This is a genomic window from Methylopila henanensis, assembly GCF_042681025.1.
In the GTDB taxonomy this organism is placed as follows: domain Bacteria; phylum Pseudomonadota; class Alphaproteobacteria; order Rhizobiales; family Methylopilaceae; genus Methylopila; species Methylopila henanensis.
The window spans coordinates 1-55,129 of record NZ_JBHUER010000011.1; the positions used below are offsets into that span (position 1 = coordinate 1).

The window sequence follows — 55,129 nt, forward strand, 5'->3', positions numbered from 1 at the left end:
CGTCGCTTGAAGCGGACCGTGATGTCGGTTTTCGGCTCGGCAGGCGATGTCCGCTTCTGGCGCCCAGACGACGTCACCGGGGGGAGGGTCCGCAGCTGCTTTGCGTGGCGATCGGTCGTTCCGTTACCACCCCCGCCTCTCACTTTGCCCGTAGGGGTGATGAGTTTATGGGTAACCGCTCACGTCTCGCGCGACAGGTGACCGACATTGCCATCGAGGCCGAGCGAAGAAACGCGACGGACGCCGTCGTCCTCACGCGAGACCAAGCTGTCGCGGCGCGAGCCCTTCGCGCATCAAATCGCAACCACGCTGCGCGATCGGATCATTCGCGGAGACTTGCCCGCGGGCGGGCGCATCGTCGAGCGTAGCTTGTGCGAAACGCTGGCGGTGTCCAGGACCCCTCTCCGCGAAGCCCTCAAGCTTCTAGAGCTCGAGGGACTGATTGAGCTGTCGCAGAACCGGGGCGCCCGGATCATGTCGTTCACCGCGGAAGAGGCCTCGGATCTATTCGAGGTCATCGCCGGGCTGGAGAGCCTCGCGGCCGAGATCGCGGCGCTGCGGATGAAAACGGCCGATCTTGAAGAGCTCGACGAAATGCACTCCCGCATGATGGAGCATTACCATAGCCGGGAAAAAGACCCGTATTTCGAGCTCAACAGCGCCATCCACGACAGGATCGTCCGCCTGTCCCGGAATCCGGTTCTGGTCGCCACCCACGCCAACCTAATGCTGCGCGCGCGACGCGGGCGCTACATGGCCATCGTCGATCCGCAGAGGTGGGAGGAGTCGGTGAGCGAGCACGAGGCGCTCATGGCCGCGCTGCATGCGCGTGACGCGGACGCCGCGCGCCGAGTCTGGAAGCGTCATTTGCTCCGCACCGGCGAAACCGTCTGCGCGGTCCTCGCCGCAGGTGTCCTCGACCCTGCGCAGCTCGACGCCGTCATGGAGCGTACGGCGGCCGTCTGACGCGCAGCCGCATCTAAGGCCTGTCGCCTTTCGCTTAAATAATAGGCAGCTGCTGCGGATCTCCGGCAGCGTCGGCGGCGTGCGTCATGGCTCCACAGGCCGCCAAGGCTCGCGCCGAGAGGAGGAACGGCGGCGCCTGCCGCCACGGCGCCCGCCGGCTGTCGGAGAACCCGCCGCAAAGGCGCGCGATTAGGCGAAATCCTGCTCATCTTATGAGCGAAGACAAGCTCGACCTATCCATCTAAGTTGCTGCATATGCTGATTTAAATCAGATGGAATGCAATCTGATTGTGAGTTGATCCCGCCGCAACGCGTTGAGATAGAAAGCGAAGTCATGTCACCCCGCCTTTCGTCCGTCGGCGCCGCGCGGCGCCGTTTCCTCGGCCTGTCCACCCTGCTCTTCGCGGCGACGGCCCTCCTCCCGCTGACCGGCGCGCCGGTTCGGGCCGAGCCGCTGACGCTGGACGCCATCAAAGCCGCCGGCGTGGTGAAAGTCGGCGTGGAGGCGGCCTACCGGCCCTTCACCTTCCGCGATAAGGGCGAAATCGTCGGTTATGACGTCGACCTCGCCAAGCAGCTCTTCGCCCCGCTGGGAGTGAAGGTGGAGTTCATCGACACGGCTTGGGCCGGCGTCATACCTGCGCTTTACGCCGGGAACTTCGATGTGATCATGACCTCGCTCACCTACTCCAAGGAGCGGGTGGCCAAGGTCGGCTATTCCATCCCCTACACCGAAGCGACGCAGGAAATGCTGATCCGGTCGTCCGACGTCGACACGATCAAGAGCATCGACGGCATGTCCGGTAAGGTGCTCGCCGTGAAGCTCGGCTCTGCGGGCGACACCATGAAAGCCGCGCTCGACGCGAAACTGAAGGCGAGCGCCGGCAAGGGCTTCTCCGAGGTGAAGGCCTACGACGACCATCCGGCCGCCTATCTCGCGCTCGCGCAAGGATCCGTCGACGGCGTCATCAACTCGCTCGCGACGCTCACGCAGGTGCTGAAGGACGCCCCGGGCCGGTACGCCATCGTTCGCGACATCGGTCCGCGCAACTGGGCCGGCATCGGCGCCCGGAAGGAAGACACGGCGCTGATCGGCTTCCTCAACGAGCGCATCGAGGCTCTGAAGGCCAACGGCGAGATCTACAAGCTGCAGGAAAAGTGGTTCGGCACGCAGATGAAGCTGGCCGACAAGGTGCCCGACTTCTCCTAATCGCCCGAAGGGGGCGGCGGTGGTGAGCCGCCTGTCCCGCCTCACCCGACGGGCGTTCCCCGCCAGCCGATCGCGGATGCGATTCAATGACCATAGATTGGGCCGTCGTCGAGATGGCCATCCCCCTTCTGGCCGAAGGCACGGTGACGACGCTGAGGATCGCGTCGCTCGCGGCGCTGCTCGGCCTCACCGGGGGCGTCGCGCTCGGCCTCGTCTCGCTCGGCGGATGGCGGTGGGCGCGCTGGCTGGTGCTCGCCTATGTGGATTTCATCCGCGGAACGCCTCTGCTCATCCAGATTTTCATTGTGTTCTTCGGGCTGCCGCTCATGGGCTGGCGTCCTGGCGAGTTCTGGTCGGGCGTGATCGCGCTCTCGCTCAATTGCGCCGCCTATGTCGCCGAAGTCGTGCGCGGCACGGTGGGCGCGGTTGAGAAGGGCCAGACCGAAGCCGCCAAGTCGATCGGCATGACGCAGGGCCGGATCCTGCTCTACGTCCTGCTGCCGCAGTCGATCCGGCCCATGATGCCGGCGTTGACGAACGACGTGATCACCCTCCTCAAGAACACGTCGCTGCTGTCGGTCATCTCGGTCTACGAGCTGACGCGCTCGGGGCAGGCGATCATCGCCACGCACTTTGCGCCGCTCGAGATCTTCGCTCTTCTCGCCATCTACTATTACGCCATCATCTCCGTGCTTTCGTGGGTCTCGCGGGTGATCGAGCGGCGGCTCCCAGCCTGGTGATCGCCATGCCCCTCGAAACGAGAACCGATCCCTCAAGGCCTGCCAGCGAAAAGCCGTTGCTCTCGGTGCGGGGACTGCGCAAACGGTACGGCGAGCGCGAGATCCTCAAGGGCATCTCGTTCGACGTCATGGCGGGGCAGACGATGGTGCTGATCGGGCCTTCCGGCTCCGGCAAGACCACGGTGCTGCGCTGCCTGAACCATCTGGAGACGCCAGACGCCGGCACGATCGAGCTCACGGGCGAACCGATCGGCGGCGCCTATGTGGGCGAAGCGGCTCGCTGGACGCCGCTGACCGAGTCTCAGCTCGCTCTTCAGCGGCGCAAGTTCGGCTTCGTGTTCCAGCGCTTCAATCTGTTCCCGCACCTCACCGCGGCGCAGAACGTGGCGATTGGTCCGAGAAAGGTGCTCGGCTTGTCGCGCGAGGCGGCCGAAGCGCGCGCGGCGGAGCAGCTCGCCCGCGTAAGCCTCGCCGAGCACATGCACAAGCGCCCCTCGCAGCTCTCGGGCGGCCAGCAGCAGCGAGTCGCCATCGCCCGCGCGCTGGCTATGGACCCACGCCTCATCCTGTTCGACGAGCCGACCTCCGCGCTCGATCCCGAGCTGGTCCACGAAGTCCTTAACGTCATGGGCGCTCTGGCGCGCGAAGGCATGACCATGATCGTGGTCACCCACGAGATGAGCTTCGCGCGGCGCGTCGCCGACACGCTGATCTTCATGGCCGACGGCCATATCGTCGAGCAGGGCTCGCCCGAGACCGTGTTCTCCGCTCCGCAAGAGGAGAAGACGCAGCGCTTCCTCTCCCACATTCTGAATCGATAGCGCCATGTCCGAGCCGCTCTACGATCTGGTCATCACCGGCGCCACGGTCCTCACGGGGGCGCCGGCGTCGCACGCCATCGACGACGCCGTGATCGCGATTTCGGACGGCCGCTTCGCGCGGATCGAAGCCGCGACCAGGGACGCCGCGCCGCTCCGCGCCCGCCGCAGCCTTCATCTTCCCGGCCGTGTCGTCACGCCGGGCCTGATCAACGTGCACACGCACGCCAACCTCAGCATGGTGCGCGGCGTCGCGGAGGATCTGGGCTTCGCGCCGGCCTACACGCCCGGCATTCCGCAGGGGCACATGGTCACGCCGGACGAGGCCTACGCCATCGCCCGGCTCGGCGCGTTGGAGGCGCTGCTGTTCGGCTCAACGCTGATCAACGACACCTTCGTGCACGCCGATGTCGTCACGCCCGCCATGGCGGACGTCGGCCTCCGGGTGTGGTCGTGCGGCCGCATTCACGACGTCGATTTCTCCGGCGTCTCGGTGGGGCGCTGGGATCATGTCGACGCTATCGGCGACACGACGCTTGGCGAGGCGATCGCGCTGGCGGAGCGCTACGAGGGTAAGAGCGGCGGCCGCATCGGGGTGCAACTCGCCGCGCATGCGCCGGACACGTGCTCGACGCCCTTCCTGCGGCGCATCGCGCGGGCCGCGGAGGACACCGGGCTGCGCGTGACGACCCATCTCTCGCAGAGCAAGGTCGAGCTTGCACGGATCCGCGAGCGCGACGGCATTAGCCCGCCCGAGCTGCTGGACGAGGTCGGCCTGCTGAACGCCCGGCTGACCGCAGCGCATTGCATCCACGTCAGCGACGGCGACATCGCCCGCATCGGGAGAGCCGGCGTCCATGTCGCCCACATCGCCAAGGGCAACGCGACCGGGGGCACGATCGCCCCGACGCACAGGCTGCGCGCCGCAGGGGCCAAGCTCACGCTCGGCACCGACAACATGCACGCCGACATGGTGGAGGTGATGCGCTGGGCGCTCGCGGTCGGTCGCATCCAGCTCGGCGCGGTCACGCCCGACTGGCAGCCCGAGACCGTGTTCGAGATGGCGACGCTCGCGGGCGCGCGCGCCATGGGGCTCGAGGACGAGATCGGCAGCATCGAGATCGGCAAGCAAGCGGACTTCGTCGCCTTCGATTTCCGTCGCCCGCATCTCACGCCGAGGACCAACGCCCTCGGCAACCTCGTCCACGTGGCGCAGGGTCGCGATGTCGAGGTCGTGGCCGTAGACGGCGAATTGATGGTCGAGGACGGAAAGCCGACCCGAGTGGACGCAGACGCCGTTCGTCGTGACGCCGCCCGCGCCATCGAGGCGCTGTGGACCCGGGCGCGCGGGGGCTGAGCGGATGCGCATTCTCCTGATCAATCCCAACACCTCGGTTGCGATGACGGAACGCATGGTGGCGAGCGCCTCGCGTTCCCTGGCGCCGGACGTCGAGCTGGTCGCCCTGACGGCGCCGCACGGCATGCCCTACATCGCCAGCCGCGCGGAATCGGTGATCGCCGGCGCGGCGACCCTGGAGATGATCGCCGCGCACCAGAGCGGCGTGGACGCCGTCGTGATCGCAGCGTTCGGCGACCCTGGGCTGATTGCGGCGCGAGAGCTGTTCGACCTCCCCGTGACCGCCATGGCGGAAGCCGCGATGCTCACGGCGTGCATGCTCGCGCAGCGGTTCTCGATCGTGACCTTCTCGCCCACGCTCACCGCGTGGTACGAAGACGCCGTCGCGCTCTGCGGCCTCCGTGGCCGCTGCGCCGGCATCCGCGTGCCGGACGTTTCGTTCTCCTCGATCAACGACGTCCAGAGTGAACTCGAGGCCCAGCTGGTCGAGCTGTGTCTGCGCTCGATCGAGACCGACAAGGCGGACGCCGTCATCCTCGCAGGCGCCCCGCTGACCGGCTTCGCCGCCAAAGTCGCGTCGCGCGTTCCCGTTCCGCTGATTGATCCTCTGGACGCCGCCATCGGCCAAGCGACGCTGCTCGCTCGCCTTCAGACGACCCCGGCGCGCGCGGGGCGTTTCGCACGGCCCCCAGCGAAACCCGGAACAGGATTGACGCGGGCGCTTGGGGCCTGGATCGAGCATCGCTCCGTGTGAGCTTGGCGCGTACGACCGACCGTCACGTCGAAGCTGGGGCAACACCTTGGGATCAGGTGTGCCGCAGTCGCTCGCTCAGCGCTTTTCGCGTCAAATCCTCAAGGAAGTTGAGAAAGTCTCGGGCCCGGCCCGAGGCTTTCTCAATCTCTCTATCGGCCGCCGCCGTCAGCGTGGCAGCGTGAAGGCGGGCCGCCTCCTCAAAGACATCCTGATCTTCGATGTAGGCGTACCAGAAGCGGCGCGAAAGCCCGTGCAGGGCGCCTATGGAGCCCGCGAGAATGGCGTTGTGCGCCGCCTGCGCCAGCAGTTCGTGGATCGCGCGGTTGGCGCGCAGGAACGCTCCGCGGTCCCGGTCGGCGGCAGCCGCGGTGATCTCGGCGGCTAGTTCAATCATCCGGTCGCGCTGGCTAACCACCGCGCGATCCGCGGCCAGCCGAACCATCAGGTCCTCCAACGGCCGTCTCACCTCAAGCAGTTCGAACTGGCGAAAGACGTCGATGGTCGAGACCTGCACGCCGCGGCTCGGATGGACTTCGATATAGCCCTCGATCCGCAGGCGCTGCAGCGCCTCGCGCACTGGCGTGCGGCCGCAGTGGATCTCGTCCGCCAGTGGCTTCTCGGAGATCATCGCGCCCGGCTTCAGTCATGTCGGCGAGCAGCGCCAACTCGCGAACCGAGAAGTCGCTGGGGAACTCTTCGCGTTCATCGACACGCTCTGCGCGGACTAACCTTTCAGAGCGGCTTCAGGCCGTGGAACGCCGCGTCCCCATAGACGAGCGGCGAGCCCTCGTCGGTCTCGGCGTGCAGCACTCGGGCAACGAAGATCGTGTGGGTGCCCTCGTCGTGGCGGCTCTCCAGCACGCAGTCGAGTTGCGCCGCGCAGCCTTCGATCAGCGGACAGCCGCTCGCCCCGATGCGATGCGGGACGGTGTCGAAGGATTTGCCGTCGCGGCCGGCGAAATAGGTCGCCAGATCGCTCTGTTCCTCACTGAGGAAATTGAGCGCGAACGCGCCGCCGCGCGAGACGACGCCATGCGAGGCGCTCGACCGGTTCATCACGACTAGCACCAGAGGCGGCTCGGCGCTGACGCTGCAGACTGCGGTCGCGGTCATACCGTTGACGGTCCCGCCATGGCGGCTCGTCACCACCGTGACGCCCGCCGCAAGGCGCCGCATCGCAGCCTTGAAGGCGGCCGGATCGGCGTCGGACTCCGGCGCGGGTGGCATCGTGGCGGCGGCGCTCACGTACGCGCCTCCAAGGTTCCGAGACGCTCGCGGAGCGACCGGGCGTCGTACGACGTGCGGGCGCGGCCGCGCGCCTGGAGGATCGGCACGACCTTGTGGACGAAGTCCTCGAAAGTGTCGGGCAGAAAGGCGGGCGAAATGACGAAGCCGTCTGCCGCCCCGGAATCCACGATCGCCATCAGCTCGTCCGCAACGTCCTGCGCGGTGCCGACGACGCGCGGGCACATGACGCCGCGGCCATAGATCTTGCCCGCGTCCGCGATCGTCATCGAGCCGTCGCCCGCGATCGAGCGCAGCGCCGCGAGATTGCCCTGGCTGCCGGTGTCCGCGATCTCGTCGATGGTGGCGTCGAGCGGCAGCGCGCCGAAATCCGCGTTGGCGTGGGCCGCGAGCGTCGAGAGGCCGACGCGCGGGTCGATCAGGCTGTCGTGCAGGTCGCGCTTGGCTTCCGCCTCCTCGCGCGTCTCGCCGATGAAGGGCATCATGGCCATCATCACCTTGGCGGCGTCGGGCGCGCGGCCGGCGCTTTCGAGCGCGGCGCGGACGTCCCTTGTGAAGGCCGTCATGCGCGCCATGCTCGGCTGCAGCGCGAAGATCACCTCCGACCAGCGCGCCGCGAACGCCTTTCCGCGGCCCGACGAGCCGGCTTGGATGATGAGCGGGCGGCCCTGCGGCGAGCGCGGAATGTTCAGTGGTCCACGCGCCTGGAACCAGCGACCCTTGTGGTTGGCGTAGCGGACCTTCGCCGGATCGGCGTAGACGCCGCCGGCGCGGTCGAGCACGAGAGCGTCCGGCTCCCAGCTGTCCCAGAGTTTGAACGCCACCTCCATGAATTCGTCGGCGCGGTCGTAGCGCTCGTCATGAGAAAGATGAGGCACGTCGCCGAAGTTGAGCGCCTCGCCGTCGTTCATCGAGGTCACGACGTTCCAGGCTGCGCGCCCGGACGAGATATGGTCGAGTGTCGCGAACTCCCGTGCGATGTTGAACGGCGCGTCATAGGTGGTGGAGCGCGTGGCCCCCAGGCCCAGATGCTCCGTCACCGCCGCCATCGCGCCTAGGATCGGCAACGGATCCATGCGGGTCGCGTCCTGGTCGCCAAGCCTTAAACCCATTTCGTGGCTGTCGCCGTAGCGGTCCGCGATGGCGAGCCGGTCGGCGAAGAACACGAAATCGAAGAAGCCGCGCTCCAGCGTCCTCGCGATGCCGGCGTAATGCGCGAGGCTCAGGAACGGCGTCTCATGGGCCGGATTGCGCCAAATCGCGTGGCTGTGGACCACCGGCCCGGCCACGAGAAATCCGCAGAAGTGGATCGGCTTTGACTGCGTCATTTACGCCTCTTGTAGGCCTTTTAGTTTCGTCGCCGCGCTTGTTCTCGATCGTGCGGATCGAACAATCTTCGAAATATTAGTAATCGCATCGCGCAAAGACAAATTTATATTGTTTTGCAGAAAGCGAAGTTTTGCTTATGAGGCGCGGCGTATAGGCATGCGCCGCGAGCTCCGCCACGTGACTTCGGAAACGCGGCCGACCGTCATGCCCGGCTTGACCCGGACATCCATCGTTCCGGCCGCGGCCGATGGCTCCTCGGGTCAAGCCCGAGGATGACGAAGGAGGAGCCTCAGCTCACCACGCCGAATGGCGTGTTCTTCCCGCCCTTGATGAGCTGGACGTAGAAGGAGCGGTTCAGCGAGTCACCCTTCTCGTCGAAGTCGCAGGTGCAGCCGGCGCCGTTGAAATTGATCTTCTTGCCTGCGCGCACCATCTTCAGCGCCTCGACGATGTCGTCGACGGGCTCGCCGGGCGGGTTGCAGACCTCGCGGACCGACTTGGTCCACACGGCCGCCTCCTGCGTCTTGGCGTGCTCCATGGCCAGCACCGTGATGCAGATCTGATCCCAGGCGTTGCCCGCGAACAGGAACACTGTGCCTTCCGGCGCGCCCATCTCCTTGACGAACTTGGCGTAGGACGGGCTGTCGATCGGGGGCGAGGGCTGGAGGTGGTAGATGCCCTCGGCGACTTCCGGCCCGACCGCCTGCAGGAACTTGCCTTCGGCGTCCGCGCCGGTGCCGAGCGAAACCACTTTCGACGTGAAGCCGCCGCGGAAGATCTCCTTGGCGATCGACACCATGTCGGTGAGCAGCGGCAGCACGAACACGGCGTCCGGCTCCGGCCCGAAGGCCTTCTCGACCTCGGCCCGATAGGAGGCCTGGTCGGGATTGTACATCACGACGTCGAGCACCTCTCCGCCGATCTTCTTCATCTCGGCCTTGAACGGCTCCACCATCGCGACGATGAACGGGTTCTGCTGCGCGAGCACGGTGACCTTCTTGGCCCCGATCTTCTGCATCACCTTGGCGCCGGCCGGGCCCCACTGGCTCGACTTCGCCTGAAGCCGGTAGATCAGCCCCTTGGTGTCGCCCTCGGTGACGGCGTTCGCCGCGCAGGACAGCATCTGGACCTTGTTGGCCGCGAGGATGATGGGTTTCGCGGCGAGCGCCTCGGGGCTGCCCCAGAAACCGCCCACGAGCTCGACCTTGTTGACCTCGAGCAGCTTCTTCGACGCCGCGACGCTCGCGGTCGCGCTGGTCTCGCTGTCCTCGATGAAAAGCTTGACCTTGCGGCCTCCGAGAACGCCGCCCGCCTCGTTGACCTTGGAGACGACGAGCTCGGCCGCCTGCTTCATGGCTGGGCCGTAGGCGCCGGTCGCGCCCGAGAAGGGCAGCACCATGCCGAGCGGCACGTCGCCGGCCGCGCCTTGCGCGATGGCGGGGCGCCCAAGCGCCGCCGCGAGGGGCAGGGAGCCGACGCCCGCGAGCACGGTCCGGCGGTTCACCACGAATCTGCTGTCAGTCATCGGAAGCGTCCTTGTTCAGGGTGACGGCGGGCTTGGGAGGTCCATGGCGGCGGCCGCGCGGCCGTCGTCGATCTGGAGGGCGTCGTTGAAGCGGTTGAAGAAGCCCGCGAGCGCGATGCGCAGCGTGAGCTCGACGATCTGGGCCTCGGAGAAGCGCGCCTTCAGCCGCTCGAACACGGCGTCCCGGATCCCCCAGGCGCGGTTCGTGACGAGGGTGGCGTATTCGACGACGAGGCGGTCAGTCTCGTCGAAGGCCGGATGGTCCGACGCCGGAAGCTGGGCGATCGCCTCAGGCGGCACGCCTTCGACCGCGAGCAGCGGCGCGTGATGCGACACGCAATAGGGGCAGGCGTTCATCACCGAAACGGTGACGACGGCGAGCTCGACGTAGCGCAGCGGGACGTTCCCCTGGCCGCGCAGTTTGAGCAGCATCCCGAACAGGCCTTCGAGCGCCGCCGGGACATGCGCCATCACGGCCGCCTGGTCGCTGAAGTCGGCGTAGCCCGACGCGAAGGTCTCGTAGAGTTTCGCGAGATCCGTAGGCAGGGCCGAGGACGGCAGCGGAGTGACGCGGGGCATCAGACGCTCCCCTTCTCGGAGGGCAGGAGGTCGGCCGCCCGACGCTTCGGCTCGGGCGCGAGCCCCTGCGGCCGCAGGATCAGCAGCGCCACGATGCCTGCGCCGATCAGCCCGAGGCGGAGCGCGGAGAGCTGCACGCCGTCGATGACGGTGACGAAATCCTTCAGGAACCGTGTGCCTTCGAGCAGCGCCATGATCGAGCAGGCGCCGATCAGCAGCCCGACGTTCGAGCCGCGCCCGCCCGCGATCACGGCCATGAACGCGTAGGCGGTCACAATCGGGGTGAACTGGCTCGGGTCGATGTAGGTCAGGTAGAAGGCGTGCAGCGCGCCGGCGATCCCCATAACCGCGCCCCCGACCGCGAACGCCCGGACGCGGAGCGCGAAGACGTTCTTGCCGAGCGCCGCCGTCACCGTGGCGTCGTCGCGGATCGCCCGGAGCACGCGGCCGAAGGGCGAGCGCGCCATGGCCTCTAGCAGAACGAACACGATCGCGACCAGCGCCAGCGCGAAGACGATGAACACGGTGTCGCCGCCGATCGTCCGTCCGAGCGCCGCGAACGGCCGCGGGATGTCCGGGATGCCGAGCGCGCCGTTGGTGAGCCAGCCCTCGTTGAGGATCACGAGGCGCACGACCTCGCCGAACCCGATCGTGACGATCGCGAGGTAGTTCTCCTCCAGCCGTATCGAGAGCAGCGCGAGGCCGGCGCTCAAGATCGCGGACGCCGCGCCCGCGACGAGCATCGCCGGGAGCCAGCCGATCTGCGGCGCGAGCAGCGCGGTCGCGTAGGCGCCGATCGCCACGAAGCCGACGACGCCGAAATTGACGAGCCCGGCCTGTCCCCACTGGAGGTTCAGCGCGAGGCCGACGAGCGCCGCGACGCAGACCAGGATCGCGATGGTGACGAGATAAGCGATCATTTGCGCGCCGCCTTCGCTCCGAGAAGCCCGTTCGCCCGGAACAGCAGCAGCGCGAGGATCACCGCGAAGCTGACGACCTGCCGGTAGTTCGTGGGGATGACGAGCGCCGACATCTCTTCCGCGACGCCGATCGTCAGCGCGCCGAGCACGGCCCCGATGGGCGAGCCGAGGCCGCCGAGGATCGCGGCCGCGAAGATCGCGATCTGGTAGTTCCAGCCGATCAGCGGATCGATCGAGCGGTCGAGCCCGGCGAGCACGCCGGCGAGCCCCAGCAGCGCGCCGACCAGCGCCCAGGTCAGCCGCGCGATGGCGCGGCGCTCGACCCCGCGCACGGCGGCGAGCGAGGCGTTGTCCGCGACCGCGCGCATCGCCCGGCCAAGCGGGGTGAAGCGCAGCAGCACGTCGACCGCGACCAGACAGACCGCGACCGTGATGGCGATGGTGATCTGCTCCTGATTGATGCGGATCCCCTCCCAGCGGATCGGGCGGGAAAGCGCGACGTCGAACCCGCGGCTGGCGTTGCCGAAGAAGAAACGGCAGACATTCTCGATCACGAGCGAGACGCCCATCGAGGCGACGAGCAGGGTGATGGAGCCGCGGAGCCTCAGTTTCTCGAAGGCGAGCTGGTCGGCGAGGAGCCCGGCGCCCGCCACCGTCACGGCCGCGATCGCGGCCGCGGCGGTCAGCGGCATGCCGAGCTGGACGTTGGCGACCCACGCCGCATAGGCGCCGAGCGTCAGCATCGCGCCGACCGCGAAATTCGCGAACTTCAGCACGCCGAAGACGAGGGTGAGCGCGAGCGCGGGAAGAGCGAGCAGAAGGCCGGTGACGAGGCCGTTGAAGAAGAGCTGCGCGGCCATCTCAGGCGACCTTCGCGAAGAACAGGTCGCCGAGATCGGCGGCGCGCACGGCCGACGCCGTGTCGCGCAGGCTGACCTGCCCCGCCACCAGCACGACCGCCTCGTCGGCGATCTCGAGCGCCGCCGCCACGTTCTGCTCGACCAGGAGCACGGTGACGCCGGCCGCGCGGACGCGGACGATCGCCTCCATGGTCTGGCCGACGATCTTCGGGCTCAGCCCGGCCGATGGCTCGTCGAGAAGCAGGACTTCGGGGTTCGCGAGCAGCGCGCTTGCGAAGGCGAGCATCTGGCGCTGGCCGCCCGAGAGATCGCCCGCGCGGGTCTTCAGCCGCGCGCCGAGCTCGGGGAACAGCGCCAGCACCTTCTCGCGCTGCTCGGGCCCGACGCCTGCGCGGCCGCGCAGGAACTCCGTCGCGAGCTTCAGGTTCTCGCCGATGGTGAGGCTCGGGAAGACGTTCGCTTCCTGCGGCACGTAGGCCATGCCCGCCGCGACGCGTCTGGCCGGCGTTTCGGCGGTCACGTCCGTCCCGGTGACCGAGACGCGGCCCTGACGTATGTCGAGCAGGCCCGCGAGCGTCTTCACGAAGCTCGACTTGCCGGAGCCGTTCGGGCCGATGACCGCGAGGATGGTCTCGGGCGCCTGGTCGAGGGTGATCCCCCGCACGATGTCGTCGCCGCGGCCGTAGCCGGCGCGGAGCCCGCTGACCGAGAGGGCCGGGATCGCGCTCACGCCGCCACCCCGAGATAGGCCTCGACGACGCGGCGGTCCCTGGAGACCTCCTCGAAGGTCCCGGAGACGAGGCGCTTGCCCTCCGCCATCACATGGACACGGTCGCAGAGCTCGCCGACGAGATGCATGTCGTGTTCGACGAGGCCGAACGAGACGCCTTCGGCCTTCAGCTCCCTGATCAGCCGGATCATCTCAAGCTTCAGCGGCGGCGCGACGCCCGCGCCCGGCTCGTCGAGCAGGATCAGCTTGGGCTCGAGCAGCAGCGCGCGGGCGAGATCCAGCAGCTTCTTCTGGCCGCCCGAGAGGCCGCCCGAGGGATGGTCGGCAAGCCGGAACAGGCCGACGCGGTCGAGCAGCGCCTTCGCCTTACGCGCGTTGGCGCTTTCCTGCGCCCACCACTTTCGCCGCCCGAAAATGGCGGCGAGCACGCCCTCGCCGGACTGAAGGCGGGGGGCGAGCAGCAGGTTCTCGAACACGGTCAGGCTGCCGAGCTCACGCACGATCTGGAAGGAGCGGGCGACGCCGAGAGCCGGGAAGCGATGCGCGGGGAGGGCGGTCACGTCGCGGCCCTCGAACAGAACCGAACCCTGGTCGGCGCGCACAAGCCCGGTCATGACGTTGAGCAGGGTGGATTTGCCAGCGCCATTGGGGCCGATGAGGCCGGTGACATGGCCTGCTTCGAGAGTGAGCGAGCAGCCGTCGAGGGCGGCCAGTCCGCCGAAGCGCTTGGCGACGTCGCGGACTTCGAGGAGCGGCGTCGGGGCCCCCGCCGTCACCGAGCGCATCCTTCGTCTGCGGACACGGTCGGGAGCGGGGATTTGCCCGTTTCGCGTTCAAATGCTGCTCGCATGCTATGCATCAGCTCAATAATTATCCTGTATTCTTCGAACCACCTCATCCTATTGACTGATAGTATGACCGGGCAAATTTATATTGCTTTGCACAAAGCAAAATAATATTTATGCCTTATGGCGCGGCCGCTTGAAATCTCTCTGCTCAGGACGTTCGTGTTGCTGGTCGAGGAGCGCAGCGTCACGCGCGTGGCGCGCATGCTGTTCCGCACTCAGCCCGCCGTCAGCCTGCAGATCAAACGGCTTGAGGAGGCCGCTGGCCGCCCCCTGTTCGAAAACGATCTCCGCCATCTGAGGCTGACGCCGCAGGGCGAGACGCTGCTGCCCTACGCGCGCGCGGTGCTGAAGATGCACGACGAAGCGCAGATGAAGCTGTCGTCGGAGGAGATCGACGGCCGCGTCACGCTCGGCTGTCCCGACCTCTACGCCGCCTATCTCCTGCCGGAGACGCTCGCGAGTTTCCGGCGGGCCTATCCGCGCGTTGAGGTCTCCGTGCGCTGCTCGCTGTCTCGCCAGATCGCGGCCGAGATGGACGCAGGGCTTGTCGACGTCGCGATTGCGACCCGTATGCCGGGCGTGTCGCCCAAGACCGGCGACGCCACGCGGCTGCGCTCGGAGCGGCTGGTCTGGCTCGGCGCGGTCAACGGCGACGCACATCGCCGTTCGCCCGTGCCGGTCGCCATGCTGCCCGAGGGCAATCTCTATCGCGACCTCGCGCTCGCCGCGCTGAACGAGGCCGGCGTCGGCTGGCGCATCGCCTGCGTGTCTGAAAGCATCGCGGGCCTTCAGGCGATGGCGCTCGCGGACGCCGCCGTGACCGTCTTGTCAGAGTCTGCGCACGCCGCCGGCCTCGAGCGCGTGGCGACGGATTCGGAGCTCCGCAATCGTCTAGAATCCGGGCTGCCGGCTCTGCCTGATGTCGACATCATGCTGTGGCAGCGCACCCATGGACTTTCACAGGCGGCCCAGCATTTCGCGCGGCACATCGAGCTCGGCGTGTCGGGTGCAAAGGGCGCCGATCATGAAACAGCTGAGACGCCCCGTGGCGAAGCGGCCGAATAGCTCAGGCGGTGTCTTTGTGCAATCCGCTCAAGTCGACGAGACTAGGTGATGTTCGTTTTGTAGTTCCGGCGAACGTCGGCTTGCCGGCGATCATGCCATGTCAGCTATGGGCGCGTCTCAGCCGCGAGCGCTGGTCCCGACCTGATCCAAGGCCGACGTCTTAAAGGTCCGCTTCTGGGAAGGTGCCGTAGGCGCACCGTATCTGCAAAAATTCTAAGCAAGCTAGCCGACCATGTGCACGCAGAGTGGTCGCCATTGATTTTGATGTAGAGCTCATTTAACTAAAAACATATAAAAACGCACCATACGATCAGGTCTTTTTTTCAACGATCGCAAGAACCATATCCGCGAATATCTCGGCGACCTCATCTGGAGAGTGCCGGCCATTCGATTTAAACCAAAGAAAACTATAGAAATACATTCCGAGAATGCCTTTTATCGCGACCGCCGGAAGGGTTTTGAAGAGACCCTGAGATTCGCCATCCTTGAAGGTGCGGAGCCAGACGTCCTGATACTGCTGGTGCAGATCGGAGACGACCTTATGTCTCTGCCCAGTCAGCGCATCCGCCTCCCGAAAGCAGACGGTCATTTCCGGTAGATTTTGGGCGATCACTCTCATCAGATATCGACTGAGGCGGCGAATTCTCTGCCTAGGGTCAGTCTCTCTGACTAGGGCGCCTTGCCCAAATATTACAAGATCTTCAATATAGCGAACAACAATATTGAACAGAAGCTCTTCTTTGCTGTTGATGTGGTAGTATAGCGCGCCGCGGCCTAGGCCTACTGCTTCGCAGAGTTCCGCGACACCAATCCCGCGATAACCGCGATCGGCGAAGAGCTTCGCCGCGATGTGCTGGATCCGCTCGCCCTGGTTCGTGGCGGGCGCTGCCGACAAGCCGGCAACTCCCGCGTCTTCGCCGGATGCCGTACCATCGATGTATGGACCAGTCGGTACATCAGAGCTATCGTTCCGGTCCTGGGACGACTCCGACGTTTTCGGCTTGGATGCGTCCGCTTTCGCCCGCGGCTGGGACTTCGGCGCTTTTCTCGTCGTGGTTCTGGTGGCCATCGTTACACGGAGCGCCGGTGATACTGATTCGTTTCGCCGAGAAAACCTCAATCGACCAAGCCGCGCATGCATCGCTCCCAAAATATGAGTGCTCGATCTGCGTGCGCAGCTCAGACGCTCTGCAGCCTCTACAATTTAGGGCGTCCAATGATCCGATGCAAACACCGTTATACCGATCGGTCCGAAAAGCGGCCCGCTGTCAACAGTTCCATGACGTCGCTCAAGCGGCCGGACCGCGCGCTGATTTTGGGCGCCGTCATGGGTCGGATCGTTTGGCGCGCGTCCCGGCGGGCCGACGCAGGGCAAGCCATGCCCGACGTGCGGGATCTCGAAATCGCGAAGGGTGATGCAAGGCGCGACGGCTGACATTGCCGATCGGCGCGCGCGACTAACGGAGCTCCAAGAATGCAGCTCTGCACATAAACAGACAGGAGGACATCATGGGCCGTGAATCCAAAGACGCTTGGAGCGCAACGATCAAAGGCAAGCCTACGGTCGGAGCGACGGCCAGAAGGACCCGCGTCACGTCGAGCCAGGACATCGAGCGATTTTCCGATATCACCGGCGACTGCAATCCGCTGCATTATGACGAAGCCGCAGCGAAGGCGTCCGTGTTCGGGCGGATCATTGTCCAGGGCGGCGTCACCTCCGGAATTCTCAACGCGGTGGTTGCGGAGGATCTGCCTGGGCCCGGCACTGTGTTCCTCCAGGTCTCGTGGCGCTTTGTGAAAGCGGTCGGCGTCGGCGATCAGATCACCGGCGAGATCGAGGTCGTCAGCGTGCGCGACGACAAGCCGATCTGCCAGTTGAAGACGCGGGTCACGAACGAAGCGGGCGAAGAATGCCTTGTAGGCGAGGCGACCGTTTACGTGGCGGCGCTGAAGGCGACCAACGACGCCGTCAGGAGCGCCGTGGCATGACCCAGCCTGTAGCTCCTTCGTCGGGCGCGTTAGGCGTTTCGACAGTCGATGGACGCGCATGGCGCACCCTCGCGATCCTGAGCCTCGCGATCGTCCTGTCGATGACGACCTGGTTTTCTGCGACGGCGATCATCTCGGAGCTTCGTGCAGTGTGGAGCCTCGACGGCGTCGCTGCGGCGTGGCTTACGAACGCCGTCCAGATCGGCTTCGTCGTCGGCGCTTTGAGCTCGAGCTTGCTCAATCTTCCTGACATGCTGTCAGCCCGTTGGCTGATGGCGTCGGCAGCTATCTTGGCGGCGCTGGCGAACGCCGCGTTGCTAATCGCGCCGACGGCTGAGTTCGCCATCGCGGCGCGTTTCCTGACAGGCGTGGCGCTCGCTGGCGTCTATCCGCCGGCTCTAAAGCTGATCTCGACTTGGTTCGTGCGTGGTCGCGGGCTCGCAATGGGCTGCGTCATCGGAGCCTTGACGGTTGGGTCAGCGTTTCCGCATCTGCTGCGCGCCCTGACATCGACGTTGGACTGGCGCCTTGTCGTTTCGAGCACGTCGGTCCTGACCATGATCGGCGCCGTGCTGATGGCCGTCTACGCGCTGGACGGACCGAACGCTTATCCCCGGGCCTCGTTCGATCCTCGACAGCTCGGCCGCGTCCTGCGTAACAAGCCGATCGCCTTGGCGAACCTGGGCTACTTCGGCCACATGTGGGAACTCTATGCGATGTGGGGCTGGTTTCTGGCCTTCGCGCAATCTTACCGGACCGGAGCCGGGGCGGACGCTGCGTCCTCGGCATCGCTGATAACCTTCGCGGTCGTCGCATCCGGCGTCGCTGGATGCATCTTGGGCGGCTTGCTGGCGGACCGCATAGGGCGTACCGCGACGACGGCGCTCATGATGTCCTTGTCGGCAACCTGCTGTGTGCTCATCGGGCTGACCTTCCATGGTCCGCTCTGGCTGTTCATGCTGGTCTCGGTCGTCTGGGGCATCACCGTCATCGCCGACTCCGCCCAGTTCTCCGCCGTCGTGACGGAAGTTGCGGACCAGAGCTTTGTGGGCACCGCGCTCGCCATGCAGCTCGGGCTAGGCTTCGCGTTGACCGCTCTCGCTTTGATTGCGGTGCCGGCGTTCGCGTCATGGGCCGGTGGATGGCAGTGGGCGTTCGTCGTTCTCGCCCCCGGCCCCATCATCGGGACGTTGGCGATGCTCGCGCTTCGGCGGCTTCCTGAGGCGACAAGGATCGCTCAAGGCCGGCGTTGAGGCGCCCCAATGTACCGATCGATACAAACGCTGACGGATTTCGTTCGTCAGCGTTTTTGTTTTGCTGCAGCGCTTCACAGATTTGATTCGATCAGGCCTCATGTCGCGACGGCGAAGAGTCGACAAATACCCTTATATCACAGTGAGTTATGCCGTTCCGAAGGTCTGATTGCCTTCTCGGCGCCGCAGCATCGAATAAGCTTGCTTCCAGATCGATGCTAATTCACTGTGGACCGATCGATACAGGAAATGGTCCAGATGGCGCTCATGGTGAGCATCAACGGCAGTCCTCGGCGGAACTCTCGCACTGGCGAGTTGCTCGACGCCGTCTGCTACGCCATTTCCGGCGCAGTCTCCCTGGAGCGAGCGTCAGTCAATCTCGCTACGGACGGTCGGCACATCATGAGCGGGCTGACCCGAGATGAACTTGAGCCGCGCGGAGAGGATCTGCTTCGTCTTGTGGAGCGCGCCGACCTCTTGATCGTCGGCTCGCCCGTCTATCGCGCAAGCTACACGGGGCTTCTCAAGCACCTCTTCGATCTGGTGGAGCGGACCGCCTTGACCGGTCGCAAGGCTGTTCTCGTCGCATCCGGCGGCACGGCCCTTCATGGTCTCATGCTGGAGCACCAGCTGCGACCCCTCCTGGGGTTTTTTGGGGTGCTGACGGTTCCGACTGCAATCTACGCGCTGGATAGCGACTTCGACGGCGGTCGCGTTATGGGCGCAGACCTCATCAACCGCATCACCCGCGCCGCCCAAGAAGCGGTCAACGTCATCTCGGCGTACACTGCATCGGAGGGCCGCCTCGCGACGGTCGCCTGAGGGCGAGCCTGGGCGTCGAACGACGCCTTCGAACGAGACCAAAGGCCGACAAACGGCTCAAAGATAAAGGGCGCGAAAAAGCGCCCGACGCTGGGAGGACGTGGAATGCGACCGCACAAGGTGAAGCCGCCGATGAAGTTTGCCCATTGGGTGCCGAACGTCAGCGGCGGCCTAGTCGTCAGCAAGGTTCCCCAGCGCACCGACTGGAGCCTTGACTACAACGTCGCGCTGGCAAAGATCGCCGAGGAGGCCGGGTTCGAATTCGCGCTGACCCAAACCCGGTTCATGGGCAGCTACGGCGCGGAATATCAGCACGACTCGATGATGTTCTCGGCTGCGTTGCTCGCCAACACTGAGCGGCTGAACGTCATCACCGCGATCCTTCCCGGCCTGTTCCATCCGGGCGTCGTAGCCAAGCAGGGAGCGACGGCCGACCAGATCTTTAATGGCCGCTGGTCGATCCACGTGGTGAGTGGCTGGTTCCGCGAGGAGTACGACGCTCTCGGCGTGGAATGGCCCGACCATGACGAACGCTATGCACGCTCGCGGGAATTCATCGAAATCCTGCGCGGGGCCTGGACCGAAGACGATTTCGCCTTCGACGGCAAATACTGGAAAATCTCGGGATACAGCATCAAGCCGAAGCCGCTCATACTACCCGACCGCCCGACGCCGATCATCTTCCAAGGCGGCAACTCGACGGCTGCGCAGAAGATGGCTGCCGCGGTATCCGACTATTACTTCATGAACGGCAATTCTCCGGCGGGTCACAAAGAGCAGATCGACAACATTCGGAAGATGAGTGCGGCTCACGGCCGCAAGGTTAGGTTCGGCGCCAACGCCTTCGTCATCGCTCGTGAGAGCGAAGACGAAGCTTGGGACGAGCTGAAGAAGATCGTAAACTCTGCGGATCATGAAGCCGTTCAGCAATTCCGCGGCGACATCAAAGAAGCAGGACAGTCCACGAACGATAAAGTCGGGATGTGGGTTGGATCGAGCGAGAAAGACCTCGTTCAATACAACGACGGGTTCAAGACCGGCTTGATCGGAACTCCACGGCAAATCGCGGAGAGAATACACAATCTCAAGAAAATTGGTGTCGATCTGGTGCTGTGTGGGTTCCTGCACTTCCATGAAGAGACACGATTTTTTGGCGAACGCGTCATTCCACTTGTCCGTGAACTCGAAGAGTCGGATCCGGTCCATGAGCTTCGCGCCGCTTGAATGCAGCTTCGCGGGCAGATGGCTGGATCCCTTTGGTCAAATGCTTGCGCTTTTACTCGCTGAAATGCCGAACTATTACCAGTCTTGGTCTCGTTACGGAGGATCAAGTTGATGAACTACATGCCTGTTATTCCAGAGAGGCTGCGGCTCAACAGCGCCCAGGAAATCATCGACGAAGCACGCGCCGGCCGCCCGTTCATTCTCGTGGACGACGAGGATCGCGAGAACGAGGGAGACATCGTCATCCCCGCGCAGTTCGCGACGGCGGAGGCGGTCAACTTCATGGCGCGCAACGCTCGCGGTCTGATCTGTCTCGCGCTCACGCAGCAGCGGGTCTCCCACCTCCATTTGTCGCCCATGGCGCAATCGAACGCCGCGTCGCGCTACCAGACCGCCTTTACGCTTTCGATCGAAGCCCGGTCAGGCGTGACGACCGGCATCTCCGCCGCAGATCGCGCTAGGACGATCGCGGTGGCGATCAACGCCGAGTCGACTGCAAACGACATTGTCACCCCCGGTCATATTTTCCCGCTGATCGCCCGCGAGGGCGGCACCCTCATTCGTGCCGGCCACACGGAGGCTGCCGTCGACGTCGCTCGGATCGCAGGCCTCAACCCTTCGGGCGTGATCTGCGAAATCATGAACGAAGACGGGTCGATGTCGAGGCTGCCCCAGCTTCTGAAGTTTGCTCACCAGCACAAGCTGAAGCTCGGAACCATCGCCGATCTGATCGCGTACCGACTGCGGACGGAGCGCCTAGTCGAGCTCGTTGTGTCCTCCGGGCTCCATCACCCCGCCTTCGGCGAGTGGCGGATGATGATCTACCGCGACACCGTCGAAGGGGGAGAACACATCGTGCTCGCTAAAGGCGACCTGGCGCGGCCTGATCCGGTTCCGGTCTGCATTCATATGGCGGACCCGATCGGGGACACGTTGCTCGGGCGCAGCAGCCGCGCTCTCGAGGGGGCCATGAACAAGATCACGCGCCAGAGCCGGGGCGTCATCGTAATCATCAACGATCCTCGCCGCGACGCCCTTTCCGAGCGCATCAAGAACGGCAGCCCCCATGCTCGGCCAGGCCGGTCCCTTCGGGAATACGGCGTCGGCGCGCAGATCCTCGTCGATCTGGGCGTCACCGACATGGTGATCATTTCGGATCGAGATCAGAACTTCGTAGGTTTAGACGGCTTCGGGCTCAATATCGTTGGTCAGATGCCGTCCTCACTTCTGGCGCGAAAATAAACATAAAGTATCGCAGTTTCTGGAAAGGAAGCGCAATGACAATGCACGATGGCAAATTTCACGAGGCAGTCGAGACGCCGCCGCCTCAGGAGGTGGTCGACGTTAATACATTTCGTGGCGTGATGCGAAAGCTCGCGGGCAGCGTCACCGTGATCACGACCGAGGGTCAAGGGTCTCTCTATGGGTTTACGGCGACGGCGGTTTGCAGCGTTTGCGCGGAGCCGCCGACGATTCTCATCGTCGTGAACCGTTCGGCACGGACGCACCCTCACATCGATAAAAAGGGCGCGTTCGCCGTCAATATTCTGGCAGACCATCAGGTCGAACTTGCAAACCTGTTCGCTAGCAAGTCGTCAGAGCAATTCGCGCAGGTCAATCACGCTGTCAGCCCGAACGGCGTGCCGGTCATTCAAGGGGCGGCCGCCTTCATAGAGTGCCAAATCGCGGAACAATATGATGTCGGCACCCACACGATATTCATCGGCCGGGTTGTCGATGGCGGGGCCGCCGAAAGCATGCCTCTAATCTACCAGGATGCAGGTTACGCTCGCGCAGCAACGCTGTAAGCGCAAACCTGTTTTTCGCCCTTCGTGCAAGAAGGGCGACTTCAAGCGAAAATCCTATTCGGAGACAATGCGATGTCCGTCGCAATCGCACCCTTTCGCCCTTTTAGGGCGGCGCGCGGCTTGTTTCTGGTCTACTCGCTGACGGTTCTGTCATGCTTCGCCGTGAACCTGCTGGTCACGAATTACCCGATCGGCCCGTGGCGTGGAGCGGAGATCGCGAAGTCTTTCTGGCTCGACAACGTCAGCTGGCAGATCTTCGCGGCGTGGTGGGCCTGCCTGTTCGCGGTCTGTGGGCTGTGGCCGTTCTCTGGGATCGCAAACCGCTTCACGCGAGGACTGGTGGTCACGCTTGTGTCCTGGGTCCTTGGCTGGCTGAGCGCGACGCTGATCATCCAGGTCGGGCCGGGGACAAGCGGCATCTTCCCGCTCGTGGGCACCACCTGGTTCTTCCTGGCGCTGTTCTGCTTTGCCGGAGCGAACTGGCTGGTCGTCGGAATGGCGCCTGCAAGGCAGTTCGCCTTGCTTCTGCTGCTGATCACCGGTTGCACGTTTCTGGTGACCCATTCCGCGATCGTCTGGGTGCCGGCCTGGTGGTTCCCGTTCCTCCTGGTCGGCCTTTCGACCGGAACGCTGACATACCTGACGCGCGGCATGAAGCAGCCGGGCCGAGCGTTCGCGATCCTTGCGATCCTGTTCGCTACCGTGGCCGGCTGCGTGGAGTTGTCGGTGTTGACCGGCTACTGGATCCCAGAATCCTCGCCGATCTCCTCATTCTGGTCGATGGGGCATTTCACGCCCGACAATACGTGGCTCGTTTGCTTCATGGTGGCGACCTCTATCAACTACGCGCTGCCAATCATGACGTATAATTGGCCGTTCACGCATATTCGGATGCCGTGGGGCGGCCTCGTGGCTTGCATATTCTATCTCACCCTCGATGTTATCGTCGCCTCAGCACTGGTAAAGCTCGTCGGAGTGGTGTTCAGCAGCACAGAAGAACTTCTTACCTACGCCTATATGGGCGTGAATTGGTCACTTGTTCTTCCTCTGGTCTTCGGCGTCGGGTTCGACGAGCCGTATCTCTGGAAAGGCCAGCAAACGGCGGGAGGCTGGGATGACGTCGCTTGAGAGGCTTTCTATCGGCCAGGCCGAGGACGCGGCTGCGCCGATCGCCTCCAACCGTCTTCGTCGCGGCAAGCGTGTGGACAAGTCCACGTCGTGCCGGGTCGTTGAACTTCCGGGATCTATGGACGGCGGCGGCGAACATCAGCTTTTCTCGGAGTCGGGATACAAAAGCGCGGCGGCTGCCTCGCCGGCGCTCCCACAGTGGCTGAGGCACTCATATCTGGTGATCGGTGCTTTTGCCGGTGTCCACCGCGAACATGCCCGCACGCTCGAATACGCCTTCCGCCTAGCCCGCGCGGCGCGATCCCGCGTGGTGGTTCTCATCATTCGGAGCGTCCATGACGAAGAGCAGGTTGCAGGACGGCTGCTCATTGACGACGAAGAGAAGGCTCGGCTTTTGATCGACGCGGGAGCAAGCGGTGTGGTCACGCTGGCCGTCGACGACGAGCTCTCGGAGATGGACTGCCAAGCGTTCGTCGAGGAAATCGTCATTGGCCGCTTCGGCGCGAGCGGCGTCATCGTGGATGCTCGGCTCGATCTCATGTTGGCCGAAGCCGTGACGCCGGCAACCCTTGCTCGCGTAACGCCGGTTCAAGGGGTCAGCTTGCACGTTGTTCCGGCTAGACCTGACCATGCAAGAGTCCAGGCTGGAAAAGTTCTGGACCTCCTCGACGCCGGCGATGTCTCGGGGGCGAGCAAGCTACTTGGCCGGCATTGGCTTGTGGAAGGCGTCGTGTGCCACGGCGACAAGCGCGGGCGGGAGCTTGGCGTGCCGACGGCGAACATCCGACTGCCTTCAGAGACACGACTAGGGCATGGGGTCTATGCGGTACGCACACTCGTCGGCCGGCGCGTTCTGGCCGGCGTGGCGAGCTTCGGAACCCGCCCGCAATTCGATGACGGCGCGCCGCTGCTCGAAGTTCATCTCTTCAGGTTCGACGGCGATCTCTATGGACAGACGCTTAGGGTCGAGTTCATCGAGAAGCTCCGACCCGAGCAGGTGTTTCCGTCGATTGAAGCCCTGTGCGAGCAGATGGCGACGGACATCCGTGACGCGGCGGCATGTATCGAACTCTATGATCGATCTGTGAAAAGCGCCCTGACCAACATCTTACCGCTCAGCACCACTCCGTTGAAGCTGTAGCCAGCCGCAAACGACGCTCTGCCCGCGTTCTCAACGGGATTCCGCGGACCTGTCCAGTCAAGCAAGTAGCAGCTTTTACCTCCAGCAATGTACCGAACGTTACGTATAGACAATGAGACTTGCGCTCAGCGCTGAGCGTCCAATTCGTCTGCTGATCCAAGACGAAACTCGCATACGTCGCAGCATTCACGCCGACGAACATGACTACATCGGGGAAACGCGAGATGAAAAACGCAATAAAGGCTTCATCTATAGCCTGGTTGGCAGCATGCGCTCCAGCGGCCGCCGGTGATCTGGGCGAGAGCGGCTATCAACTGACGAAGCCCGACTTCGACGCGGCGTTCGGCGTGACGTTCGCAAGCCAGTACATCGCTCGAGGCGTCGCTCAGTCGGACGGGAAGCCTGGCATCCAGGGCTACGGAGAGGTCCGTCTCTTCGACTGGTTCTATGCTGGCGCTTGGGCCGCAAGCCTGAAACTGCCCGAGTCCAAAGGACTGACCAATCCGGCCCTCGAAGTCGACGCCTACATCGGCGTGCGTCACACTTGGGATCGACTGACGCTGGACGGGGGCGTCATCTACTTCTGGTACGCCGGAGAGACCAACGGCAACATCGATTACTGGGAGCCGTACTTCCGTCCGACCTTTCAAGTCAATGACTGGTTGACCGTCGGAGCATTGCTCCGCGCGACGGACAACTTCGTCAACCAGGGCGTGAAAGAAGCTTATCTTCTTGGAAACGCGAAAATTAAGCTTCCTAGCCTGACGTCCAATCCGGATGTCGGGAGTTACTTATCGGGCGAATTCGGCCGACGCTGGATCGGCAAGAACGATACAGGCTTCAACTTCCCAGACTACTACGTTTGGAACCTCGGCGCCGGCCTTACCTACAAGGCGATGACCCTCGATGTCCGCTACTGGGACACGACGCTATCGCGCCGAGAATGCGCCGCTTTCCTCAACGACCGGAGCTGGTGCGGGGACAGATACCTCGTGAGCCTGTCGTTCGATACGACTTTGAGCGCTCTAAGGTAGTTTCAAATTTTTCGTGAATGAATTATTGCCGCAGACTGCGCAATGTGCGGAGTTTGTTGCACTAACCGGAAGGAAATCCGACATGAAAACTGTCGCAGGTATTATTCCGTTCAAGGCGAAAATTGGTCAGGGAGCCGAGGTTGCGAGGTTGATCGCCGCGGCCCTGCCGCACGTCGAAGCCGAGAGCGGCACGCCATTGTGGCTCGTTCTGCATTCGAACGCCGATCCGGACACCGTATTTCTCGTCGATCTTTTCGACAGCGCTGATGCTCGGGAAGCTCATTTGAGTGGGAAGGCCGCCGAACAGATCTTTGCGACAATCCCGCCGTTGCTTGAGATCGAGCCAATGATTCATCCCGCAGACCTGATCGCCCGAAAGGGCGGCTGATCGAGATGCGGGCTTGACAGCACACCGCGCGGCGCGGATGTTTGTACCGATCGGTCTATACAAGGGGCGTCCGCTCGCTTCGCTGACTCGGTGAGCGCCCCGCATGTGCTGCCTAGCGCACCGGCTTCCGGGCTTCTGAAAGCGCTAAAGCAAAAACATAAGTGTCGGAAGACGTCACTAGCGCCTCAGCGAGACTGATCAAAAACAAGGGAGGAATATAAAATGGCCAAGCGAATTCTTTTGAGCGCCTTTGACATGACCTGCGTCGGTCACCAGTCGACCGGCACCTGGCGGCATCCGGCAAGCCGCGCCTGGAACTACAACACAATCGAATACTGGACGGACATGGCGAAGGAGTTGGAGCGCGGCTGCTTCGACTGCCTGTTCATCGCCGATGTCGTCGGCGTCTACGACGTCTACCGCGGCACCGCGGCGGCTGCGGTTCGCGATGCGGCGCAGGTGCCGGTGAACGACCCGTTCGGCGCGATTTCCGCAATGGCGGCCGTGACGAGCAATGTCGGTTTCGGCATCACCGCCGCGATCACCTACGAGCCGCCATATCTCTTGGCTCGGCGTCTTTCGACCCTCGATCATCTGACCAAGGGTCGGATCGCCTGGAACGTCGTGTCGTCCTACCTGAACAGCGCCGCGCTGAATGTCGGCATGGACAAGCAGATCTCCCATGACGACCGCTACGACATCGCCGACGAATATATGGAGGTGATCTACAAGCTCTGGGAGGGGTCGTGGGAGGACAGCGCCGTCCACCGCAACAAGGACACCGGCGTCTTCACGGACCCGGCCAAGGTCCACCCGATCCGCCACCAGGGCAAGCACTTTAAGGTTCCAGGATTTCACCTCTGCGAGCCGAGCCCCCAGCGGACGCCGTTCATTTTCCAAGCCGGCGCCTCGGGGCGGGGCAAGCAGTTCGCCGCGGGCAACGCGGAAGGCATGTTCGTTCTCACCACAAGCGTCGAGCAGGCCAAGAAGGTCACGAGCGATATCCGAGATCTCGCCGAGAAGCAGGGCCGGAGCCGCGACTCTATCAAGATCTTCACGCTCCTGACGGTCATCACCGGCGCAACTGACGAGGCGGCGGAGCGGAAGTACCAAGAGTATCTCTCTTATTCGAGCTCCGAAGGCATGCTCGCCCTCTATGGCGGCTGGACCGGAATCGATTTCTCCCAGTACGACCCCGAGCAGCCGCTCGAGGCGATGGACAATGACAGCCTCCGCACGACGCTTGAGTCCCTGACCCACGGGCAGAGCCACAAGTGGACGGTTCAGGACGTCATCAAGGACCGGACCATCGGCGGTCTGGGACCGGTTCTGGTCGGCGGTCCCGAAAAGGTCGCGGACGAACTCGAGCGCTGGGTCGACGAAGGCGGCATAGACGGCTTCAACCTCGCTTACGCGATCACGCCCGGCACCACGACGGACTTCATCGACTACGTCGTGCCGGAACTGCGCCGGCGCGGCCGGGCGCAGTCGTCGTATAAGCCAGGCACGTTCCGCGAAAAGCTGCTCGGCACGCCTAACGGCCGCGTCGAGAAGACCCATCCGGCGGCGCAATACCAAGGCGCCTACGCCGGCCTCGAAAGCGTCGCGGACAACACGACCTCGTCAAATTTCTCGGACTACGAGCAGACACGCGTCGCCGCCGAGTGACGACGGGGCGCTGAACACGGAGCGTCATGGCGGGAGGCGGTCGTCGCGCCGTCTCCGCCCAGCGCTGAACGGCGCCGCGAAATCCACGCCGGGTCTCAGGCGAAGCGCAACGTCGCGCAAACCACCAAAGCCGAAGCGCCGCCGTCTTGTTGAAGAGGCGGAAGCGTGAGCGACAGAGTCAACCTGGGCCCGATGGGGCTCACGTTCTGGGAGGCCCGGATGGCCAAAAAATTGAGCTTTTCCCAAAGCGGGCGGCAATCGATGTCCGGCGAAGGCGAGGCGGAGCCTTGCCCCTGCCGGGAAGGCATGCGTTCCGATGTCGACACGCACCGACGGAAGCTACTGCTGTCGGCGGGCGCTGTTCTGGGCGTCGGAGCCATGACGGTCGCCGCGCGCGCTGCGGAAAAAGCCCCGCCGGGAGCGGCGTTCCACGAGGTCGCCGAAGATCCTACGAAGGAACTCGGGCGGGCCGTGCTCAGCGACGGCGGATACGGGCTTCGCTCGCAGTTCGAGACCGAAGTGAAAACGATCTTCCCCAATCCGAGCCCTATCACGTCGTGGAGCTTCACGCCGCTCGCGTCGCAGATAGGCAATCTGACGCCGTCCGGTCTTCACTTCGAGCGGCATCATGGCGGCGTGCCGACGATCGATCCGGCAAAGCATGAGTTGATCGTCCATGGCCATGTCGGGGTCGCCAAGAAGTTCACGATGGCGGACCTCAAGGCCATGCCGTCCGTGACGCGCAAGCATTTCATCGAATGCTCTGGCAATACCCTGACGGAATGGAAGAAACCCACCGCCAAGAACGTGCAGGTCACGCATGGCCTGCTTTCGACGTCGGAGTGGACTGGGGTGCTCTTCTCAACCCTTGCTCGCGAGGTCGGTCTCAAGCCGGACGCCCAATGGGTTCTAGGCGAAGGCGCCGACGCCGCCGTCATGACCCGGTCGGTGCCGCTCGAAAAGATGCTGACCGATGGGATGATTGTCTATGGGCAGAACGGCGAGGCCATCCGGCCCGAGCAGGGCTACCCGTTGCGTCTCGTGCTGCCGGGCTATGAGGGGAACACCCACATCAAATGGCTTCGCCGTCTTCAGGTCAGCGACCGCCCGTTCATGACTAAAGAGGAGACCTCGAAATACACTGACCTGATGCCGGACGGTCGCGCGAAGCTGTTCACGCTTCAAATGGCACCGAAGAGCGTCATCACCTTTCCGTCGGGCGACATGATGCTTCCGCGCCCGGGCGCTTACGAAATCCGCGGCATCGCGTGGTCGGGTCACGGGCGCGTTAAGTCGGTCGAGGTGTCGGCCGACGGCGGCAGGAGCTGGCGGCCGGCGAACATCGAAAACACGCCGGAGCCGATGTGCACGGTCCGCTTCTCGTGTCCCTGGATCTGGGACGGAGCGGGAGCGACCCTTCAGAGCCGCTGCACGGATGAAACAGGAGCGGCGCAGCCGACGCGTGACGAGCTCGTGAAGGTCGTCGGCCTCAATTCAGTCTACCACTACAACGCGATCCAGAGCTGGGCGGTCGCAAGCGACGGAGGCGTGACCAATGTGCATGCGTAAGCTCATCGCCGCCTCCGCTCTTGTCGCCTGCGCGTTGTCGAATGCGGCGTTCGCAGCCGACGGCGGCCACGGGACTCCGGTCTCGAACGAGGAGCTGTCGCGGTACTTTGCTATCCAGCCTGACGGCGAAGGTTTGCCCCTAGGTTCGGGCACCGCAAAGGTTGGAGCCGGTCTCTTCGCCCAAAAATGCGCAATGTGCCATGGCGACAAGCTGCAAGGAGTTCCTGCGACGGGCGGTCCGGCCCTGATCGGGGGGCGCGGCAGCCTATCCTCGGAGAAGCCGCTGAAGACTGTAGAAAGCTATTGGCCTTACACTTCGACCTTGTTCGACTACGTCTGGCGGGCGATGCCCTTCACCGAGCCCGGTTCGCTTACGCCAGACGAGGTCTACGCGATCAGCGCCTACATCCTTGAGCAGGGAAAGATCATCGACGACAAGATCGTCCTGGACGCAAAGAGCCTGCCAAAGGTCGTGATGCCCAACGCCAACGGCTTCTATGACGGGCGTGGATCAGATCTTTCAGCCTACTCTGGCCAAGGCACGAACTAGAAGGTTGCTGGCGGCTGGCGGGAATAACCGCTGGCCGCCCCCCTCTAGACGAGCAGCTCGAGGCCGGTGTCGGAAATGGCATATTCGACGTGGGGGACGATCTCCTCGAAGTCATGCGGACAACTAAATCATCGCGCTCGAGGTGCTGAAGGGTACGTGTCAGCGTCGGTTGCGTGATCCCGTGCATGCGTCGACCGATAGCGTAGATGCTTAAGCTCGATCATGCGCGAGGCCGCTTTGAATGGCGCGGAGCGTCGCCTCGAACCCGACAGCGCCGATGAGCATCCGCTCCATCAGTAACGCGCCCTCAAGAGCTCCAACTGTCATTCTCGCAAAGTCCGAGGGATCGACCCGGTCGCGGACCTCGCCACGGGCCACTCCGTCCGCGATGACTTGCTTGAGCCAATCGACATGCTTAGCGAAAAACGCGGCGACGTTCTTGCGAAGGGTGGCCGGCAGCGTGTCGTTCTCGATCGCAAGGGCGGCGCAGAGACAGCCAAGGCCCTGCTCAAGCCCGGTCAGATAAAGCCGCCCGTAGGCGTCAACGCGTTCCAGCGCGCTTTCGCTGGCCAAGAGGATCCGGTCCAGCGCATCGTCGTAGCGACGGTCGTAGGTCTCGACCAAGGCGAGCGCGAGCTTTTCCTTCGTCCGGAAATGATGATGGATGCTGGCCTTCCGGATCCCCACGGCCTCCTCGAGATCGGCGTAGCTGAAGCCCGAATAGCCTTTGCTCCGCAAAAGGGTCTCGGCCTGTTCCAGCACCCTCGTCCTCGTGTCCCCCACAAACCGCTCCCGTCCCGACGAGCCCGCCAAAAGTCGCAAACCTTTTGACGAATATCAATCTACCGACTAGTTGATAGGTATTGGGTGCCGAGGTTTGATGCAAGCTGCGTCGACCGTCTTTCCGAGGAGCTTGGACATGGACTGGAACTCCAACCGCGATCACCTGATGAAGAACGTCGGCAAGCTAGCGGAGCTCTCGCCCGACACCGTCGAGGGCTATCTAACCGCGTCCGGCGCAGGCAAGAAGACCTCGCACCTGGACGAGAAGACCCGTCAGCTCATCGCACTGGCGGTTGCCGTCACGACGCGCTGCGACGGGTGCATCTCGGTCCATAGCAACGAGGCCCTGAAGGCTGGAGCGACCCGCGAACAGGTCGGCGAAGCGCTCGGCGTCGCCGTTGCCCTAAACGCGGGCGCCGCTCTCGTGTACTCGACCCGCGCGCTGGAAGCGTTCGACGTCGCGACCAGCAAATAGGCGGTTGCTACCGCGCGTGCGAGGCCAAGCGTCGAGATCCAACGCCCAGCGGAGATCTCGACGCACGGCGCGACTTGACGTCGAAATCGATCCGCGTCCGCTTCTGGTGCCAACCAGCGGTAGCGGGTTGGCAGAATCCTGCGATCCAATGACACTAGGCTTTCGTCCGCCGGTGAGAGCGGTCCAGCTAGCATGCGGCCAAGATCAGCGCGAGTTAGATCGATGTCTGCTGGATGTCGTTGAAGCGGCTGCCGTCCATCCCGACCCCTTAAGCAGTCAGAGCAAGATGACTTCTGTCGATTAGGACGGAGACGCAGGGTGAAGTAGCTGAGCGGCTGCCGGCATCATCTGCTCGATCCGCAGCAGCGCGGCATTGATCTGGTCTGCTTGCGAGTGCTCGCTCTTCGCTCTTTGCAGTTCATCCACCGCGCGCGCGTGACGTTCAGACGTGGCCGCTGCTTCCATGCGAGCAGCTCGTGTTTCGAGCTGCGAATGCTCGAACGCTTCGTCGAGCGACAGCTTGGCCGCTTTCAAGGCTTCGTGGTCTCGGCGCAGGTCGGTCAGGGTTCTTTCCATCTCCAGACGGCGCGACTGCTCGTACTGCAGCGCCGCTTCGATCTCGAGCCGCTCCTGCTCGGCCTTTACGAGCTCGTTATCCCTCATTTCGCACAACCGGGTGAGCTGGCTGCATTCGCGTCGCGCGTCGGCCTCCAGCGCGTTGCGCATAATGACGACGCAGCGATCCCGCGCGGCCTCGAACTCGCTCACTATCGCGGGCGGTGTGGATATCGGCGCCTTGAGCAACGCCAGCACAGTCTTGCGGTGGTTCAGGATCGTGAGTTTGGAGCCGCCGCCAATGAACTCATGAATGTTCGTGAACGACGGCTCCCGGTCGCAGGCCATCAAGTGTTCAATGGCTGTTTTGACCTTTTCGAATGTGGCGATCTCTTCAGACATGGCTTCTCCGTGGCCGCTAAGGCTGCCTGATCCGGTATGGTTCGGTACGGTGGTACGGTTCGGTACGGTGGTATGGTTCGGTGCGGCGCCGCCTAGACAACCAGCGCGAGGCTCGGCGTCTTGAGCGGCTGTCGGCTCGCTGCGCCGATCTGGTAGCGGGGCAGTTTCTCGATCGCGGCCTTTGCGACGCTCGGCCATACATCGCCGTATTTCCGGCCTTCGGTCGTTTCCGCGTGACCCATGATCCGATTGATGACGATCTCTTCGATGGCCTGGGTCAGGCAAACCGTCTTGAACCGGTGACGCCAGCCATGATTGGGCTGGAGTTCGGAATGGTCGACGCCGAGTTCACGTACCCAGGCGGCCAGGCGTTCCCCGGTTTTCTTGTGAATCGGGTGCGCGCGCGATCCACCACGCGCGCGTGAAGGATCATAGAAGAGCGGGCCCGTGCCTACGCTCCGAACGAAAGCGAGGAACCCCTGCTCGATAAGATGGCTATGGATCGGCACGTCCCTAGCGCAAGCGTTCTTAGTTGAGCCCGCTTCCGGCGTGATGTGGATCATCCAGACGGGATCGACAGTGTGCTCGTCGCTCTGGGCGATGATGTCTTCCGCCCGCAACTGCGTGATCTCGTTGACGCGGGCTCCGGTATAGGCGCAGATCCAGGGCGTCCAACGTCGCGCGGCGTAGCGGTCAGGCGCCAGACGCCCCTCATCCACCACGCAGTAAGCCGCAGTCAGGATGGTCATGGCCTCGACCAGGCTAAATCCCTTCTGCGAGCGAGACTGGGGCTTGTGCTTGACGATCACCTTCACGCCAAGCGCAGGATTGGTCGCGAGGCGCTTCTGAACGACAGCCCAGGAGCAGGCAGCTTTCACCGCGGCCAGATGAACGTCGCGGACGGTGCGCGCCGACAGACCCTCGGCGAGAAGCTTGTCCTTCCAGCTCAGAAGGGAGGCCGTCGTGATCGCTCCGAAGTCGTCCCGACCGATATGTTCGACCAGCAACTTGCGGATCACCGACTTGAATCGAGCCCGTGACGACGCGGCAAGCTTGGCCTCGTCCGCGTAAGGCTCGAAGATGGCGTCGAGCGTGCGCTTTGCGGCCGGCGCCTCCCAGGTTGGGAAGCGCTTTTCGTATACGTCCGGACTGAAGTCGCCATCCGCCCTGCGCTGCAGCCGCGCCTGCGCCGCCTTCATGTGGCTGAACACCGCTGATCCGAGCGCCTGCCGGGACGCAAGGCTGATTGTCAGGCCCCGCTCCTCGAGGTGACGGCTGATGCGCTGGCTCCAGCGGCGCTGCTGGAACTGCCAGGCGTTCATGCCGGGCCCTAGCGTCGCCAGCGCCCGCGCATCACGTGTCAGGCCCTCCTGCCAGCGTACGGCTTCGCCCGGGTCGTCCTCGTGTTCCTTTGCGAACCCCAGGTAAATCTCGCCGGCGAGAGCCTCGACCTGACGCCGGGTGAGGTCGATCGGCTCGAGGCCGGCCGCTTCGGCGCAGGACAGCGCGAAGGCCAGGCTATCCTGTCGCCATTTCTTTTCGAGCTCGGCGAGCACGGCGGGAGCTTTGGCCTTCGCGACCTCGGGGTCGCGCGTTCCGAGCGAGACCTTGAATTCGGTCTTGCCGTAGATCGCGGCGATTTCGGCAGGGTAGCGCCCCCGCACGCGATAGATTCCCGTCGTGGGGTGTTTGGTCGGCCGGATCACGTGCAACGCCATCGTGTGTACCACTCATGTGTACCACACCGGTGTTACGAGACTGTTGATTTCTCAGGGACTTGCTCGGAACTCAGCGTTTGTTCCGGGCAGTGGCGGAGAGGGTGGGATTCGAACCCACGGTACGGTTGCCCGCACAACGGTTTTCGAGACCGTCCCAATCGACCACTCTGGCACCTCTCCGCAAAAGGCGAGCCGTCGATCGGCGCTGAATACACGGGAGGCCGGCTCCGCACAAGCAGGCGCCGCGCAGGTTTTGGAGGACCGCGTCGTCCGGCCGCCGCGGCGTTCCGGAGGCGGGGCGGCCGCGCGTCGTCCCCGTCCCGTCCGCAGCGGGCGCTCCGCCGCGGGCGAAAAGCGGAAGCCGCCCGCGGGCCGCTTGACGGGCGGCCGCCGGCGCCGGAGAGGAACGGCCGTCCGCTTTCCGCCACATCCCGCCGCCGAGACCCGGAACGCCGCCGATGTCCGCCCTCACGCGCCTCGTCGAACATCCCGCCACCGAGCGCGTCGTGCTGGCGCTCGTCATCGTCAACGCGATCACGCTCGGGCTCGAGACCAGCCCATCGGTCATGGCGCGGTTCGGGCCGGCGCTGGTCGCGCTCGACCAGGCCATCCTCGCCGTGTTCGTGGTCGAGCTGGCGCTCCGGCTCGCCGCCCGGCGCGCGGCCTTCTTCCGCGACCCGTGGTCGGTGTTCGACCTCGTCGTGGTCGGGATCGCGCTCCTGCCCGCGAGCGGGCCGTTCCAGGTGGTGCGCGCGCTGCGCGTGCTGAGGGTGTTCCGGCTCATCACCCGGATCCCGTCGCTGCGCCGGGTCGTGGGCGCGCTCGTCGGCGCGCTTCCCGGCATGAGCTCGATCGTGCTGCTGCTCCTGCTGGTGCTCTATGTCTTCGCCGTGATGGCGACGCAGCTCTTCGGCGCCGACATGCCCGACCGCTTCGGCACGCTCGGCCTGTCGCTGCTGACCCTGTTCCAGCTCGTGACGCTCGACGGCTGGTCCGGCGAGGTGGTGCGGCCGCTGCTGGAGACGCACCCCTACTCGTGGATCTTCTTCATCCTGTTCATCCTCGTGTCGTCCTTCACCGTGTTCAACCTGTTCATCGGCGTGGTGGTGAACGCGATGCAGGCCGAGCACGAGGCCGAGCGGATCGAGAAGACCGGCCGGCCGCCGGCCTCGCTCGAGGAGGTGCTGGCCGAGGTGAGGAAGCTTCGAGCGGAGGTCGCCGCGCTCAGGACGCAGGGGCGCTGACGGGCGCGGCCGGCTATGCCGTTGGCTGCGGCTCGGTCCTGGCGAGGCGGCCGTCGCCGGCCATGGCGTAGACGATGAACTGCGCCGTTCCGATGTTCACGTCCTCGATGCGCTCGGGCCCGATGCCGTCGAGCCGCATGAGCATGGAGCGCAGGGCGTTGCCGTGTCCGACGAGCAGCGCGCATCCGTCGTCCGCGACCGCGGGCGCGATCTCCCGTTCGTAGAACGGCCAGACGCGGTCGGCCGTCATGGCGAGGCTCTCGCCGCCCGGCGGCACGGCGTGGAAGGATTTGCGCCAGACGCGGACCTGCTCGGCGCTGAAGCGCTCCCGCGCCTGGCTCTTGTTCAGCCCGGCGAGCGCGCCATAGTCGCGTTCGTTCAGCGCCGCGTCCTTCCGGACCGCGAGATCGCTCTGGCCGAGCTCCTGCAGGATGAGCGCCATGGTCTGCTGGGCGCGCCGCTGCGCGCTGGTGAAGGCGTGGGTGAAGCGCAGGCCGAGACGGCCAAGCTCACGGCCGGCGGCGAGCGCCTCCTCGACGCCGCGCGAAGTCAGCGCCGGATCGCGCAGTCCGGAAAACAGGTCCTGGGCGTTGTCTTCGCTCTGCCCGTGGCGGACGAGGACGAGCGTGCGCTTGAAGGGGGTCATCGTGTCGGCGTTCGGGGCTGGCGCGGTCGCAAGGTGACGTCTCGGCGCGCAAGCTCGGCCGCTTCGCCGCCGTCCGCCATCCGACATAAGGCGAGGTCGGCGTTGGCAGCCGCGTAAGCGTCGCCTGTGATGGAGGATTGGCTGGATAACGCCGCTCCAGATTTTTTGAAGCGCTGATCTGACAACCGCGAAGCTCCGCCGAGCATCGTCGCTTGATAGGCGTCGTCAACCTGCGATGTTGGTCGCCTGCAACCTGAACGCGACAGCAACGGAGCAAGAAGACATGGTCGACGTCCCGAACACGCCCATCCCTACAACCCGTCCTGTCGCCCGCACCATAAAAGAGCGGTTTCAGGGCAGTATTCCTACGTTCTCGGAATTCAGGCAGTCTGGATTTACTGACCAGCAGACATGGAATGCGATCAATGCGCAGACGGAAGTAAAGTTGGTCGACCTTGAAGGTGCGACAATCACCTTATCTGCGCCTCCGGTCGCGCCAACGTATGATCCCAATGCGAAAATACTTATTAACGGGACGGTGACGTCTGGTGGTGTCGATTATCTGATGCCGTTCAGCGACCCCGCGGTGATCTCTTCGAGAAGTGATCTGAGCCAGCCAACCGGGCGGACGCCCCACCGCTTCTTCGTCGCCGCATCCGAACGGTTCTCCGGCGAAGGCAGGAACTTGGACGGCGGTTCGCAGCCGGAAGCGTTCATGGCGATCATCGCCAGCAATTACGCCCGCGTGTTCGGCAACGGGTGCGGAACCTTCGCGACGACGACCTCGGACGTCAGCTCTCCGGCCCAGACGTCGATCATCTCCAGTCGCTTTTGCGAAGCCGCCTCGGAGCGCAGCCTGATCGTCGGCTCGACGATGTGCCGCACGAGCGGTCCGGCGGCTCTGACGGACGAGGAGGTCACTCCGCGATGGGGGTTGACCACGACCAACCGCATCACGAACAATACGGGCGTCGCGCAACCGTTTCCTCCCGCCGGATCGCAGATCACTTACCAGACCCAGTCTGCTCCGATCGTGCTGCAACCTGGACAGGCGATTCACAAGCGAAGCCTGAACAGCACGCAAGAAGCGTGGCTCACCACTAACGGCTGGCTTGTGGCAAGAAACGTCCCTCACACCGTCTGGCCCCAGAAGCCGAATGCGTACTTTAACACCGCGACGTTCTGTCACTCGATCATCTCCTGCAGCGGGGTCGAGGTCGCCATGGGCTCCAACAACGCCGCGATCACGTCGCGCGGACGGATATGGTCGATAGAAGAGGACACCGTCGAGTTGCCGAGCCAGATCAATGGTTCGGGAAACTGCATCGTGGCCGTCGAAGGATTTTATGTGTACGGCCAGTACAACGCGTTCGTGGCGTCGGCCAACGTCATATCGACCATCACGGACACCGGGTCCAACACCACGCACAATTTTGTCGGCGGGACGAGGAACGCCACTCTCGGGGGGCCGTCCACGCGCCAGAGCGCGATCATCGGGGGCGCCGACAACACGATCGCGCGCGTCGGCGGGGTCATCATCGGCTCCTTCTCCTCGACGCTTAACAGCGGCTCGCCGCAGAACAACCTGCCGAGCGGAATCTACTCGTCCGTATCCGCCTTCGTGTCCCAGACCTTTTCGACGGTCATCGGCAGCCTGAACGTGTTTCTCTCCGGCGCCCGATCGCATGTGTTCGGCGGCCGCAATGTCGAGCTTGTGGACGCGGACACGGTCGCCTTCGGCTCGTCTGCGACGGCCATCACGCAGACGGGCGCAAACCAAAACGTGCGCGTGGCGATAAAGACCACGACCGGCGACATCACCACGGTCGGCAAGGTCAAGGCCGCAGCATTGGAAGGCGTCTTCCCCGGCCCCTACGCCAGTGACGCGGCAGCCGCCTCAGCGGGCGTCCCGGTTAATGGCACATACCGCAAGACCGGCGGCACGCTGGCGTGGCGGGTTTCGTAACTGGCGCTTGCTCGGTCCGGACGGTCGCGACGATGGGGACTGGTCCGGACCCTAGCTGTTGGGGAGCCAACACAGGCCGCGATGAGCGCATACTGCATCATCGCCTCGCTCGCGGCTGCGGCCCGCCGCCATGGCGCTTACGGCGCGCGGAAGTGCTTGGAGAGCTTCAGGCCCTGGCCCTGGTAGTTCGAGGTGGCGAGTTCGCCGTAGAGCGTCCGCGGGCGCTCGAGCATGCGCTCGTAGACGAGGCGGCCGACCGTCTGGCCGTGCTCCAGGATGAAGGGCACCTCGTGGCTGCGCACCTCCAGCACCGCGCGGGCGCCGGCGCCGCGGCCCTCGGCGTGGCCGAAGCCCGGATCGAAGAAGCCGGCGTAATGCACGCGGAACTCGCCGACCAGCGGGTCGAACGGCGTCATCTCGGCGGCGTGGTCGGGCGGCACCTGCACCGCCTCGCGCGAGGCGAGGATGTAGAACTGGCCGGGATCGAGCACGAGGCCGGAGCGGCCGGCGTGGATCGGCTCCCAGAAATCGGAGACGTCGTGCGCGCCCGGGCGGTCGACATCGACGACCCCGGTGTGGCGCTTGGCCCGCCAGCCGACGAGGCCGCGGCCGTCGCCGAGGAGGTCGACCGTCACCGCGACGCCGCCGCGCACGTCGGCCGCGTCGTCGTCGACGAGCCGCGCCCGCTGCTGCAGCGCGACGAGTTCGGCGTCGGAGAGCCGCGGCTCGCCGCGGCGCAGGCGGAGCTGCGACAGCCGCGAGCCCGGCCGCGCCAGCACGGGAAAGGTGCGGGGCGAGATCTCGGCGAACAGCGGGCCGGCGTAGCCCGCGGGGATCTGGTCGAAGGAGCGCGCGCCGTCGGCGATCACGCGCGTGAAGACGTCGAGCCGGCCCGTCGAGCTCTTCGGGTTGGTCGCGGCCGCGACCTCCGCCGGCAGCGCCAGCCGCTCCATCAGCGGCGCGATGTAGACGCAGCCGGTCTCGAGCACGGCGCCGGCCGTGATGTCGATGGTGTGGAGCGTGAACTCCTCCAGCCGCTCGGCGACCGTGCGGCCGGCACCGGGCAGGAAGCTCGCGCGCACCCGGTGCACCTTGGTCCCGAGCCGGAGGTCGAGGCTCGCGGGCTGCACCTGGTCGGCGGCGGCCGGCCGGTCGAGCGCGATGGCGCCATCCGCGATCAGCCGCTCGATCGCCTGGCTCGGAAGGATGCCGCCGCAGGGCTCGTCAGTTGTGTCCAAGCGGGCGGTCCCCATGCTGGCCGTTCACGCGTTCCGTTCGTTTACGCGAACGGGGCGTTGACGCAAGCGGGCGCCGGGATTACCACCGTTCCATCCCGTGGTTCCTTGGGCCGGCCGGCTTGCAGCCACGTTAAAACAACCCGCTAAAAGGCCGGACCGCGCGAAGCGCCCCCGACGACGACCGGGCGCCGCCTCCCGCGACCCGGCCGGCCCTGTTCGGAAGGTCGCAATCCCATGAGCCGCCGCCCTCTGCCCGCCGACCGCGAGGTCGCGCCCGCCACGCGCCTCATCCACGAGGCCGAAGCCCGCTCCGGCTTCGGCGAGATGTCGGAAGCGCTCTACCTCACCTCCGGCTTCTCCTACGACACCATGGAGGCGGCCGAGGCGCGGTTCGACGGGCGCGATCCCGGCTTCATCTACTCCCGCTTCTCCAATCCGACGGTCGCGACCTTCGAGCGCCGCATGATCGCGCTGGAAGGCGCCGAGGCGGGGCGCGCCACCGCGAGCGGCATGGCCGCCGTCACCGCCGCCATGCTCTGCCAGCTCAACGCCGGCGACCACGTGGTGGCGGCGAAGGCGCTGTTCGGCTCCTGCCGCTACGTGGTGGAGGACCTGTGCCCGCGCTTCGGCATCGCCTGCACGCTGGTCGACGGCGCCGACCTCGCCCAGTGGCGCGCCGCGCTCCGGCCCACGACCAAGGTGCTGTTCCTCGAAAGCCCGACCAATCCGACGCTGCAGGTCTACGACATCGCGGCGATCGCCGACCTCGCGCATGAGGCCGGGGCGCGGCTCGTGGTCGACAACGTGTTCGCGACCCCGATCCTGCAGCAGCCGCTGACGCTCGGCGCGGACATCGTCGTCTACTCCGCCACCAAGCACATCGACGGCCAGGGCCGCGTGCTCGGCGGCGTGGTGCTGGGCTCCGAGAAGTTCGTGATGGACCACCTGCACACCTTCCTGCGGCAGACCGGCCCGTCGATGTCGCCGTTCAACGCCTGGACGCTGGCCAAGGGCCTGGAGACGCTGGCGCTCCGGGTCGAGCGGGCGCAGGCGAGCGCGGGCCGGATCGCGGACTATCTCGCGGCGCATCCCAAGATCGCGAAGCTGACCTATTGCGGCCGGGCGGACCACCCGCAGGCCGATCTGGTGAAAAAGCAGATGAAGGGCGGCGGCACGCTCGTCGCCTTCGAGATCGCCGGCGGCAAGGAAGCGGCGTTCCGCTTCGGCAACGCGCTGGAGATCGTCAAGATTTCGAACAATCTCGGCGACGCCAAGTCGATCCTGACGCATCCCGCCACCACCACGCACCAGCGGCTGTCGCCGGAGGCGCGCGCCGAGCTCGGCATTTCCGACGCGATGCTGCGGCTCTCGGTCGGGCTCGAGGACGCCGGTGACCTGATCGCCGATCTCGAGGCGGCGCTCGACGCGGCCTGAGGATGTCTGAAACGCGAAACGGCCGCCGGAGGCGATCCGGCGGCCGTTTCGTCGCGTCAGGTTCGGACGGCTCAGTGCGTCGGCACGTTCGGCCGGCGGTCGCGGCGCCGGTCGTTGGTCGGCTGGTAGGCGATCGCCGCATGATGCGCGCAATAGGCCTGGCCGGGGGTGCAGCGCCCGCCGCAGAAGCGGAAGTCCGGCTGGCTGGGGTCGCCCAGCGGCCAGCGGCACATGTTCTCGCGCAGCTCCATGATCGTGACGTTCTCGCAGACGATCGGCTGGGTCTCGACGAGCTGCACCGGCACGACGCGGGGCGCGGGGGCGGCGATCGTGCGCGCCTCCATCACCGGGGCGGCGGCGAGCGCGGTCGCGCCGCGGGTGGCGTAGGCCGCCGACTGGGGCGCCCGCGTGGCCGCGGCCGCCATCGGGGCGGACACGCGGTGCGCCGGCGAAGCGGCCGTCGGCTTGCGCAGCCGCGGCGCCGCGCTCGGCGCGGACTTCGCGCGGCCGGACAGGCCGAGGCGGTGCACCTTGCCGATCACGGCGTTGCGCGTCACGCCGCCGAGTTCGGCCGCGATCTGGCTCGCGCTCAGGCCGTCGGCCCAAAGCTTCTTCAGAAGCTCTACGCGCTCGTCGGTCCACTGCATCGGCGTCTCCATATATTCTGGAGGCGGAATCCGAGAAGCTCGCCGTCACGTGAGGATTCACGCACGGACGTCGCCGCCGTCGTCTTCGCCGGGAATTGTGTGGTCAGCGCGAAGCCCGCGCTTAACGAAATCTAAACTACCGCGCCGGGCGACTCAGCGGCAAGAGTCGGAAATGCAACACTGAGGTTTTCCCCAAGTCCTGCGCTCCGCGTTTTCCACCGTCTCTCCACAGCTTCGCGGCCGAGGACCGCTCAAGAGCCTGCCCGGCCAGCGTGATTTGACAATGGGAGGCCCGTCCATATTATCCGCCCCAAACAAAGGGCCGCTCGGCTGGGCGGCTCTTTTTCTTTTTTCGCTCCCGTCCGGGCGACCGGCGGGACTTCGTCGCAACGACCGTTCGAAGGGACGCCGTCCGTGTCCTCGCCCGCAGCCTCTCCGCTTCTCCCCGTCTTCGCGCGGTCGGAGCTCGCGTTCGAGCGAGGCGAGGGCTGCTGGCTCGTGACGACCGACGGCGACCGCTACCTCGACTTCGCGGCGGGCGTGGCGGTCAACGCGCTCGGCCATTCCCACCCGCATCTCGTCGCGGCGCTGACGGCGCAGGCGCAAAAGCTCTGGCACGTCTCGAACCTCTACCGGATTCCCGAGGGCGAGCGGCTGGCGCAGCGGCTGGTGGACGCGAGCTTCGCGGACGTCGTGTTCTTCTGCAATTCGGGCGCGGAGGCGCTTGAGGCGTCGATCAAGCTCGCCCGCAAGCATTTCCACGCCAACGGTCAGCCCGAGCGCTACCGCCTGATCACCTTCGAGGGCGCGTTTCACGGCCGCACGCTCGCGACCATCGCGGCCGGCGGCCAGGCCAAGTATCTCGAAGGCTTCGGCCCCAAGGTCGAGGGCTTCGACCAGGTGCCGTTCGGCGACCTCGCGGCGGTCGAGGCTGCGATCGGCCCGGAGACCGCGGGCGTTCTGATCGAGCCGCTGCAGGGCGAGGGCGGGGTGCGGCTCGTAGCCCCCGCCTTCATGCGCGGCCTGCGCGAGCTGTGCGACCGGCATGGGCTGCTGCTGGTGGTGGACGAGGTCCAGACCGGCGTCGGCCGCACTGGCCATCTGTTCGCGCATGAGATCTCGGGCGTGACGCCGGACGTGATGGCGGTCGCCAAGGGCATCGGCGGCGGCTTCCCGCTCGGCGCCTGTCTTGCGACCCGCGAGGCCGCCGACGGCATGACGGCGGGCGTCCACGGCTCGACCTTCGGCGGCAATCCGCTCGCCATGGCGGTCGGCAACGCCGTGCTCGACGTGGTGCTGGAGCCGGGCTTCCTCGACCATGTGCGCCGCATGGGCCTGTTGCTGAAGCAGCGGCTCGCGGGCGTCGTCGACGCGCACCGTTCGATCGTGACCGAGGTGCGCGGCGAGGGCCTGCTGACGGGCCTGCGCTGCGCGATCCCGAACGGAGACGTGGCCGCGGCCTTCCGCGCGGAGGGGCTGCTGACCGTGGGCGCCGGCGACAACGTGGTGCGCCTGCTGCCGCCGCTCATCGTGACCGAGGCCGAGATCGGCGAGGCGATCGCGAAGATCGAGCGCGCGCTCGATCGCGTCGAGCGCGACATGGGACTTGCTCTCGCGCGGGGGGCCGCCGAATGACGACGTCTGTTCACGGGAACGGCTCGGGCGCCTCAGGCCCCAAGCACTTTCTCGACCTCTGCGACTTCTCGCGGGCCGAGCTGCGGGCCATGCTCGACTCCGGACACGCCATGAAGAAGCGGCGCCGGACGCCGGCGGCCGCGGCCGACAGGCCGCTCGCCGGCAAGGTCGTCGCCATGGTGTTCGAGCAGCCGTCCCTGCGCACCCGCATGTCGTTCGACGTCGGGATCCGGGAGCTCGGCGGCGAGCCGATGATGGTCACGGGCAAGGAGATCGAGCTCGGCGAGCGCGAGGCGATCGCGGACACGGCGCGGGTGCTGTCGCGCTTCGTCGACGCGATCATGATCCGCACGCTCCGGCACGACCTGCTGCTCGACCTCGCGGCCAACGCCACGGTGCCGGTGATCAACGGGCTCACCAAGCTCTCGCACCCGTGCCAGGTGATGGCGGACCTGCTCACCTTCGAGGAGCGCAAGGGCGACATCGCAGGCCGCACCATCGCCTGGACGGGCGACTTCAACAACGTGCTCGCCTCCTGGATGCACGCGGCGGCGCGGTTCGACTTCCGCCTCAACGTCGCGACGCCGGACGAGCTCGGCCCGCGGTCGGACATCTTGGACTGGGCGAGGGGCGAAGGCGCCGACATCCGGGTCGGAAGCGATCCCGAGACGGCGGTCGACGGCGCCGACGCGGTCATCACCGACAGCTGGGTGTCCATGGGCGACAGCGACTGGGAGCGCCGCCACAACCTGCTGAAGCCGTATCAGGTCAACGCCGCGCTCATGCGCAAGGCCGCGCCGGACGCGATCTTCCTGCACTGCCTGCCGGCGCACCGCGGCGAAGAGGTGACCGACGAGATCATCGACGGCCCGCAGTCGGTGGTGTTCGACGAGGCCGAGAACCGCCTGCACGCCCAGAAAGGCGTGCTGGCCTGGTGTTTCGGGGCCGTCGGGGCGTAAACTTCTCCTGCTGCAATCCGCCGTTGGCCGGCGCGTCCTGTGGCATGAGGAGGAGCGATGTCGGATTACGCGCACAAATGGGCGGAATCGATCGCCCGACCGTTCGCCCAGCACTGGTGGCTGGTGGCCTTGCGCGCTTTGTTCGCGCTTTTGTTCGGCCTTGTCGCCCTGTTGTGGCCTGGCGCGACCATGCTGTCTCTGGTGCTCCTCTTCGCCATCTACGCTGCGGCCGACGGCTTCACCGAGCTTTATCTGGCGGCGCGGGGCGTGGGAAACGGCGCCGGGTGGCGCCGTTGGGCGCCCGTTCTGCTCGGCGGCGTCGTCAGCCTCGCGGCCGCGGCCGCGGCGTTGCTCTGGCCGGGCCTCACGGTGCTCGTGTTCGTTCTGGTGCTGGCCTTCTGGTCCTTTGTGTCCGGCGTGATGATGGTCCTGACTGCCGTCTGGTTCGGGGCGGAGCACGGTCGGGCCTGGCTTGCGCTTGGCGGCGTGGCGTCCATCCTCTTCGGCGTCCTCCTTGCCGCCGCCCCTGTGATCGGCGCCGTGGTGCTGACGTGGTGGATCGGCGCCTATGCGATCGCGCTGAGCGGCGCGCTGTTCGCCATGGCCTACCGCCTCTACGCCCGTCGTCTCGCGTAAAGATCGGACCCATCTTCCGCTCGCGGCTCGCAATCGTTACATAGTCGCGATCATGACCGATCACGCCCTTTCCGCCCTCCGCGAGGACGGCGACGACCGCATCCTGCCGTTCCAGATCGAGGAGCTCGACGTGCGCGGGCGCGTCGTGCGGCTCGGGCCGTCGATCGACGCCGTGCTGGAGCGCCACGCCTATCCGCCCGCGGTGTCGAAGCTCGTCGGCGAGGCGGTGGCGCTCACCGTGCTGCTCGGCTCCGCGCTCAAGATCGACGGCCGCTTCCAGCTCCAGACCCGTTCGGACGGTCCGGTCGGCATGCTGGTCGTCGACTTCGAGGCGCCCGACAAGGTGCGCGCCTGCGCGCGCTTCGACGCCGACCGGCTGGACGGCCTCCGCGACGCCGGCGCCCTGCTCGGCCGCGGCCATCTCGCGCTGACCGTCGACCAGGGGCCGGACATGTCGCGCTACCAGGGCGTGGTCGCGCTCGAGGGCGGCTCGCTGGAGGACGCCGCGCACACCTATTTCCAGCAGTCGGAGCAGATCCCGACCAAGGTGCGCCTCGCGGTGGCGGAAAGCTTCGAGGCCGGAGCGCGCCATTCGTGGCGGGCCGGCGGGCTGATCGTCCAGTTCCTGCCCGAGGCGCCGGAGCGCATGCGCGCGCCCGATCTCGACCCGGGCGACGCGCCCGAGGACGCGGTCCTCGACGCGACGCCTGAGGACGACGCCTGGGTGGAGGCCCAGACGCTGGTCGCCACCGTCGAGGACCACGAGCTGATCGATCCGACGCTCGCACCGGAGCGGCTGCTGATCCGGCTGTTCAACGAGCGCGAGATCCGCGTGTTCGAGAGCCGCGGCGTGCGCGAGGCCTGCCGCTGCTCGCAGGACCGGGTGCGCGGGATGCTGAAGAGCTTCTCCGTCGAGGAGCGTGGCGACATGCGCCTCGACGACGGCTCGATCGAGGTGACCTGCGACTTCTGCTCGACGAAGTACGGTTTTTCGGCCGAAGAGGTCGTCGCGCTCGACGAGGCCGGCGACAGCTCCGAGACCTGAGGGCCGCGCCGTAACGCGTCATCCCGGATCGGCCTCACGGCCGTCCGGGATTACGTCTGGCATGACCGGCCGCGCTTACCCCGCCCCGCCGCCGTACATGTAGTTCGGCAGCCACAGGCCGATCGCCGGGAAGGTGTAGTAGAGCAGCATCGAGAACAGCACGATGAACAGGAACGGCATTACGCCCGCGAAGATGTCGTTGATCGAGACGTGCTTCGGCGCGACGCCCTTAAGGTAGAACGGCGCCATCGCGACCGGCGGCGACAGGAACGAGGTCTGCACGTTCAGCGCCACCAGAATGCCGAAGAACAGCGGGTCGATGTCGAAGTGGCTGAGCAGCGGCAGGAAGATGGGCAGGAAGATCACGATGATCTCCGTCCACTCCAGCGGCCAGCCCAGAACGAAGATGATGAGCTGGGTGAGCAGCAGGAACTGGATCGGCGTGAGGTCGAGCCCGATGATGAAGTTCTCGACCACGGACTGGCCGCCGAGATAGGCGAACACCGCCGAGAACACGAACGAGCCGACGAACAGCCAGCACACCATCGCCGATGCGCGCGCGGTGAGGTAGACGGACTCCCTGAGCTTCGCGAAGGTCAGCTGCCGGTAGGCGATCGCCAGCAGCATGGCGCCGAAGGCGCCGATCGCCGCGGCCTCGGACGGCGTGGCGTAGCCGCCGATGATCGCGCCGAGCACGCCCGAGATCAGCATGGCGAGCGGCAGGAACGAGGTCGCGAGCGCCCACATCACCGTCCAGTAGGAGGCGGCGCGCTCGGACGGCGGCAGCTTGGGCGCGAGCGACGGCGTGATCAGCACGCGCACGATCACGTAGACCATGTAAAGCCCGGCGAGCATCAGGCCGGGGAAGAACGCGGCCGCGTAGAGTTTCACCACCGACACGCCGGCGGTGGCGCCGTAGAGGATCAGCATCACGCTCGGCGGGATCAGGATGCCGAGGCAGCCGCCGGCGCAGACGACGCCGGCCGACAGCCGCGTGTCGTAGCCGGCCCGCAGCATGGCGGGGAAGGCGAGCAGGCCCATCAGCGTCACCACCGCGCCGACGATGCCGGTCGCGGTCGCGAACAGCGCGCAGGTCGCGAGCGTCGCGAGCGCGAGGGAGCCCGGCAGGCCGCCGGCGGCGAGCTGGATCGAGCGGAACAGCCGGTCGAGGATGTTGGCGCGCTCGACCAGATAGCCCATGAACAGGAACAGCGGCACCGAGATCAGGACGTCGCTCGACATCACGCTGTAGGCGCGCTGCACGAAGAGCTGGAACACTGTGTCGCCCATGGCGTAGTAGCCGAAGGCGACGCCCAGAGCCATGAGCGTGAAGGCGATCGGGAAGCCCAGCAGCAGCAGCACGACGAACAGGGCGAGCATGATCACGCCCATCGCCGGATCGGAAACGAACGCGCTCATATCTTGGCCTCGTCGACGTCGATCTTCTTGGGGTCGATGGCGACCTGATTGGCCGCCGCCTCGGCGAGGATGAGCTGCTCGGTCTCCTCGACGTCGCTCAGGCGCTGCGGCCACTCGCCGGTCCTGAGGCAGATCACGCAGCGCATGACCTCGACGACGCCCTGCAGCGTCATCAGCACGCCGGTGATGGGGATCACGAGCTTGAACGGCCACAGCTTCAGGCCGTCGGGCGAGAACGAGCTCGTCTCGCCGGTCTGGAACGACAGGTCGAAGAACACCCAGCCGGCGTAGACCATGGCCAGGATGCCGGGGAAGAAGAACAGGACGTACAGCGCGAGGTCGAGGCCGGCCTGGGTGCGGGGCTTCCACTGCCGGTACAGGAAGTCGCCGCGGACATGGCCGTTGCGCGAGAGCGTGTAAGCCCCCGCCATCATGAACAGCACGCCGTACAGCATGTAGCTGGCGTCGAACGCCCAGGTCGTGGGTGCGCCCATCAGCCGGCGCGACACGACCTCGTAGACGATGACGAAGGTGAGGACGACGATCGACCACGCGAACAGCTTGCCCACGGCCGCGTTGAAGCGGTCGACGGCGAGAAGATAGGACTGCATGCGGTTTTCCCCGAAGCGGACGCTGGATCCTCAGCCGTCAGTCCCACGCTTCCGGACGTCCGCGATCTCTCCGACGCCGTCTGACGTCGAAGCCGTGGACGCCCGGCCGCGCCGGGTATGACGGGATCGATGGGAGGGACGGCTGGCCCGAAACGACGGCCGTCCCCCCCGACTGCTCAGGCCTGCTTGAAGAAGTGGTCGTAGGCGAGCTTGGTCTCGACTTCGTATTCCTGGGAGAAGCCGACGACCCGCTTCGCCCAGGCCTTCTGGCTCTCGATCACCTTCTGGAAGAACGGATCGGTCTGGGCCGCGATCACCTTGTCCCAGGCGGCGAGCTGCGCCTCCAGCACCGGCCGCGGGGTCGGGACCACCTTCACGCCCGCGTCCTTCAGCGCCTGCAGGTCCTTGGAGTAGCGGTCCTGCGCCTTCCACGACATGTCGGCGGAAGCGGCCTCGGCGGCGTATTTGATGATCGCCTGCACCTCGGCCGGAAGCCCGTCGAACTTCCGCTTGTTGAACAGGATCTCGAAGCTCTCGAGCGCCTGGTGGTAGCTCTGGACCATGTAGATCTTGGAGACGTCCGCGAAGCCCAGCACCTTGTCCGAGGACGGGTTGTTGAACTCGGCGCCGTCGATCAGGCCGCGGTCGATCGCGGGCACGATCTCGCCGCCCGGCAGGATGGTGACGCCGGTGCCGAGCTCCTTGAACACGTCGGCCGAGAGCCCGACCGTGCGGTACTTGATGCCCTTGAGATCCTCGGCGGTCTTGATCTCCTTCTTGAACCAGCCGAGCGGCTGGGAGGGCATCGGGCCGGAGAGGAAGCCCTTCACGTTCAGCTTCAGCACGCCCTGGATCAGCTCGTCATAGAGCTGCTGGCCGCCGCCGTAGTTGATCCAGCCCAGAAGCTGGTTGGCGTTCCAGCCGAAGGGCGGCGCGGTGCCGAACAGGGAGAAGGCCTTGTTCTTGCCGTACCAGTAGGCGGAGACGCCGTGGCCGCCGTCGAGGATGCCGGAGTTGACCGCGTCCAGAAGCTGGAAGGCGGGCACCACCGCGCCGGCCTGGAGCAGGTCGAGCTGGATGCGGCCCGCGCCCATCTCGTTGACGCGCTTCACGAAGTCCGAGCCGAACTCGTGGAAGATGTCCTTGTTCGGCCAGGTCGACTGGAACTTCAGCCGCACCGCCGCCTGCGCGCGGACGACGGACGGCGCCGCGACGCCTCCGGCGACCGCCGCGGCGCCGGCTACGAGAAAGCGTCGCCGGCTTCGTCCGGTTTCGGGCGCACCTGTGGCGCCGCTGGTTTTTGTCATTGCAGACCTCCCTGGCGGACGCGCGCTTTTCCGCGCTGTCGTCCCGGCGTTTCCCTCGCGCCCGCCTTGTGTCGACCAGATGCGGTCGCGGCGGTTCGCAAGGGCCAGTAAATGTGACCGTCGAGGGGCGATCAAGGGGGATTTGCGCCAAATCGTCGCGTCCTGGCGTATTGAATGCACATTGTCGGCATCGGGAGAGCGCGGTCGCGAAGCGCGGGCGGCCCTCCGCGACGGTTGCGCAGTTGACGCCGCCGCCGCGTCGGCGCTTAAGCTCTCGGGATCATGACCGCATCACCCGCGTCCGAACCGCCTTCCGAGCACAGCTGGACCGCCGTCACGCGCGCGATCCGGGTCACCGTGCAGCCGCGTTACCTGCCCGGCGAGTCGACGCCGGAGGAGGACCGCTACGTCTTCGCCTACACGGTCGAGATCGTGAACGAGGGCCAGGAGACGGTGCGGCTGGTCGCGCGGAGCTGGCGGATCATCGACGGCCGCGGCCGCATCGAGGAGGTGCGGGGCCCGGGAGTGGTGGGCGAGCAGCCGCTGCTTCCGCCCGGCCAGTCCTACACCTACACCAGCGGCGCGCCGCTCCCGACGCCGTCGGGCATCATGGTCGGCAGCTACCAGATGCAGACGGACATCGGCCAGCCCTTCGACGTGGCGATCCCGGCCTTCGCGCTCGAAAGCCCGCACGCCGTCCGCACCCTGCACTGATCCGGGACGTGTCCGCCGCCTATCCCGACGCGCGGGAGATCCTGAGCGCGCTCGTCGGCTTCGACACCGTCAGCTCCAAATCGAACCTCGCGCTCATCGCCTATGTCGAGGCGCTGCTGGCCTCCGCCGGCGTGGCCTCGGTCCGGACGCCGGACCCGTCCGATCCGGGCAAGGCCGCGCTATTCGCCACCATCGGCCCGGCCGACTGCGGCGGCGTGCTGCTCTCGGGCCATACCGACGTGGTGCCGGCCGACGGCTCCGGCTGGAGCGCCGACCCGTTCCGGCTGACGGCGCGCGACGGCCGCCTCTACGGCCGCGGCGCGTGCGACATGAAGGGCTTCCTGGCCGGCGCGCTCGCGGCCGTGCCGGCGTTGCTTCGCGCGGGCCTGCGGACGCCGGTCCATCTGCTGTTCTCCTATGACGAGGAGACCGGCTGCACCGGCGTCGCCCCGACCATCGCGCGCTTCGGGCTCGATCTGCCGAAGCCGCTGCTCTGCGTCGTCGGCGAGCCGACCGAGATGAGGGTGGTCGACGCCCACAAGAGCGTGTTCGCCTATGAGACGGTGGTCACGGGCCGGGCCGCGCACGCCAGCATGCCGCAGCTCGGGGCGAACGCGGTGATCGCCGCGGGCCGCCTGATCGGCGAGCTCGACCGCATGCGCGAGGCCTTCGCCATCGCGGGCGATCCGTCCGGGCGGTTCGATCCGCCGGAGACCACGGTCACGGTCGGGGTGGTGGAGGGCGGCTCGGCGGCGAACATCGTGCCGGAGCGCTGCCGGATCTCGTGGGGTTTCCGCGGGCTGCCGGGCATCGACGAGGACGAGCCGGCGGACCGTCTCGCGCGTTTCGCGGAGGAGCAACTGCTGCCGGCGATGCGCCTCACCGCGCCGGAGGCTGCGATCGCGACGGAGCTGGTCGGCGTTGTTCCGGGCCTCGCGCCGGACCCGGGCTCGCGGGCGGAGACGCTGGCGTTCCAGCTCGCGGGCCAGAACCGGGCCTTCGCGGTGTCCTATGGCACGGAGGCCGGACACTTTCAGGCGGCCGGCGTTCCGACGGTGGTCTGCGGGCCGGGGTCGATCCGCCAGGCGCATACGGCGGACGAGTTTCTGGAGGAAAGCCAGTTGGCGGCGCTCGAGGGTTTTCTCGGACGTCTCGCCGCGCGCTGCGCGCTGGGGCTGTGAGCCGCGCTCAGCGCTGGCGGTCGCGCGGCCGCTCCATGCGGCGGAGGTCGTCGAGCAGCGAGGCGAGCTTGCCGGGCAGTTCCTGCCCGGTCTGCTGCGGCAGCGACTTTCTCAGCCGGTCGCCGATCTCGCGTTGAACGTGAAGGTCGAGCATCTGTTTCGTCCCGTCTTGCATCGCATACCTGCCAAACGAAACCGACGGCCCCGAGGGTCCTTGCAGTCCGTAAGATTTTAGCGGTTACGCTTAAAGAACGGTGAATGGCCGTTCGTCGTTCCCGATATGGGCGGCGGATGCGCTTAAGTCTACGCATGCCCGTCCCGCCGCACGGTCATGACTGCGACCGTCGGCGCGCGCCTTCGGCTTTCCATTTCGTTTCACTGTTCGCGCAAGACGAACGCCTCGATCTGCTCAAGGGTTTCATCCGGAAGCTCTTCCTGCAGCGTGTGGCCGCAGTCGAGCGCGCCGCCGCGCACGTCCAGCGCCTTCTCGCGCCAGGTCGCGAGCACGTCGTAGGTGCGCCCGACCACGCCGCGCGCGCCCCACAGCGCCAGCAGCGGCGCCTCCACGCGGCGGTCGGCGTCGGCCGCGTCGTGTTCGAGATCGATCGAGGCCGCCGCGCGGTAGTCCTCGCACACCGCGTGGACGCCCTCGGGCGAGCGGTAGCAGCGCAGATACTCCGCGAAGGCCTCCGGCTCGGTCGCGCCGGCGATCTTGTTCTGCCGCTCGACGTGCTCGCGCAGGAAGAACTCGACGTCGGCGAGGATCATCCGCTCGGGCAGCGGCGCCGGCTGGATGAGGAAGAACCACCAGAAATACTGCGTTGCGAAGGCCCGATCGGCGCGGGCGTACATCGTCGCCGTCGGCGCGATGTCGAACACGGCGAGCCGCTCGACGGCCGACGGATGGTCGAGCGCCATGCGGTGCGCGACGCGGCCGCCGCGGTCGTGGCCGACGACCGGGAACCGCTCGTGGCCGAGCAGGCGCATCAGCGCGACCTGGTCCCGCGCCATGGCGCGCTTCGAATAGGCGGCGTGGTCGCCGCCGCCGGCGGGCTTGGAGCTGTCGCCGTAGCCGCGCAGGTCGGGCGCGATCACCGTGAAGCGGCGGGCGAGCGCCGGCGCGATCTTCCGCCAGGTCACATGGGTCTGCGGGTGGCCGTGCAGCAGCAGGAGCGGCGGCCCGTCGCCCGCGATCGCCGCCCGGATCGTGACGCCGTCGCCGACGTCGGCGTCCAGCAGGCGGAAGCCCGGCATCAGCGGCTCCGGGCCGCGCTCACGCAAACGTTCCGTCATGGATGCTCCTCCTCTCGCCGCGCCGAGGCCCGGCCGTCATTTTCATTACGGCTCATAGCGCGAGCATTTCTTGTTCTTTACGCTTGATCACGATCGGTTCGCCCGTTATGCGGCGGTGCACAAGCTCGAAGTCCGGCAAACCCCTGACTCTGGCATCCCGACGTTCATGCGCAGCGATACCAGCGTCTTCAGCCTGCCCCGGTGGCCCGCTACGCGGTGGCTGGCCTATCCCGGCCCGGACGTTCCCGTCGACATCCGGCACGACCTGATCCGCAGCCTGCACGGCACCCTGCCGATCTTCGCGGGCGGCGTCGTCAACTCGATCATGGTCGCGGCCATCATCGCCTACCGGCTTCCGCACACGCTGTTCCTGACGTGGCTCGGGGTCGAGGTGGCGCTCTGCCTGGTGCGGCTCGCGGTGCTGCTGGCCTCGTTCCGCCGCGCGGCGGAGGGCCGGGAGACCCCGACCGACCTCTATCTCGCGCTCGGCTGCCTGTGGGCGGCGAGCGTGGGCTTCGGCGCCTTCATCACGCTGCTGAGCGGCGACTGGGTGGCCTCCACGATCGCCTGCATGTCGGCGGCGGCGATGGTCGGCGGCATCTGCTTCCGGAATTTCGGCGCGCCGCGCCTGTCGGCCGTCATGACGATCCTGGCTCTCGGGCCCACCTGCCTCGCGGCGCCGTTTTCGGGCGAGCCGGTGATGTTCGTCACCTTCATCCAGATCCCGTTCTACCTCATCAGCATGCGCATGGCCGGCTACAAGCTGAACGCTCTGCTGGTCGCCACGATGCGGGCGGAGCGGGAGCACGCCCATCAGGCGCGCCACGACGTTCTGACCGGCCTGTCCAACCGGTTCGGCCTGATGCGGGCGATCGACAACAGCGGCGGCCGGTCGGAGGACGGGCTGGCGCTGCTCTATCTCGATCTCGACGGCTTCAAGAGCGTCAATGACACCCATGGCCACGCCAAGGGCGACCGCCTGCTGACCATCGCCGCCGAGCGGCTCAAGCGGCTGCTCCGCTCCGGCGACGTGGCGGCGCGCATCGGCGGCGACGAGTTCGTGGTGATCGCCCGCGACGTGGAGGCGCCCAAGGCCTCGCTGCTGGGCGAGCGGCTGATCCGCGAGATCGGAGCGCCCTACGACCTCGGCGACGGGGTGAGCGTGCGGATCGGCGTCAGCGTGGGCGTCGCGCTGGTGCCGGAGAACGGCGACAGTGTGCCGATGCTGCTCGACGCCGCGGACGCCGCGCTCTACCAGGCCAAGATGGCCGGCAAGGGCCGCTGCGTCATCGCCGCCTCGCGACGCGAGAGCGCGCCGGCTGCGGGCGTCCTCTCCCCGGCCTGAGGTCAGGTCGCGAGGCACGAGGTCGGCCGCGAGCCCCGCGCGGTCCAGACGGCGACGTCGCCGGAGCCGCGAAGCTCGAAATCCCCCGACGCGTACCAGAGGCCTGAGGCGGCCGCCCGCCTGGCGAGAGTCGCGGTGGAGCCGTCGACCATGGTGACGGCGGCCGCGTCCGGAAGGAACCGGATCGACAGGAAGCCGCCATCGTCGCAGGCGTAGCGCGCGGTGCTTGTGGCCGCCGCCGCGGCCTGCGGGGGCGCCGGCCGCGGGTCTCCGGCGCAGCCGGTCAGAGCCAGCGCCACGAGCGGCGCGAGGAAAAGCGCGTTGCGCGCGTGCATGTTGTCTTCGCGCCTTTCGCCGGATGCGGCTGCGCGCCGCGGTCACGAATCGGAGCCGACGCTACCGCGCGCCGGGCCTGAGGCCTATCTCCGGCTCAAGCCCGCCACGTTCCAGCCCTCCGTTCCATGATCCTGCGCGTTCTCGGCATCGCCTCGCTCGCCTTCGTCGTGCTGTTCCTCGCCCCGATCGCGGTGTCGGCGGCGCTCTACGCGCTCGGCGACCGCCATCGCGACTGGAGCACGGCCGACCGCTCCAGCGCCGGTCTGCTCCGGCCGGCGGCGGAGCAACCCGAGGCCGTCGTGCGGGTGTTCGCCGCCCGCACCGTGCGCTGGCGCGGGATCTTCGCCACCCATTGCTGGATCGTCGTGAAGCCGAAAGGCGCGGACGCCTATGAACGCTACGACTACACCGCCTGGGGCGAGCCGATCCGGGTGAACGGCTTCGTCGCCGACGGCCGCTGGTTCGGGCGCGTCCCCGAGACGGTGTTCGCCGCCGACGGCGCGCTGGCCGAGGCGGCGATTCCCAAGATCCGGAAGGCGATCGCCGGCTACGCGCACAGCGCCTATGGCGACTACCGCGCCTGGCCGGGGCCGAACTCCAACACCTTCGTCGCCGCCGTGATGGCGGCCGCGCCGGAGCTCGAGGCCAAGCTGCCGACGACGGCGGTCGGCAAGGATTATCCGCATGACGGCCGCTGGATCGCGCTGACGCCGTCGAAGACCGGCCTGCGGCTGACGCTCGGCGGCTACGCCGGGGTGACGATCGGCTGGTACGAGGGTTTCGAGCTCAACATTCTCGGCGCGGTCGCGGGCGTCGAGCTGCGACGTCCGGCGATCAACCTGCCGGGCGTCGGCCGCTTCGGCGCGCCGCTCGACTGAGCGGCCGGGGAGCTGAGCTCAGTTGCCGCCGCCGAACAGGAAGGGCGGCGCGGCCGGGCCTGACGCGCCGGCGGGCGCTCCGCCGGCCACGACCGGCCGCGGATCGTTCGGATCCGCCATCGCCATGGCCCAGAATACCTCGTAGCGGGAGTGCGGCGCGCGGGCGGCGGCGATGCCGACGCGCGTCATCTTCGGCGCCAGCATGTTCCTGAGGTGGGACGGGGAATGGCGCCAGCCCGCGAAGGCGTCGGCGAGCGTGTCGTGGCCGGCGCCCACGTTCTCGACCATGCCGCCGTTGCGGTAGCCCGAGCGCGCGATCCGCTGCTTCAGCGTGCCGGCGACCGAATGGCTGAGCTTGTCCGCCCGCGCCATGGCCTGCGCCTGCTCGTCGGCGAAGCGGTTTAGCGCGGGGTCGAGCGTGACCGGCGGCAGCCCGTTGGCGCGGCGGAGGTCGGAGATCATGTCGGCCGCCGCCCGGCGGTCGAGGACCGCGCCGGGCTTCGACATGCTCTGGTAGACGCTCGGCGTCGAGGACGGGGGCGGCGCGACCGGACCGCTGGAGCAGCCGGCGAGGGCGCCCAGAAGGACGGCGAGCGCCGTGGCGCGCGAGGCGGTGGGGGCCATGGGGCGTTCCTTGGCGGCGGATGGGGCGGGCAGGTTCAGCCCCGCCGCGGTTAAGACTTCGTTGCCTGCGGCTCGGCCGGCGGCTCGTCGCTGAGCGGCGCGCGGGAGGCGTCGTGGGGCGGCGCCGGTTCGAGGCCGGGCACGGGACGGGACAGCCGCGCCAGCACCTCGCCGACGCGGTCGACCGCCTCCGGCAGGCTCGGCGCGGCGGCGCCGCCGATCGCGACGCCGGCGGCCTTGAACGCCTTCACCAGCGCGAAGTTGAGGTCGCTCTTCACGCTCGAGGCCTGGCGCGGGCTCGCCACGCTCGCGAACAGCGCGAACGTGTTGTCGGCCTTGCCGAGGCTGTTGAAGAACACCTGCGGCTCGGGGAAGGCGAGCACCGAGGAATGCGCCTTCGCGGTCGCGAGCAGCAGCTTCTTCACCTCCGCCGGATCGACGTCGGCCGCGATCGTCAGCTCGATCTGCACCCGGCCGACCGGGTTGCCGTGCGTGACGTTCTTGACGCTCTTGGTGAT

57 protein-coding genes, 1 tRNA gene and 1 riboswitch (1 of these 59 cut by a window edge) are annotated in these 55,129 nt (G+C 66.3%); of the genes, 33 read left to right on the forward strand and 25 right to left on the reverse strand.

What is annotated here, in order from left to right:
• The first annotated feature begins 207 nt into the window (after positions 1–207).
• The 6 genes from ACFSCV_RS16935 (at position 208) to ACFSCV_RS16960 (ending at position 5,845) form a co-directional block, all read left to right on the forward strand.
• Positions 208–966, forward strand: a complete 759-nt coding sequence (locus ACFSCV_RS16935; RefSeq protein WP_378800763.1) for a GntR family transcriptional regulator — start codon at positions 208–210, stop codon at positions 964–966.
• Between the two features lie 334 nt (positions 967–1,300).
• Positions 1,301–2,176: a transporter substrate-binding domain-containing protein gene (locus tag ACFSCV_RS16940; RefSeq protein ID WP_378800764.1), complete on the forward strand. Its 876-nt coding sequence runs from the start codon at positions 1,301–1,303 to the stop codon at positions 2,174–2,176.
• Positions 2,177–2,262: 86 nt separating this feature from the next.
• Positions 2,263–2,916 (forward strand): amino acid ABC transporter permease, encoded by a 654-nt coding sequence (locus tag ACFSCV_RS16945; protein ID WP_378800765.1) that lies wholly within the window; start codon positions 2,263–2,265, stop codon positions 2,914–2,916.
• 5 nt (positions 2,917–2,921) lie between these two features.
• A complete protein-coding gene (locus tag ACFSCV_RS16950; protein WP_378800766.1) occupies positions 2,922–3,737 on the forward strand; it encodes an amino acid ABC transporter ATP-binding protein in 816 nt (271 codons plus the stop codon).
• 4 nt (positions 3,738–3,741) lie between these two features.
• Entirely contained in the window at positions 3,742–5,091 is a 1,350-nt protein-coding gene (locus tag ACFSCV_RS16955) for an amidohydrolase family protein (protein ID WP_378800767.1), read from the forward strand.
• Positions 5,092–5,095: 4 nt separating this feature from the next.
• A complete protein-coding gene (locus ACFSCV_RS16960) occupies positions 5,096–5,845 on the forward strand; it encodes an aspartate/glutamate racemase family protein (protein ID WP_378800921.1) in 750 nt (249 codons plus the stop codon).
• A gap of 52 nt (positions 5,846–5,897) precedes the next feature.
• Here ACFSCV_RS16960 and ACFSCV_RS16965 read toward each other — a convergent pair whose 3' ends face one another.
• From ACFSCV_RS16965 to ACFSCV_RS17005, 9 genes are all read right to left on the reverse strand, one after another.
• Positions 5,898–6,488, reverse strand: coding sequence for a GntR family transcriptional regulator (locus ACFSCV_RS16965; protein ID WP_378800922.1), 591 nt, complete (start codon positions 6,486–6,488; stop codon positions 5,898–5,900).
• Between the two features lie 89 nt (positions 6,489–6,577).
• On the reverse strand, positions 6,578–7,090 hold the full coding sequence (locus ACFSCV_RS16970) for a flavin reductase family protein (protein WP_378800768.1): 513 nt from the start codon (positions 7,088–7,090) through the stop codon (positions 6,578–6,580).
• Positions 7,087–8,418, reverse strand: coding sequence for an LLM class flavin-dependent oxidoreductase (locus ACFSCV_RS16975; RefSeq protein WP_378800769.1), 1,332 nt, complete (start codon positions 8,416–8,418; stop codon positions 7,087–7,089). Before ACFSCV_RS16975 ends, ACFSCV_RS16970 begins: the two co-directional genes overlap by 4 nt.
• A 290-nt stretch (positions 8,419–8,708) precedes the next feature.
• Positions 8,709–9,944, reverse strand: a complete 1,236-nt coding sequence (locus ACFSCV_RS16980; protein WP_378800770.1) for an ABC transporter substrate-binding protein — start codon at positions 9,942–9,944, stop codon at positions 8,709–8,711.
• Positions 9,945–9,959: 15 nt separating this feature from the next.
• On the reverse strand, positions 9,960–10,523 hold the full coding sequence (locus tag ACFSCV_RS16985; RefSeq protein ID WP_378800771.1) for a carboxymuconolactone decarboxylase family protein: 564 nt from the start codon (positions 10,521–10,523) through the stop codon (positions 9,960–9,962).
• Complete coding sequence (locus ACFSCV_RS16990; protein ID WP_378800772.1) at positions 10,523–11,443, reverse strand: branched-chain amino acid ABC transporter permease; 921 nt, start codon at positions 11,441–11,443, stop codon at positions 10,523–10,525. The genes ACFSCV_RS16985 and ACFSCV_RS16990 overlap by 1 nt, the downstream gene beginning before the upstream one ends.
• Positions 11,440–12,303 (reverse strand): branched-chain amino acid ABC transporter permease, encoded by an 864-nt coding sequence (locus ACFSCV_RS16995; RefSeq protein WP_378800773.1) that lies wholly within the window; start codon positions 12,301–12,303, stop codon positions 11,440–11,442. The genes ACFSCV_RS16990 and ACFSCV_RS16995 overlap by 4 nt, the downstream gene beginning before the upstream one ends.
• A 1-nt stretch (position 12,304) precedes the next feature.
• Positions 12,305–13,033: a branched-chain amino acid ABC transporter ATP-binding protein gene (locus ACFSCV_RS17000; protein ID WP_378800774.1), complete on the reverse strand. Its 729-nt coding sequence runs from the start codon at positions 13,031–13,033 to the stop codon at positions 12,305–12,307.
• Positions 13,030–13,809 carry an ABC transporter ATP-binding protein gene (locus ACFSCV_RS17005; RefSeq protein WP_378800775.1) on the reverse strand — a complete coding sequence of 260 codons (780 nt, stop codon included), beginning with the start codon at positions 13,807–13,809 and terminating at the stop codon, positions 13,030–13,032. Before ACFSCV_RS17005 ends, ACFSCV_RS17000 begins: the two co-directional genes overlap by 4 nt.
• 192 nt (positions 13,810–14,001) lie before the next feature.
• Here ACFSCV_RS17005 and ACFSCV_RS17010 point away from each other — a divergent pair, with 192 nt between their 5' ends.
• Positions 14,002–14,946 (forward strand): LysR substrate-binding domain-containing protein, encoded by a 945-nt coding sequence (locus ACFSCV_RS17010; protein ID WP_378800776.1) that lies wholly within the window; start codon positions 14,002–14,004, stop codon positions 14,944–14,946.
• 310 nt (positions 14,947–15,256) lie between these two features.
• Here the strand turns inward: ACFSCV_RS17010 and ACFSCV_RS17015 are convergent, their stop codons facing one another.
• A complete protein-coding gene (locus ACFSCV_RS17015; protein ID WP_378800777.1) occupies positions 15,257–16,015 on the reverse strand; it encodes a TetR/AcrR family transcriptional regulator in 759 nt (252 codons plus the stop codon).
• 210 nt (positions 16,016–16,225) lie between these two features.
• Here ACFSCV_RS17015 and ACFSCV_RS17020 point away from each other — a divergent pair, with 210 nt between their 5' ends.
• The 14 genes from ACFSCV_RS17020 to ACFSCV_RS17085 all read left to right on the forward strand — a co-directional run bounded on the left by ACFSCV_RS17020 (position 16,226) and on the right by ACFSCV_RS17085 (position 29,520).
• Entirely contained in the window at positions 16,226–16,381 is a 156-nt protein-coding gene (locus tag ACFSCV_RS17020; RefSeq protein WP_378800778.1) for a hypothetical protein, read from the forward strand.
• 74 nt (positions 16,382–16,455) lie between these two features.
• Positions 16,456–16,935, forward strand: coding sequence for a MaoC family dehydratase (locus ACFSCV_RS17025; protein WP_378800779.1), 480 nt, complete (start codon positions 16,456–16,458; stop codon positions 16,933–16,935).
• Positions 16,932–18,188, forward strand: coding sequence for an MFS transporter (locus ACFSCV_RS17030; protein WP_378800780.1), 1,257 nt, complete (start codon positions 16,932–16,934; stop codon positions 18,186–18,188). The genes ACFSCV_RS17025 and ACFSCV_RS17030 overlap by 4 nt, the downstream gene beginning before the upstream one ends.
• A 258-nt stretch (positions 18,189–18,446) precedes the next feature.
• Positions 18,447–19,010 (forward strand): NAD(P)H-dependent oxidoreductase, encoded by a 564-nt coding sequence (locus tag ACFSCV_RS17035; protein WP_378800781.1) that lies wholly within the window; start codon positions 18,447–18,449, stop codon positions 19,008–19,010.
• Between the two features lie 105 nt (positions 19,011–19,115).
• Complete coding sequence (gene sfnG, locus ACFSCV_RS17040) at positions 19,116–20,234, forward strand: dimethylsulfone monooxygenase SfnG (protein ID WP_378800782.1); 1,119 nt, start codon at positions 19,116–19,118, stop codon at positions 20,232–20,234.
• 111 nt (positions 20,235–20,345) lie between these two features.
• Positions 20,346–21,476: a 3,4-dihydroxy-2-butanone-4-phosphate synthase gene (gene ribB, locus ACFSCV_RS17045; protein ID WP_378800783.1), complete on the forward strand. Its 1,131-nt coding sequence runs from the start codon at positions 20,346–20,348 to the stop codon at positions 21,474–21,476.
• Between the two features lie 35 nt (positions 21,477–21,511).
• On the forward strand, positions 21,512–22,042 hold the full coding sequence (locus ACFSCV_RS17050) for a flavin reductase family protein (protein WP_378800784.1): 531 nt from the start codon (positions 21,512–21,514) through the stop codon (positions 22,040–22,042).
• Positions 22,043–22,114: 72 nt separating this feature from the next.
• Entirely contained in the window at positions 22,115–23,170 is a 1,056-nt protein-coding gene (locus ACFSCV_RS17055) for a hypothetical protein (RefSeq protein WP_378800785.1), read from the forward strand.
• Complete coding sequence (locus ACFSCV_RS17060; protein WP_378800786.1) at positions 23,157–24,311, forward strand: riboflavin kinase; 1,155 nt, start codon at positions 23,157–23,159, stop codon at positions 24,309–24,311. The genes ACFSCV_RS17055 and ACFSCV_RS17060 overlap by 14 nt, the downstream gene beginning before the upstream one ends.
• Positions 24,312–24,535: 224 nt before the next feature.
• Positions 24,536–25,345: a TorF family putative porin gene (locus tag ACFSCV_RS17065; RefSeq protein WP_378800787.1), complete on the forward strand. Its 810-nt coding sequence runs from the start codon at positions 24,536–24,538 to the stop codon at positions 25,343–25,345.
• An 82-nt stretch (positions 25,346–25,427) separates the two neighbouring features.
• Complete coding sequence (locus ACFSCV_RS17070) at positions 25,428–25,733, forward strand: putative quinol monooxygenase (protein ID WP_378800788.1); 306 nt, start codon at positions 25,428–25,430, stop codon at positions 25,731–25,733.
• A gap of 222 nt (positions 25,734–25,955) precedes the next feature.
• Positions 25,956–27,401, forward strand: coding sequence for an LLM class flavin-dependent oxidoreductase (locus tag ACFSCV_RS17075; RefSeq protein ID WP_378800789.1), 1,446 nt, complete (start codon positions 25,956–25,958; stop codon positions 27,399–27,401).
• 306 nt (positions 27,402–27,707) lie between these two features.
• Positions 27,708–28,970: a sulfite dehydrogenase gene (gene soxC, locus ACFSCV_RS17080; protein WP_378800923.1), complete on the forward strand. Its 1,263-nt coding sequence runs from the start codon at positions 27,708–27,710 to the stop codon at positions 28,968–28,970.
• Positions 28,963–29,520 (forward strand): c-type cytochrome, encoded by a 558-nt coding sequence (locus tag ACFSCV_RS17085; protein WP_378800790.1) that lies wholly within the window; start codon positions 28,963–28,965, stop codon positions 29,518–29,520. The genes soxC and ACFSCV_RS17085 overlap by 8 nt, the downstream gene beginning before the upstream one ends.
• Before the next feature lie 210 nt (positions 29,521–29,730).
• Here the strand turns inward: ACFSCV_RS17085 and ACFSCV_RS17090 are convergent, their stop codons facing one another.
• Positions 29,731–30,303, reverse strand: a complete 573-nt coding sequence (locus ACFSCV_RS17090; protein WP_378800791.1) for a TetR/AcrR family transcriptional regulator — start codon at positions 30,301–30,303, stop codon at positions 29,731–29,733.
• A gap of 136 nt (positions 30,304–30,439) precedes the next feature.
• On the opposite strand from ACFSCV_RS17090, the gene ACFSCV_RS17095 reads away from it, so the two are divergent.
• On the forward strand, positions 30,440–30,778 hold the full coding sequence (locus ACFSCV_RS17095) for a carboxymuconolactone decarboxylase family protein (protein WP_378800792.1): 339 nt from the start codon (positions 30,440–30,442) through the stop codon (positions 30,776–30,778).
• Positions 30,779–31,078: 300 nt separating this feature from the next.
• On the opposite strand, the gene ACFSCV_RS17100 is transcribed toward ACFSCV_RS17095, so the two are convergent.
• From ACFSCV_RS17100 to ACFSCV_RS17110, 3 genes are all read right to left on the reverse strand, one after another.
• Positions 31,079–31,735, reverse strand: a complete 657-nt coding sequence (locus ACFSCV_RS17100) for a hypothetical protein (protein WP_378800793.1) — start codon at positions 31,733–31,735, stop codon at positions 31,079–31,081.
• A gap of 92 nt (positions 31,736–31,827) precedes the next feature.
• Positions 31,828–33,453 (reverse strand): DUF6538 domain-containing protein, encoded by a 1,626-nt coding sequence (locus ACFSCV_RS17105; protein WP_378800794.1) that lies wholly within the window; start codon positions 33,451–33,453, stop codon positions 31,828–31,830.
• A gap of 90 nt (positions 33,454–33,543) precedes the next feature.
• Positions 33,544–33,633: transfer RNA gene (locus tag ACFSCV_RS17110), tRNA-Ser, on the reverse strand.
• 278 nt (positions 33,634–33,911) lie between these two features.
• On the opposite strand from ACFSCV_RS17110, the gene ACFSCV_RS17115 reads away from it, so the two are divergent.
• Positions 33,912–34,697 carry an ion transporter gene (locus tag ACFSCV_RS17115; protein WP_378800795.1) on the forward strand — a complete coding sequence of 262 codons (786 nt, stop codon included), beginning with the start codon at positions 33,912–33,914 and terminating at the stop codon, positions 34,695–34,697.
• Positions 34,698–34,710: 13 nt separating this feature from the next.
• Here the strand turns inward: ACFSCV_RS17115 and ACFSCV_RS17120 are convergent, their stop codons facing one another.
• Entirely contained in the window at positions 34,711–35,343 is a 633-nt protein-coding gene (locus tag ACFSCV_RS17120) for a 2,3-bisphosphoglycerate-dependent phosphoglycerate mutase (RefSeq protein WP_378800796.1), read from the reverse strand.
• Positions 35,344–35,626: 283 nt separating this feature from the next.
• Between ACFSCV_RS17120 and ACFSCV_RS17125 the strand changes: the two genes are divergently transcribed.
• Positions 35,627–37,309: a hypothetical protein gene (locus ACFSCV_RS17125; RefSeq protein WP_378800797.1), complete on the forward strand. Its 1,683-nt coding sequence runs from the start codon at positions 35,627–35,629 to the stop codon at positions 37,307–37,309.
• 137 nt (positions 37,310–37,446) lie between these two features.
• Here ACFSCV_RS17125 and ACFSCV_RS17130 read toward each other — a convergent pair whose 3' ends face one another.
• A complete protein-coding gene (locus ACFSCV_RS17130; RefSeq protein ID WP_378800798.1) occupies positions 37,447–38,562 on the reverse strand; it encodes a 2'-deoxycytidine 5'-triphosphate deaminase in 1,116 nt (371 codons plus the stop codon).
• A 72-nt stretch (positions 38,563–38,634) separates the two neighbouring features.
• A riboswitch (SAM riboswitch) is annotated at positions 38,635–38,714 on the forward strand.
• Positions 38,715–38,781: 67 nt separating this feature from the next.
• On the opposite strand from ACFSCV_RS17130, the gene ACFSCV_RS17135 reads away from it, so the two are divergent.
• Positions 38,782–39,981 (forward strand): O-succinylhomoserine sulfhydrylase, encoded by a 1,200-nt coding sequence (locus tag ACFSCV_RS17135; protein ID WP_378800799.1) that lies wholly within the window; start codon positions 38,782–38,784, stop codon positions 39,979–39,981.
• A 71-nt stretch (positions 39,982–40,052) separates the two neighbouring features.
• Here the strand turns inward: ACFSCV_RS17135 and ACFSCV_RS17140 are convergent, their stop codons facing one another.
• Positions 40,053–40,628, reverse strand: coding sequence for a GcrA family cell cycle regulator (locus tag ACFSCV_RS17140; RefSeq protein ID WP_378800801.1), 576 nt, complete (start codon positions 40,626–40,628; stop codon positions 40,053–40,055).
• A gap of 414 nt (positions 40,629–41,042) precedes the next feature.
• On the opposite strand from ACFSCV_RS17140, the gene ACFSCV_RS17145 reads away from it, so the two are divergent.
• From ACFSCV_RS17145 to ACFSCV_RS17160, 4 genes are read left to right on the forward strand one after another with little or no spacing between them, the layout of a single operon-like run.
• The gene (locus ACFSCV_RS17145) at positions 41,043–42,263 is read left to right on the forward strand and encodes an aspartate aminotransferase family protein (protein ID WP_378800802.1); all 1,221 of its coding nucleotides are present in this window, start codon (positions 41,043–41,045) and stop codon (positions 42,261–42,263) included.
• Positions 42,260–43,222, forward strand: a complete 963-nt coding sequence (argF, locus tag ACFSCV_RS17150; RefSeq protein WP_378800803.1) for an ornithine carbamoyltransferase — start codon at positions 42,260–42,262, stop codon at positions 43,220–43,222. Before ACFSCV_RS17145 ends, argF begins: the two co-directional genes overlap by 4 nt.
• 57 nt (positions 43,223–43,279) lie before the next feature.
• The gene (locus tag ACFSCV_RS17155) at positions 43,280–43,858 is read left to right on the forward strand and encodes an HdeD family acid-resistance protein (RefSeq protein ID WP_378800804.1); all 579 of its coding nucleotides are present in this window, start codon (positions 43,280–43,282) and stop codon (positions 43,856–43,858) included.
• Positions 43,859–43,907: 49 nt separating this feature from the next.
• Positions 43,908–44,903 (forward strand): Hsp33 family molecular chaperone, encoded by a 996-nt coding sequence (locus tag ACFSCV_RS17160; RefSeq protein ID WP_378800924.1) that lies wholly within the window; start codon positions 43,908–43,910, stop codon positions 44,901–44,903.
• Between the two features lie 75 nt (positions 44,904–44,978).
• On the opposite strand, the gene ACFSCV_RS17165 is transcribed toward ACFSCV_RS17160, so the two are convergent.
• From ACFSCV_RS17165 to ACFSCV_RS17175, 3 genes are all read right to left on the reverse strand, one after another.
• Positions 44,979–46,322: a TRAP transporter large permease gene (locus ACFSCV_RS17165; RefSeq protein ID WP_378800805.1), complete on the reverse strand. Its 1,344-nt coding sequence runs from the start codon at positions 46,320–46,322 to the stop codon at positions 44,979–44,981.
• Complete coding sequence (locus tag ACFSCV_RS17170; protein ID WP_378800806.1) at positions 46,319–46,933, reverse strand: TRAP transporter small permease subunit; 615 nt, start codon at positions 46,931–46,933, stop codon at positions 46,319–46,321. Before ACFSCV_RS17170 ends, ACFSCV_RS17165 begins: the two co-directional genes overlap by 4 nt.
• Positions 46,934–47,109: 176 nt before the next feature.
• A complete protein-coding gene (locus ACFSCV_RS17175) occupies positions 47,110–48,240 on the reverse strand; it encodes a TRAP transporter substrate-binding protein (RefSeq protein WP_378800807.1) in 1,131 nt (376 codons plus the stop codon).
• Between the two features lie 282 nt (positions 48,241–48,522).
• Between ACFSCV_RS17175 and apaG the strand changes: the two genes are divergently transcribed.
• Both apaG and argE read left to right on the forward strand, forming a co-directional pair.
• Entirely contained in the window at positions 48,523–48,954 is a 432-nt protein-coding gene (apaG, locus tag ACFSCV_RS17180) for a Co2+/Mg2+ efflux protein ApaG (RefSeq protein ID WP_378800808.1), read from the forward strand.
• Between the two features lie 8 nt (positions 48,955–48,962).
• The gene (argE, locus tag ACFSCV_RS17185) at positions 48,963–50,135 is read left to right on the forward strand and encodes an acetylornithine deacetylase (protein ID WP_378800809.1); all 1,173 of its coding nucleotides are present in this window, start codon (positions 48,963–48,965) and stop codon (positions 50,133–50,135) included.
• 7 nt (positions 50,136–50,142) lie between these two features.
• On the opposite strand, the gene ACFSCV_RS17190 is transcribed toward argE, so the two are convergent.
• Positions 50,143–50,289, reverse strand: a complete 147-nt coding sequence (locus ACFSCV_RS17190) for a hypothetical protein (protein WP_378800810.1) — start codon at positions 50,287–50,289, stop codon at positions 50,143–50,145.
• Between the two features lie 221 nt (positions 50,290–50,510).
• Positions 50,511–51,428, reverse strand: coding sequence for an alpha/beta fold hydrolase (locus ACFSCV_RS17195; protein ID WP_378800811.1), 918 nt, complete (start codon positions 51,426–51,428; stop codon positions 50,511–50,513).
• A gap of 166 nt (positions 51,429–51,594) precedes the next feature.
• Here ACFSCV_RS17195 and ACFSCV_RS17200 point away from each other — a divergent pair, with 166 nt between their 5' ends.
• Positions 51,595–52,773 carry a diguanylate cyclase gene (locus ACFSCV_RS17200; protein ID WP_378800812.1) on the forward strand — a complete coding sequence of 393 codons (1,179 nt, stop codon included), beginning with the start codon at positions 51,595–51,597 and terminating at the stop codon, positions 52,771–52,773.
• A 2-nt stretch (positions 52,774–52,775) separates the two neighbouring features.
• Here ACFSCV_RS17200 and ACFSCV_RS17205 read toward each other — a convergent pair whose 3' ends face one another.
• The gene (locus ACFSCV_RS17205) at positions 52,776–53,108 is read right to left on the reverse strand and encodes an MliC family protein (RefSeq protein ID WP_378800813.1); all 333 of its coding nucleotides are present in this window, start codon (positions 53,106–53,108) and stop codon (positions 52,776–52,778) included.
• Positions 53,109–53,234: 126 nt separating this feature from the next.
• Here ACFSCV_RS17205 and ACFSCV_RS17210 point away from each other — a divergent pair, with 126 nt between their 5' ends.
• Positions 53,235–53,987, forward strand: a complete 753-nt coding sequence (locus ACFSCV_RS17210; RefSeq protein ID WP_378800814.1) for a DUF3750 domain-containing protein — start codon at positions 53,235–53,237, stop codon at positions 53,985–53,987.
• Between the two features lie 18 nt (positions 53,988–54,005).
• Here the strand turns inward: ACFSCV_RS17210 and ACFSCV_RS17215 are convergent, their stop codons facing one another.
• Together ACFSCV_RS17215 and ACFSCV_RS17220 are read right to left on the reverse strand one after the other, a co-directional pair.
• Entirely contained in the window at positions 54,006–54,611 is a 606-nt protein-coding gene (locus ACFSCV_RS17215; protein WP_378800815.1) for a CAP domain-containing protein, read from the reverse strand.
• A 50-nt stretch (positions 54,612–54,661) separates the two neighbouring features.
• Positions 54,662–55,129, reverse strand: partial view of a DUF3772 domain-containing protein gene (locus ACFSCV_RS17220; protein ID WP_378800816.1) — the end only. 2,058 nt of this gene lie beyond the right edge of the window; the window shows 468 of its 2,526 coding nt (coding positions 2,059–2,526); the start codon falls outside the window, past its right edge; its stop codon occupies positions 54,662–54,664.

Coding starts and splice junctions, on each gene's coding strand:
- ACFSCV_RS16950 (WP_378800766.1), top strand. CDS start 2,922: ATGCCCCTCGAAACGAGAACCGATCCCTCAAGGCCTGCCAGCGAAAAG.
- ACFSCV_RS17165 (WP_378800805.1), bottom strand. CDS start 46,322: ATGAGCGCGTTCGTTTCCGATCCGGCGATGGGCGTGATCATGCTCGCC.
- ACFSCV_RS17215 (WP_378800815.1), bottom strand. CDS start 54,611: ATGGCCCCCACCGCCTCGCGCGCCACGGCGCTCGCCGTCCTTCTGGGC.
- ACFSCV_RS17170 (WP_378800806.1), bottom strand. CDS start 46,933: ATGCAGTCCTATCTTCTCGCCGTCGACCGCTTCAACGCGGCCGTGGGC.
- ribB (WP_378800783.1), top strand. CDS start 20,346: ATGAACTACATGCCTGTTATTCCAGAGAGGCTGCGGCTCAACAGCGCC.
- ACFSCV_RS17190 (WP_378800810.1), bottom strand. CDS start 50,289: ATGCTCGACCTTCACGTTCAACGCGAGATCGGCGACCGGCTGAGAAAG.
- ACFSCV_RS16995 (WP_378800773.1), bottom strand. CDS start 12,303: ATGGCCGCGCAGCTCTTCTTCAACGGCCTCGTCACCGGCCTTCTGCTC.
- ACFSCV_RS17055 (WP_378800785.1), top strand. CDS start 22,115: ATGTCCGTCGCAATCGCACCCTTTCGCCCTTTTAGGGCGGCGCGCGGC.
- ACFSCV_RS17175 (WP_378800807.1), bottom strand. CDS start 48,240: ATGACAAAAACCAGCGGCGCCACAGGTGCGCCCGAAACCGGACGAAGC.
- ACFSCV_RS17050 (WP_378800784.1), top strand. CDS start 21,512: ATGACAATGCACGATGGCAAATTTCACGAGGCAGTCGAGACGCCGCCG.
- ACFSCV_RS17075 (WP_378800789.1), top strand. CDS start 25,956: ATGGCCAAGCGAATTCTTTTGAGCGCCTTTGACATGACCTGCGTCGGT.
- ACFSCV_RS17095 (WP_378800792.1), top strand. CDS start 30,440: ATGGACTGGAACTCCAACCGCGATCACCTGATGAAGAACGTCGGCAAG.
- ACFSCV_RS17025 (WP_378800779.1), top strand. CDS start 16,456: ATGGGCCGTGAATCCAAAGACGCTTGGAGCGCAACGATCAAAGGCAAG.
- ACFSCV_RS17140 (WP_378800801.1), bottom strand. CDS start 40,628: ATGCAGTGGACCGACGAGCGCGTAGAGCTTCTGAAGAAGCTTTGGGCC.
- ACFSCV_RS17130 (WP_378800798.1), bottom strand. CDS start 38,562: ATGGGGACCGCCCGCTTGGACACAACTGACGAGCCCTGCGGCGGCATC.
- ACFSCV_RS17125 (WP_378800797.1), top strand. CDS start 35,627: ATGGTCGACGTCCCGAACACGCCCATCCCTACAACCCGTCCTGTCGCC.
- ACFSCV_RS17115 (WP_378800795.1), top strand. CDS start 33,912: ATGTCCGCCCTCACGCGCCTCGTCGAACATCCCGCCACCGAGCGCGTC.
- ACFSCV_RS17085 (WP_378800790.1), top strand. CDS start 28,963: ATGCGTAAGCTCATCGCCGCCTCCGCTCTTGTCGCCTGCGCGTTGTCG.
- argF (WP_378800803.1), top strand. CDS start 42,260: ATGACGACGTCTGTTCACGGGAACGGCTCGGGCGCCTCAGGCCCCAAG.
- ACFSCV_RS17010 (WP_378800776.1), top strand. CDS start 14,002: ATGGCGCGGCCGCTTGAAATCTCTCTGCTCAGGACGTTCGTGTTGCTG.
- ACFSCV_RS17135 (WP_378800799.1), top strand. CDS start 38,782: ATGAGCCGCCGCCCTCTGCCCGCCGACCGCGAGGTCGCGCCCGCCACG.
- ACFSCV_RS17020 (WP_378800778.1), top strand. CDS start 16,226: ATGACGTCGCTCAAGCGGCCGGACCGCGCGCTGATTTTGGGCGCCGTC.
- ACFSCV_RS16940 (WP_378800764.1), top strand. CDS start 1,301: ATGTCACCCCGCCTTTCGTCCGTCGGCGCCGCGCGGCGCCGTTTCCTC.
- ACFSCV_RS16985 (WP_378800771.1), bottom strand. CDS start 10,523: ATGCCCCGCGTCACTCCGCTGCCGTCCTCGGCCCTGCCTACGGATCTC.
- ACFSCV_RS17200 (WP_378800812.1), top strand. CDS start 51,595: ATGCGCAGCGATACCAGCGTCTTCAGCCTGCCCCGGTGGCCCGCTACG.
- ACFSCV_RS16980 (WP_378800770.1), bottom strand. CDS start 9,944: ATGACTGACAGCAGATTCGTGGTGAACCGCCGGACCGTGCTCGCGGGC.
- ACFSCV_RS17195 (WP_378800811.1), bottom strand. CDS start 51,428: ATGACGGAACGTTTGCGTGAGCGCGGCCCGGAGCCGCTGATGCCGGGC.
- ACFSCV_RS17210 (WP_378800814.1), top strand. CDS start 53,235: ATGATCCTGCGCGTTCTCGGCATCGCCTCGCTCGCCTTCGTCGTGCTG.
- ACFSCV_RS17120 (WP_378800796.1), bottom strand. CDS start 35,343: ATGACCCCCTTCAAGCGCACGCTCGTCCTCGTCCGCCACGGGCAGAGC.
- ACFSCV_RS17035 (WP_378800781.1), top strand. CDS start 18,447: ATGGCGCTCATGGTGAGCATCAACGGCAGTCCTCGGCGGAACTCTCGC.
- ACFSCV_RS16955 (WP_378800767.1), top strand. CDS start 3,742: ATGTCCGAGCCGCTCTACGATCTGGTCATCACCGGCGCCACGGTCCTC.
- ACFSCV_RS17070 (WP_378800788.1), top strand. CDS start 25,428: ATGAAAACTGTCGCAGGTATTATTCCGTTCAAGGCGAAAATTGGTCAG.
- ACFSCV_RS17030 (WP_378800780.1), top strand. CDS start 16,932: ATGACCCAGCCTGTAGCTCCTTCGTCGGGCGCGTTAGGCGTTTCGACA.
- apaG (WP_378800808.1), top strand. CDS start 48,523: ATGACCGCATCACCCGCGTCCGAACCGCCTTCCGAGCACAGCTGGACC.
- soxC (WP_378800923.1), top strand. CDS start 27,708: ATGCGTTCCGATGTCGACACGCACCGACGGAAGCTACTGCTGTCGGCG.
- ACFSCV_RS17155 (WP_378800804.1), top strand. CDS start 43,280: ATGTCGGATTACGCGCACAAATGGGCGGAATCGATCGCCCGACCGTTC.
- ACFSCV_RS17060 (WP_378800786.1), top strand. CDS start 23,157: ATGACGTCGCTTGAGAGGCTTTCTATCGGCCAGGCCGAGGACGCGGCT.
- ACFSCV_RS17105 (WP_378800794.1), bottom strand. CDS start 33,453: ATGGCGTTGCACGTGATCCGGCCGACCAAACACCCCACGACGGGAATC.
- ACFSCV_RS17015 (WP_378800777.1), bottom strand. CDS start 16,015: ATGGCCACCAGAACCACGACGAGAAAAGCGCCGAAGTCCCAGCCGCGG.
- ACFSCV_RS17100 (WP_378800793.1), bottom strand. CDS start 31,735: ATGTCTGAAGAGATCGCCACATTCGAAAAGGTCAAAACAGCCATTGAA.
- sfnG (WP_378800782.1), top strand. CDS start 19,116: ATGCGACCGCACAAGGTGAAGCCGCCGATGAAGTTTGCCCATTGGGTG.
- ACFSCV_RS16975 (WP_378800769.1), bottom strand. CDS start 8,418: ATGACGCAGTCAAAGCCGATCCACTTCTGCGGATTTCTCGTGGCCGGG.
- ACFSCV_RS16990 (WP_378800772.1), bottom strand. CDS start 11,443: ATGATCGCTTATCTCGTCACCATCGCGATCCTGGTCTGCGTCGCGGCG.
- ACFSCV_RS16960 (WP_378800921.1), top strand. CDS start 5,096: ATGCGCATTCTCCTGATCAATCCCAACACCTCGGTTGCGATGACGGAA.
- ACFSCV_RS17205 (WP_378800813.1), bottom strand. CDS start 53,108: ATGCACGCGCGCAACGCGCTTTTCCTCGCGCCGCTCGTGGCGCTGGCT.
- ACFSCV_RS16945 (WP_378800765.1), top strand. CDS start 2,263: ATGACCATAGATTGGGCCGTCGTCGAGATGGCCATCCCCCTTCTGGCC.
- ACFSCV_RS17065 (WP_378800787.1), top strand. CDS start 24,536: ATGAAAAACGCAATAAAGGCTTCATCTATAGCCTGGTTGGCAGCATGC.